We start from the raw sequence: 57671 nt of genomic DNA on the forward strand, positions 1-57671 counted from the left end.
CGAGAGTGCATTGGGAGCCGCAGAGGAGTTGATTGGCGATTTGCTGGATATTTCACGCCTTGAGTCTGGGAAGTTGCAGACTAACGTGCGCGGGTTTCAATTGTCGGAAGTCTTTAACAACCTGAAAGCGGAATTTAGTGCTATCTCTATCGGTCAACAGATTGATTTCTCGGTTGTCTCTTCATCGCTCATTGTAAAGTCTGATCCAAAATTGCTGCGCCGCGTGTTACAAAACTTCCTCACTAATGCGTTTCGTTATAACCCAGAAGGTAAGGTGCTGTTAGGTGCAAGAAGAGTTAACGGGCGAGTAAGAATTGATGTCTGGGATGATGGCATTGGTATTCCTGAAGACAAGCAAAAAGAGATCTTTAATGAGTTTACTCGGGTAGATCAAGCACGCGCGGATCAAGGCCTTGGGCTAGGGCTTGCGATATCACGTGGTATTGCAAGAGTGCTTAATCACCAGATATCGATGCGCTCGTGGCCGGATAGAGGAAGCGTCTTCTCGATAACTCTGGATGTGGCGACTGAAGTGGCTCCTGTTGCCGACAAAGCTAAATTGGCGCCAGACGCGGGGCTAAGTCATCTCAAAGTGCTATGCGTGGATAACGAACCCGACATCTTAGTCGGGATGCAAACCTTACTAGCTCGGTGGGGTTGTGATGTTCGTACCGCGTTGGATCTGGTTGCGAGTCTTAAGCACTTAGAAGAGGGGTGGGAGCCTGATGTCATTCTATCGGATTACCGATTAGACAATGGACGTACTGGGCTGGAAGTGCTTCAACAGTTTAGGTTACGTATCGGTGATTCATTTAATGGCGTTATTATTAGTGCCGACAGAACGGACTCTATGCTTGAAGGCATTAAGTCGAATGGCTTCAAGTTTATTGCTAAACCTGTTAAGCCATTAAAGTTGAGAGCTATATTAAGTCAATAAAATGTCAGAGAAAATGTAATTGTTATGGTTATGTTTTCTCTTTTTCTATGTCTTTACTAAATATGTTGTTGTCTTTACCTTCGTTGACAGACTCTTTACAAATGACTCGGTAATCTAGACACCACTCACAGAGAGTCAGCCAACAATAAAAAGGTGAATACATGAAAAAACTACTAACCATCACATCATTAGTTTTAGTTTCTGGAAGTGTGTTCGCAGGAAGCGACTTAGGTAATACGGAAATTAGGACATCAGCTTTCGACTCGAAGCAACAAGCTTATGAAGCTGGGTACGATCTAGTAAAGGACCTGAAAGCAATGCCACATGGTGAACTTGCTCACGAGTTAAAACTTAATGGCCATGATACGGAATTTAATAGTATTGAACTAAATAACACAGAAATTGTGGTTCAGGAACTTGCTGAAAAACAAGGCGTTATTAAATACCGTGCTGTTGTTGACGTAAATTATCAATATGACGCGAAAGATAGTTAATATCACAACGGTCTTTATATATCGAGATGCGTTAATCTGAATTGGTTATCTAACCGTAGCAATCGGAGCAAACTATTTTGCTAATGATAATACACATCGTTTTTTGTTGTATTGTCACTACTGTTGGGTTGCTTAACTTTTTAGTAAGTATGCACCGTAAGTAAGTTGGAGTCCGTTGAAGTACTTGGCTTAACACCAACATATTTGTATGTACGGTGAGGGGATATCCCCAAAAGGAAACAATGAGGTGAAATCATGAAAAAACTAGCATTTATTACAGCATCATTAGTTATGTCTACTGCCGCTATGGCAACTACTACGAGTTTGGTAGGTGATGCCGATTTCCGTACAGAAGGTTTTAATACTAAAGAGCAAGCGTATGAAGCTGGCTTCAAAATGGTAAATGATTTGAAATCTACCCCTTCTACCGATTTAGTGTATAAGCTTCGCGTCAACGAAAATAACCTTCTCCGTAATTCTATCGAGGTTCAAGATACTCAAGTCACTGTAGAGGAGTTCGCTGAGAATAGCGGCAGCATCATGTATCGTGCGGTAATTGATGTCGATTACTCTTATAAAGAGCGCTCATAAGTTCGGCGTTGAACGAGAAAGCCACCGCAATTGCGGTGGCTTTTTAGTTTTAGCGTTGTAGAGCTATATTAGTGGTCGTGTGCTGCACCCGCACCTTTCGGATAGCGGATTGACTCAACCATATCTTGTACTTCTTTCGGCACTTCAGCGGTGAACTTGTTAACGATGATAGAAACCGTGAAGTTCAAACACATACCTAGCGTACCGATACCTTCTGGGCTGATTCCGAATAACCAGTTATCAGGTGTATTTGCTGCTGGGTTTACAAACTTGAAGTAGATGATGTAAGCAGCAGTGAACAAGATACCTGAAAGCATACCTGCGATCGCACCTTCTTTATTCATCTTCTTATAGAAGATACCTAAGATAATCGCAGGGAAGAAGGAAGCCGCTGCTAAGCCGAAGGCGAACGCTACTACCTGAGCCACGAACCCTGGTGGGTTGATACCTAGGTAACCTGCACCTATTACGGCGAGTGCGGCGCCTATCCGGGCATACATCAATTCTTGCTTATCGGTCATGTCGGGCTTAAACCCTTTCTTGAGCAAGTCGTGCGAGACGGCCGTTGAGATAACAAGCAGTAGACCTGCTGCGGTAGAAAGTGCGGCGGCAAGACCACCAGCAGCCAGTAATGCAACTACCCAGTTTGGTAATTGAGCAAGCTCTGGAGAAGCCAATACGATGATGTCACGGTTAATCTTCATCTCATTGCGTTCATCGCCTGAGTAGAACATTCTGCCGTCACCGTTCTTATCTTCCCAACCTACTAGACCAGTGCTTTCCCAGTTTTTGTACCAGCTTGGTGCTTCAGCTGCTGCGACACCTTTCATGTCTGGACCGTTGATCGTGTCAATCATGTTAACGCGAGCGAAGGCTGCTACTGCAGGCGCAGTGGTATAAAGTAGTGAGATAAAGACAAGTGCCCAACCTGCTGAGATACGTGCATCTTTTACGCGAGGTACTGTGAAAAAGCGAATAATAACGTGAGGTAGACCCGCAGTACCGACCATTAGAGCTGCACAGATAAAGAAGACGTCGACCATACTCTTCGAGCCATCGGTATAGGCGGTAAAGCCAAGCTCTTGAGTCAAGCCATCAAGTTTATCAAGTAAGTAGGTTTCAGAGCCCGAGATAGTTGAGCCAAAACCCACTTGTGGGAAGACTGAGCCTGTCATCATGAGTGAAGTAAATACGGCTGGTACTAAGAATGCAAAGATTAACACACAGTATTGCGCCACCTGAGTATACGTGATGCCTTTCATCCCACCCATTACCGCGTAGAAGAAGACGATCGCCATACCGATAACGATACCAAGGTTAATGTCTACTTCTAAAAAGCGTGAGAATACAACACCAACGCCACGCATCTGTCCTGCCACGTAAGTGAAAGAAACGAAAATTGCGCAGAATACTGCTACCATACGTGCCGTTTTAGAGTAGTAACGATCACCGATAAAGTCAGGCACGGTAAATTTACCGAACTTACGTAGGTATGGTGCTAGACATAGAGCAAGTAGAACATAACCACCTGTCCAACCCATTAGATACACCGCACCATCGTAACCGATGAATGAGATAATACCTGCCATTGAGATAAATGATGCTGCCGACATCCAGTCAGCTGCCGTAGCCATACCGTTAGCTACAGGGTGAACACCACCGCCAGCGACATAAAATTCACTTGTTGAACCTGCGCGTGCCCAAATAGCGATACCGATATAGAGCGCGAAGGTGATACCAACAAGAATAAACGTCCAAGTTTGAATATCCATTAGTGTGCCTCTTAGTCTTCCTGTACGTTATATTTCTTGTCGAGAGCGTTCATACGAGCGACATAAACAAAAATCAGTGCAACAAAGGTGTAGATTGAACCTTGTTGTGCAAACCAGAAGCCCAGTTTAAATCCGCCAAACTGAATAGCGTTAAGTGCGTCAACAAACAGGATTCCTGCGCCGTAAGATACGATGAACCAAACGGCTAATAGGGATCCCATGATTCCTAGATTTTCCTTCCAATAGGCTTGAGCTTGTTCTGATGATTCGAACGCCATGGCCTTCTCCTTTTGTGTGGTGTTAACGTATTGTTACGTTTTATAAGGTAGCAGGCTAAGGGCGATAACTCAGTGCAACTTTAGTCGACAGAAGAAAATGATTAAGAATATATAAAACAAGGATTTGCTGATTTTTGGCGTAAAAAGTGTGATGTTAATTTGATGTTAAATTAGCCAAAGGTCTAACGTTTATCGATAAGATTGGAAATAAAAGTAGTTGAATGAGGTAGGAATTTATTGCAAATACTGCATGAAATCCCCTTCAGAGCGCATAAGAACTGGCTCTAAAGGGAGTAGTGAAGCGAGTAGAGGTGCGGGAAAAAGCTAGCTGTCAGATTCCATTTGCTGCAATAGAATCACCGCTTGAGTACGATTCTTTACACCAAGTTTTCTAAATATCGCCGTCATATGTGCTTTGATTGTAGCTTCAGAGACATTCAAATCATAAGCAATTTGCTTGTTCAGTAAACCATCAGACAACATGCCTAATACTTTGTATTGTTGTGGAGTAAGTGTCGCCAGCTTTTCCGCAAGGTCGTTATTCTCAGCACTATCAATCAATAGTTCAGCAGGGAAATAAGGTTCTCCGTTCAACACCTGATTCAAAGCATTAATCAGTTCACGCATGTCACTGGATTTAGGAATAAAGCCAAAAGCACCATGCGTTTTAGCTTGAGACACGATACTGGGCTCTTCACTAGCAGAGATAACGACGACCGGAATATCCGGATAGTCAGCTCGTAGGTGAATTAGTCCTGACATGCCATTGGCTCCTGGCATTTTAAGATCAAGCAAGATCAAATCTGGTTCATCATTCTTGGCAAGCAATCCAAGTAGCGAATCCAAGGAATCAGCTTCTAGTAGATTGGCACCACTTATCGCCATGTGCACTGATTGGAAAAGTGCATTCCTAAAGAGTGGGTGATCATCAGCGATAATAATGGTGTAGCTGGGTTCCATAACATCTCAACTTTTTACGAAAGTGTTAATTTATATTATTAATTCAGACGGCTCTTTGAACAAATGAATCAATGCAAAACTCTGATGAGAATCGAATTTTTATTGTCTATCATGGGCTCAAAGTATCAATCAGCTGGTTTTTACGAAGATGTTGCAAAAAGTCCTCAGCAGGAACAAAGCCTGTTAGACGAGCGGAGGACACCGGATTGCCTTTTGCATCCCAAAATTCAATCGTAGGGAGTCCAAGCACATCCATCTGTTTAAGCAACTCAATATCTTGGGGTTGGTTTTTAGTGACGTCAGCTTGAAGTAACACAAACTGAGACAACACGGGTTCAACCGAGGCATCATGGAAGGTGTACTTCTCGAACTCTTTACACGCCACACACCAGTCGGCATAGAAGTCCAGCATAACGGGTTTTCCGGCTTGTTTTGCTTTGGCGAGTTCCTCATTGAGCTCTTGCACATTATTAATCTGGATGAAACTGACAGTGACTTCGCTGCTCACATTATTGCTGGTGGAGCCAAACCAATGGTTCAGCAAAGGTTGTGCTGAAGCAAATAAACCTAGGATGGCCAGTATCCCAACACAGCTTTGTTTCCAACCGCCGAAGGGCAGTGCGTTTTTCTGATGATAAAGCCAACCAAAGGCAGAGATGCCCAGTACTGACCAAAGCACGGTACTCCAAAACTCAGGCAGTAGTCTTTCAAGTAGAAAGATTGGCGCTGCGAGTAAGACAAAACCAAACAGTATTTTAACTCGTTCCATCCAATTACCCGCTTTAGGCAGCAGTTTATTTCCAAATACCGCGGCAGCCATAAGAGGGATACCCATACCTAGGGCAAGAGCATAAAGCGCAATACCGCCAGTCAGTAAATCTCCACTTTGTGCTACATACAACAACGCTCCTGATAACGGAGCCGTAGTACAAGGAGAACAGACTAAACCTGAGATAGCTCCCATGGCGAAAACACCAAATAAGTTGCCACCTTGCTGCTTATTGCTGAGATTATTGAGCCAAGTTTGCAGTCCGCTTGGGAGCTGTAGGGTATACAAACCAAACATAGATAATGATAACGCGACAAACAAAGTACTGAGGCCGATCAACACATACGGATGCTGCATCGCGGCTTGAAACTGCATACCAGCAGAGGCGACGACTAGTCCCAGCAGTGTGTAAGTTAACGCCATACCTTGTACATATACGAGGGATAATACCAGTGCTTGTTTATGGCTGCGTTTACCTCCGCCCAACACGATGCTGGTTAGGATAGGGTACATAGGTAGCACACAAGGCGTGAAGGCAAGCCCTATGCCTAATAGTAAGAATAATGCAGGCGTCCACCAGTTTTGAGCCAGTTTATCAGTCAGCTCACTATCTCGAGTTTTCGAGGGGGTGGTGCTAGCAGTATCCGCAGCTGTTGCTTTAATGTCATTCGCGTTATCGAGAGGAGTTGCACTGTCAAAGTCGAATGGACTGATGTCTATGACACGTGTTTCTGGTGGATAACAGAAGCCTGCTTTTGCACAGCCTTGGTACTGCACAATGAGCTTGGCTCCAGTCTGATATTGACTCAATGGCACTTCGACAAAAAGGGGTTCTGTGTAGATATTGACGTCACCAAAAAATTCATCTTTATACGGTGTTCCGTCTTCCATCTTGATGCTGCCAATAGCGACATTTTCACCACTGATTGCAATGCGCTCTTGATAGAGGTAATAGTCCTCTTTGACCTGCCAATCGATGAACACTTTATTACCTTGTTGGTAGAAGTTCATAGGGAAAGCTTCATCAACAGGGACAAAAGTATTGGCGGTATTTGGAGCGAAAGCTGGTGCATTATTGGAGTTGCCAAATAGCGCCCAGCTCGGGGTAGAGAAGGCAATAGCGAAAAGTAAGATGAACGGAGACAATATTCGGTACATACAAGCCAAGTAAACGCGATCGTGAATAAGTTGAGGTTATATTAACTTAGGACAGGAAGATAGGCTGTTTTGTTTCAACTCAGACAAAAAAAGAGCCGCGTATCAACGCAGCTCTCATTTTTTAGAATAGCCTAAGGTTAGCCAATCAAAATGCCGCCAAAGGCAAAGCCTAGTGCAACTGCTGTTGCGATAGTTGCCACACCAGGAATGAAGAATGGGTGGTTAAAGACTAGATTACCAATTCTCGTTGAACCTGTGTCATCCATTTCTACCGCCGCCAATAAGGTTGGGTACGTTGGAAGAACGAATAGTGCACTAACCGCTGCAAATGAGGCAACAGCTGTGAGAGGAGCAACTCCAATCGCCAATGCTGCTGGCATAAGTGCAACTGTCGTTGCGCCTTGAGAATAAAGCAGCATAGAAGCAAAGAACAGTACTAGGGCTAGCATCCATGGGTAGTCAGCAAGTAGCGCGCCTGCAAACTCTTTGATGCCGTCTACGTGTGCGTTAACGAATGTTGAGCCTAACCATGCAACACCTAGTACGCACACACATGCTGTCATGCCTGAGCGGAAGGTGGCTGCTGAAGGAATTTTAGACGCATCGATCTTAGTAGTTAGCGTGATGATGGCTGCCGCTGCTAACATCACCGTCATAATTGCTTCGTTACGTCCAAGTGCAGGGTCTTCAATCAAACCAATAGAGCCGGAGATAGCCGCTGCGTAACAAACAACGAAGGCAATCGCACCTAGGAAGATGTAGGTTGCTTTCTTCGCTGTCGGTAGGATCTCACGTTTTTGAGCAGTGTTTAGTTTGATAAGACCTTGAGCCAAGCGCTCTTGATAAACCGGATCATCTTTAAGCTCACTACCCATAAAGTTGGCAACAAACGCACCGACCATACAAGCGATAAAGGTGGTTGGGATACAAACCGCAAGAAGTGTTAAGTAATCAACGCCCATTGGCGCTAGCATAGCTGCAAAAGCGACAACTGCGGCTGAGATTGGAGACGCTGTAATCGCGATTTGGGAAGCGACAACGGCGATTGAAAGCGGGCGAGATGGACGAACACCCTGACCTTTTGCCACTTCGGCAATTACAGGTAGTGTAGAGAACGCGGTATGACCTGTACCAGCCATGAGTGTCATCAAGAAAGTTACAATTGGAGCGTAAAAGGTAATCCTTTCTGGATGTTTGCGAAGAAAATCTTCAGCAACTTGTACTAACCAGTCCATGCCACCAGCAACTTGCATTGCGGCAATCGCAGTAATGACCGACATGATAATTAGAATAACATCCACCGGGATGTAAGCTTGGCTTGTCGGTACGCCTAAGACTAAAGATAGGGCAATAACACCCGCACCACCCGCTAAACCAATTCCAATACCGCCTATACGTGCACCTAAATAGATAAATAGCAGTACGACGGCCAGTTCTATAGCAACCATAGCAATTCCTCGCATTATATCTTTGGGTCATTTGTGTAAATGACGGAAGATATTTGTTTATGTCGTGTTATTTGAATTTTATAAAGTCTTTAATTTGGCAAAGTAACAACTAAAAAGGCTCCCCAAAAGGAGAGCCTTAACAGCAGTATTACTCGTAGCGTTTCGCTTTATACTGAGGTTTCATCAGATTGTCTACTGAGAATATGTCATCGAGCTCTTCTTCTGAAAGTAGCCCTCTCTCAAGCACTACTTCACGAACACTCTTACCAGTTTCAGCACAAATCTTACCCACAATGTCGCCTTCGTGGTGACCAATATAAGGATTTAGGTAAGTCACAATACCAATAGAGTTAAAGACATAGCCCTCACAGACTTCTTTATTAACGGTGATGCCATCTACACATTTATCACGAAGGTTAATGCAGGCATTCTTTAGAATATCGAGAGACTCAAACATGCTTTGTGCGATGACTGGCTCCATCACGTTAAGCTGAAGCTGTCCACCTTCTGCTGCAAATGAGATAGTGTTGTCATTACCAAGTACTTTGAAGCACACTTGGTTAACCACCTCAGGCACTACAGGGTTTACTTTAGCTGGCATAATGGATGAACCAGCTTGAAGCTCAGGTAGGTTCAGCTCGTTCAAGCCTGTACGTGGGCCTGAAGACAACAAACGAAGATCATTACAGATCTTAGATAGCTTAACCGCCAAGCGTTTTAGAGCGCCGTGTGTCATTACATAAGCGCCACAATCTGACGTTGCTTCAATCAAATCTTCAGCTGGAACACATTCTAGTCCAGTGACTTCAGTTAGGTGTTTAACGGCTAACTCTTGATAACCTTCTGCAGCGTTTAGGCCTGTACCGATGGCTGTTGCGCCTAGGTTTACTTCAAGCAGTAACTTAGAGGTGTAGTCTAGGTTACGAATTTCTTCGTTCAAAGTGACGGCCCAAGCATGGAATTCTTGGCCCACAGTCATAGGAACGGCATCTTGTAGCTGGGTACGGCCCATTTTTAGAATCGTAGAGAACTCTTGGCTCTTGTCTTCAAATGAACCTTTTAGATACTCGATAGCATCAATGAGTTTACGAACACTGTTGTAAACCGCGATGCGGAACCCTGTTGGGTACGCACAGTTGGTAGACTGGCTCTTATTTACATGGTCATTAGGGTTGATGAACTCATATTGACCCTTTTCTTTACCCATCAGCTCTAGCGCAACGTTAGCAATGACTTCGTTGGTGTTCATGTTGACAGAAGTGCCTGCGCCGCCTTGGAACACGTCAGATGGGAATTGGTCCATGCACTTGCCAGTTTCCAAAATAACATCACATGCTTGAATAATGAATTGCGCGATGTCTTTTGGAATGACGCCTAGTTCTCTGTTGGCTAATGCGGCTGCTTTCTTGGTCATTACCATACCGCGAACAAAGTCGGGTACATCAGAAATGGTAACGTTGGAGATATTAAAGTTTTCGATAGCGCGCAGCGTGTGAATGCCATAATAAGCATCCGCCGGGACATGACGTTGGCCTAATAGATCTTCTTCAATACGAGTGGCTTGAGTTGCTACAGGATTAGCGTGTGTGGTTGTAGCCATATTTTGGATCCTTAGATTATTGTTCTGCGTTGATTACAGTATATTTGCCAAATCTGTTTTAAGAATCCATTCGCCAGAATAATTGGCTAGTTATTACGTCCTGACTTATGGGGTACATATTACTCAAAGTAGCACATAAAAATAGTATCCAGATCACCTTTTTCACCGAAAGTTTGCACAACGTTGCGTAACGAGTCGGAGATGCGATAACCATCAAAAAAATTCATGAATTTATTGTTCAAATTTATACTTTGTAAAACTAAATCTGTGCTTTATACAGGTGAAATTGAGCATTTTATTTGTGGTTTGGTTCTAGGTCAGCGTAAACTGACATCAAACCAAGGAGGACGTTGTGTTTCCGATATTATTATTACTGTTTATTTTTGTACCAATTATCGAAATTGGGTTGTTTATTCAAGTCGGTGGTTTCCTAGGATTGTGGCCAACAATCGGGTTAGTTTTACTAACGGCTTTTGTGGGTGCGTCTTTAGTAAGAAGCCAAGGTTTGCAAACGCTAATGTCGGTGCAAACGCGACTTCAGCAAGGTGAAATGCCTGCACAACAAATTGTTGAAGGTGTCATGCTAGCGGTATCGGGTGTCCTATTGCTTACCCCTGGCTTTATGACGGATGCACTTGGCATGTTAGTCCTATTACCGGCACCGCGTGCGGCGATAGCGAAATATTTGATGAGTAAAATGGTAGTGAAAACCATGTCTAACGGAGCGTTTCACCAAGGCGGCTTCCAAGGTCATGATCCTTTCCAACAAAATCCTTTCGACAAGCACCAAGATGGCAATACTTTTGAAGGTGAATACGAGCGTAAGGATGACGATGATCGTAATAAGTTAAACTAACGTGATATTCAAACGTTTCAAGCTCACCAAGCGTCGTTGGAACAACATATTAATTATCGCCATCTCGGCGTTTATGTTGTTGATGGCGGCGCCAAATCTCATTAAGCAGTATCTTATTGAGCAAGATGTCGAGCCTCAGGTTTTAACTGGGTTGGTGCTGGATCCAAATGCCAGTCCAATTGAAATTAACTACGCAGGCATACAGTTTTATCTTGATGACGAGACTTGGCATGCCATTCCTGAAAAATGGACGTCAGACGCAGCTAGTGTCATTCAGCGTTGGCGAGCCATTCAGGGGACTCCTGTGGATGAGAAGACCTACGCCAAACTAAAACCTGTATTGGAAAACCCAATGACGGTGGAGGTGTGGTATCAAGAGAAAGAAGAGCCTCAACGTATTACGGCCTATCAGCTTGAAAAATTCTGGCTGCTGAATACCTACGACGAAAATTGGGTTGCAGTCAGCTTTGAAGCCAGTAGTCTAATACCTACCGAATCCAATCAATAAAGGGCTCTTATGCCAGAGTTACCTGAAGTAGAAGTGTCTCGTCTTGGGATCAGTCCACACTTATTGGATGAGACCATTAAAGAAATTGTGGTGCGCCAAAGACAATTGCGCTGGTTGATCCCACAAGAAATTCATCAGCTACATGGGCAAGCGATTACGTCGATTCGTCGTCGAGCTAAATATTTGCTGATAGATACCGACAAAGGAACGGCAATTGTTCACCTTGGTATGTCGGGAAGTTTACGTGTTCTTGATAACCCACCTGAAGCGGAGAAACACGATCACGTTGATTTGGTTTTGAGTAACGGTAAAGTGATGCGTTACAACGATCCACGTCGCTTTGGGGCTTGGCTTTGGTGTGCGCCTGGAGAGTCCCATGAACTCCTTGCTAATTGTGGTCCTGAGCCATTGACGGAAGAGTTTTGTGCCGATTGGATGTTGGAGAAAGCAAGAAACAAACGTGTGGCGGTAAAAACCTTCATTATGAACAACGCCAATGTTGTGGGGGTAGGCAATATCTACGCTTGTGAGTCCTTGTTTAGCGCTGGAATACACCCAACAACACCCGCTTATAAAGTGACTTTGACTCAGTGGCAGTTACTCGTTTCAGAAATAAAGCGTGTTTTAGCACAAGCGATCACTCAAGGTGGTACGACGTTAAAAGATTTTTCTCAATCGGATGGTAAGCCAGGGTACTTCGCTCAAGAGTTGCAAGTCTATGGACGAGCTAACGAACCTTGCCATCAGTGCGGAGAACCAATAGAACAAATGAAAATCGGGCAGAGAAACACCTTTTTTTGTTCCCATTGTCAGCAGTAATATTGTGTCTTGTATTCAAACAAAAGCGCTTGCCGAGGCAAGCGCTTTTGTTTTTGATTGATGTTTGGCGACTAGATATTGTCGTAGATACGAATACCGTCACGTTGGGTTTCGAGAAGGTATAGGTTCCACATATACTGCTCAGGTTTATCTCGTAGCAAATCTTCAATCGCTTTATTCATCGCCCGTGCATCTTGCTCCTCATCACCCGTAGGGAAGTTGTCGATAGCAGGCAGAATATGCACTTCGTATTTGCTGGTTTTGTCGTTATAGGCAGGCAGGACGGGTACTACTTTCGCTCGCGATAATCGAGACATTTTGCCAAAGCCTTTTAATGTGGCTTTTTCAGTAGCAAAGAAAGGCACAAATACTGAGTTTTGTGGACCATGATCCTCATCAGGCAGCCAATATCCGATATACCCATCTTTAATAGAGCGTACGAATGGTTTCACTCCAGCACTACGAGCAAAGATACGACCACCATATTGCATACGCTGAACATGCATCAGCCAGTCACCAATAGGGTTGTTTTGTGGCTTCATGATCGTTGCGACTTTGTAACCTTGCGCAGCGAGCATCACCGCCGGGTAATCAACAGCCCATGCGTGTGGTGCTAAGATAATCACATTCTCACCAGCATCTAATAAAGGCATCAGATTTTCTTCACCGATCATAACGCCACGCTGCTGGTTGTGTTTAGTTGAGCGAATCAAAAACTCTGAATACCCCAACAAGTATTGACCTGCTTTAGCAAACGTCTCTTCGACAATATGCTGGATCTCTTGCTCGGACTTTTCTGGAAAACACTTTTGTAGATTGAGGCGAGTACGCCTGACTACACGACCATTTTTGCCGACGATAATACCAGAGATGTATCGGGCAAATTTATCGCGTGGTTTAGCGGGTACAAAAGCCAGTAAAACAGCAAAGAGAATACCGAGCCAAGTTCCCCAGTGTTTTGGGTGTAAGAATGCCCATTGGAATGTAGGATTGTAGAGGTTCTTATCTACGTGTTGTTGATTACTCATTCATTACCTTTGAGCTTATTGATACCTTGAGTCTGTAAGAGTTTTATCTGGCAGCGATTTGAACCGTTTGTGCATCCACAACCATTGCTCTGGCGCACGTAGGATAATTTGCTCAACATACTTATTCATGTAAGCGGCTGCGGCAGTCTCATCTTTCTTAGGGTAGTCGCCTTCTATGGATTCAGCCGCGATGATTTCATATTTGCCTTCGCTAGTTCTAAACCCTGACCCAGGAACAATGGCACACTTACTGGTGTAAGCTAGAATACTGGTTCCTGTTGTTGTGCAGGCGTCTTTGACCGCAAATAGTGGAACAAACACTGACTTATTGTGACCATAATCCTGATCAGGTAAATAGAACAAACGATGGCCTTGACGCATAACGCGGATCATCGACTTCAGGTCAGTTCGATAGATCAGTTTATTACCATTACGTGTTCTTCCACGGTATTGAATGAACTCATACGCAGGGTTACTGTGAGGACGATAAGCTCCGTAACCAGGAAGCCCTAATACTGCGAAAGCTCGAGCGGTAATTTCGAGATTTAACGCATGTACACAACACAGCAGTACACCTTTACCTTCAGCTTCATGCTTTTCAAGCGCACTGATATCTTTTGCAACCAAAATACGCTTGAAGCGCCATGTTGGCCAAAACCAAGTAATTCCTGTTTCAATCAGAGCCATACCGGAGTTTTTAAAGTTCTCTTCAACAAAACGATCAAGCTCTTGCTCATTCATCTCAGGAAAAGCGAGCTCAAGGTTTCGCCGAGCGACTTTCGCTCTTTTCTTGCCATAGCGCATCCCAAATTTGCCCAAACCTCGGCCTAACTTGAAGAGGAGTGAATAAGGAAGCAAATTTACAATCAGCGCCAGTAGACCAAACCCGAACCATACTCCCCAATATTTAGGATGAAGTAACGACAAGGTAAAGTCTGGCTTTTTATCTGTTTTCATTCGGTTTACTGCAATTGTAGTTTGAGTAACGCCCAGTATTCATCAAACGTGGACGTTGGCGTGTATTTAAAGTCAGAGCGAACAAAGCGGTTTAAGCTACCTTCAACTTGACCAAGCAGTTGTGCTGCTAGGATTTTATCATCAACGGGGAAGCTTTTACCTTCGCGAATTTTGCGCTCACGAAGGATTTGACGTAAAGATGTCTCAATTCTTTCATAAAGCTGATTAATTCGGTCGCGTAATCGTTCATTCTCAAACATTAGAGCATGACCAGAAAGAATGCGACTTAATCCTGGGTTGCGTTCGGAGAAAACGAGAATCAATTGAAGCACCAGACGAATACGTGTCAGAGTGTCTTTTTCTTCATCGAGAATGCGGTTAATTCGAGACATTAAAGATTCTTCAATAAACTCGATAAGCCCTTCGAACATACGGGCTTTGCTGGGAAAATGACGATAGAGGGCTGCTTCAGACACCCCAACTTGCTTGGCAAGCTTTGCGGTGGTGATGCGAGATGTTCCTTCATTAGACTCAAGCATTTGAGCGAGTGCTTGAAGGATTTCCTCTTTTCTATTCGACTTTTTCGTAGCGGACATAAATCCTTTTCCTTTTGATTACTGCATGCCAATTTCAGCACGATATCGCCCATAAGTAGATCTGTTAGTGTACCTAAGCGGCTTATAACTACACAGTTCAACGTGGTAAATGGTTGAACTGTGTAACAATCTCTGTTTTGGAGAGTACATTAACGGAAAGGCACTCTGTGATAAGCAGTTTGCCTATGAGTAACACAAACAGCCTGTGCCACCTTGTCTCATTAGATTTATGCTAGCTGCTCTGAGATAGCTTCCAAAATGGCGTGACTTAACTCAGTTTTCATTGCGCTGCCTAATGACTTGCTACCGCCTTGCCAATATACGGTAATCGCATTTGAGTCACTGTTAAAGCCTTGACCAGCGATAGATACATCATTTGCACAAATCATATCCAGATTCTTACGTTGTAGCTTATCTAAGGCGTACGCCTCGACATTTTGTGTTTCAGCGGCAAAGCCTACAGTAAAAGGACGTGACGCCGATAACGATGCCACTGAGGCAATGATGTCAGGATTCTTCACCATAGTGATATGCATATCATCGTTATCTGCAGTTTTCTTGATTTTTTGAGCGGCAATATCGACAGGGCGATAGTCGGCTACAGCAGCGCAGCCAATGAAAATATCGTGATGGGTGGCATTGGCTATAGCCGCTTGATGCATCTCTTCGGCACTGACAACGTTAATGCGCTTTACTCCATTTGGCGTTTGGAGAGAAACTGGACCTGAAATCAACGTAACCTCAGCACCGAGCTGCTGTGCTGCTTGAGCCAAAGCGAAGCCCATTTTTCCAGAGCTGTGGTTAGAAATATAACGGACAGGGTCGATAGCCTCACGAGTTGGGCCTGCGGTGATCACAACCGACTTGCCTGACAATGTCTTAGGACCAAAGAACTGCTCACATTTCTCGACCAATTGCATTGGTTCAAGCATGCGTCCTGGGCCAACGTCACCACAGGCTTGTTCACCAGCGGCAGGTCCCCAGATCATCATTTCTCGACGTGCGAGTGTGGCGATGTTTTCTTGGGTTGCTACGTTAAGGTACATTTGTTGATTCATTGCCGGTGATACGGCAACAGGAGCATCGGTAGCCAGAACCAGCGTTGACAGTAAGTCATTTCCCATACCCGCTGACATTCTAGCAATAAGGTCGGCAGTTGCTGGGGCTAGAAGAACAAGGTCAGCCCACTTAGCTAATTCAATATGACCCATGGAAGCTTCGGCAGCAGGGTCGAGTAAACTATCGGAGACTGGTCTGCCGGAGACGGCTTGCATGGTGAGAGGGGTAATGAACTCTTTGGCCGCTTTCGTCATGACGACTTGCACTTCTGCGCCGCGCTCGATGAGTCGACGCGTTAGCTCTGCACATTTGTAGGCTGCGATACCACCGCTAATGCCCAATAGTATTTTCTTTCCAGCTAATGTTTGCATAACCAGCTCCTTAAATTTTTCTGCGGCTAAGATAGCAAATGCGTTGATGTCCCGCCACTTTCAAGGGGCTTACCTGCAAAACTGCTGTTTGATAAACCGCGCAGTTACATACTAACGAGTATTGATTCGCAGCTTACTTGTTGCCACCTGTCTATTTAATGCTAACTAAGTAATAAAGCAGAGACCTAAGTTCTACTTTAACTATCCATCATGGTTCTAAAACATCTCCCTAGTGAATCATTACCTCGAGAGAAGCTGCTAAATAGAGGCAGTCATGCTCTGAGTGATGCTGAGCTGCTTGCCATTTTTCTGCGTACTGGAACAAAAGGCATGAATGTCGTGCAACTGGCAGATGCTTTGTTGTCAGATTTCGGTTCCTTAAGATCTCTGTTTACTGCTAGTCAGGAGGCATTTTGTCAACGTAAGGGGTTGGGGCTGGCAAAATACGTTCAGTTGCAAGCTGTGTTGGAAATGAGCCAGCGCTATTTATGTGAGACCATACAGCGAGGAGATAGTTTAAATAGTCCAGAGCAGACTAAACACTATTTAATGAGTGTGCTGCGAGATAGGCATAGAGAAGCTTTCTATGTTCTGTTCTTAGACAACCAGAATCGTGTCATTGCCGATGAAATAATGTTTGAAGGTACGATAGATGCTGCGTCTGTTTATCCTAGGGAAGTGGTAAAGCGCGCTCTGCATCATAATGCGGCGGCTTTAATCCTTGCTCATAATCTTGTCGGGTAATAATTTTGGTGACAAAGGTGGGTGTGTGCGTAGCACCCCAGCAGTGAAGCCACTTTCAAACAACCCTCCCCAAGTTAGTTTCTGTCAACGGTGACAAACGCGACTCAAAAGCACTTCAGGTTGTGTGGTGTCAAATATGGCTAGTTGGTAACGCGAGTAATGAGACCCGTGAAAGCAAATTTTGTTGACGAAAAACACCGCTTATTGTCCATCGTTATCCACACGTGGACAATGAATTGACCATCCTCAATTTCGAGTTACGTGCCCTGTCAGCACACCTTTGGACAAAAACGTGCTAGTGTTAACAGTCAAAATAACTCTATAAAATAGCTCTCCGACTTTGAACCGATTTCCCTTGAATAATATGGATAGAATCAGCGCAAAAATAAATCGCAAACACACCTATTGGAAGTTGTTGGCTTTGAATGGAGCTACATATTACATTTACTACCCATATTTCACTGATAGACACTACACTCAATTAGAGTTTTCGATAGCATCATTTGATTTATTTAGCATTTCTGCCTACGTTCACCAAACGCTAGGCAGAAATACTTCTAGCTCTAATATTGACGATTCATTATTGTGTTTTTACCTTAAAAAATATTGAGTACAAGAGTGGCACTACACCCAAGGTTAAAATGGTAGACACTAGTAGCCCAAAGATAATTGCAATTGCCATTGGCTCCCACATAACCCCTCCTCCGAACCACAACGGGATCATACCGACGATGGTTGTAACTGTCGTCAGCAATATAGGTATCATTCTTCGTTTTGCTGCTTCAATGATCGCTTCATAAGCACTGAGGCCATTTGCAGATTGCTCGAAGTCGATACGGTCTATCAAGACAATAGCATTGTTAATGACGATTCCAGCAAGAGATATCACGCCTAGTATGGTCATAAAACCAAGGTAAGAGCCTGTTAAATTCAATCCTATACATACCCCTATCAGACCTAATGGTATGGTCAATAAAATAATGGATGCTTTGCGAATAGAATTGAACTGACCAACAAGTAGAAACAATATTATGCCAAAGCCAATAGGCAGTTTCTCAAGAATAGACTTGTTGGCCTCACCAGAGCTTTGCGCTACTCCACCAAGTTCCCAACGATAACCAACAGGCCAGCTTTTTGAGATATTTTCTAAAAATGGCACCAATTGTCGGTTAACTTCTATAGGTGTAACACCAGACTCCAGACCAGCCGCTACCGTAACCGCTTTTAGTCGATCACGCCTTGGGATAAGTGAAGGTACCCAAGCAATTTGGGTATCAACGATTTCTGCCAGAGGCAGCGACCTATTGTCAGCCGAAATAATGTTGGTACTGGTCGGCCTTTCAATACTATTTTGAACTCGGGTGCTAGCTCTCATCACAATAGGAATGATATCTTCACCTTCACGATATTCTGATACCGTTAAACCACTGGTTGCGGCTTGTAAACTAAGCGCGACATCGGTATTTGATACTCCATGCCGAAGTGCTTCGGCTTCATCAATATTGACGATAAACTTAGTGCTTCGAAGCCCCCAATCATCGGTCACACCTTTGACACCATCCGTCCCATTAAGCTCAGATTTAACCTGTTCTGCTATCTCCATCAATGTCTGAGTGTCCTTACCCAGAATACGAACTTCTATCGGGTTACTGATTGCAGCTCCATTTTGAAGTTTTTGGGCCTTGTAGCTTACGTCAGGAAATCGAGTGAACAGATAATGCTCAATATCGTTCATCACGCCATCTACGGCCTCACTATCATCAGTGTTAATAATAAACATCGCGTAGTTTGGGCTGGCTGGTTTAGATGAATGAGATAGAACATATCGAGGACCACCGTTACCAATAAACACCGACCAATTTTTAAGTCCTTTAGGATTATCCCCTTTTTCTGTCAGACTGTTAAGGTGCTCACCAAATGTATCAACCACCCTTTCTGTTTCTGATATTGGCGCGAAGATTGGGAGCTCAATTTCAACCTTAAATGTTGGATCTTCAGCAGGGGGGAAGAAGATGACTGGAACATACCTAAAGCAAAAAATCGCAGCAATAAACAAAGTCGCAATGACGACAAGTGAAATCGCCCTATAGCGCAGAATCTTTGAGAGAAACACCAGATAATAACTCTCAATTGTGCTCATTACTCCTTTCTCATCTTTCTTAATCTCTGCCGGCTTTTTAGTGCCTATGTCTTTAATGAAATAACAGAACATCGGGATCATGGTAATAGAGAGTAGCCATGAAATGAGCAAAGTAATTGTAACTACGGTAAAAAGTGGCGCGGTATATTCCCCCGTAGTGGACTCTGCAAGATAGATAGGTAAAAAGGCCGCTGATGTAGTAAGTGAAGAAGTAAGTAATGAAACTCTTAGTTCCTTTGCCGCATTAACACTCGCATCCCATGGAGACTCGCCATTTTTCCTTCTGGCCAGAATGTTCTCCGCCATGACAATAGAGTTATCGACTAACATTCCAAGTGCAATCATCAAAGCAGCTAGCGACACCTGATCCATTCCTATGCCAGCCCAATACATGACAGCTATACTGGTTGCAATAGTAAAAGGAATAAGACTGGATACAATGACGCCTATCTTCATACCAAGACTAAGCAACATAACAACAATTACGACGACAACAGCCTGCCCCAAGCTACTAATAAAACCATCAATGGTGTTGTTAACTAGCTCTGGTTGAAACGCGACGACTTCAAATTCCACTCCCCAAGGGTAGATCTGGTAGAATTGCTTGATCAATAACTCTACTTCCTCTCCCATTTCAATAATATTGCCGCCTTCAATCATCGACAGAGCAATAGCAATACTGTTTTTGCCATTGGTCTTAGTCATGCTAGTTGGCTCTTTAAAGTCACGATAAACTTTAGCCAAGTTCTCAAGCGGCACGACTTCGTGACTATTCGGGATAGGAATATAGGTTTTTTGTAACGCTCGAACGGAATCTAAGTCGCCAGTTGGTTCAATCATGACATCTTGCTTGCCATTACTCCACTTTCCACCTGAAAGGATAATGTTCTTCTCTGTCAAAAACTGAGAGATGTATGAAGGGGATATGCGTAAAGACTGCAATCGACTATTGTCATACTCGATAACAATTTCTTCTTTCTGCAAACCATATAAATTGGCTTTAGCTACGGAGGGTATTCGAAGCAGTTCATCCTGCGCTTGCTCGGCGATCTCTTGCAGCTCAATTTGGGAGTAGCCTTCTGCGGTAACAGACAAGACGATACCAAAGACATCACCAAACTCATCGTTTACGACGGAAGGTCCGGCGCCATTAGGTAGTTGGGCTTGTACTGCATCAACTTTCCTGCGCAAACTATCCCAAACAGGGCGTAGCTCTTTATAACTGTCTTTAATATCAACGGTTACGATAGACACACCGAACTTAGACAGACTCGATACCGTATCAAGTTCAGGCATTTCCTGAACAGCAGTTTCAATCTTGTCTGTCACTAATTGCTCAACTCGTTCTGAAGAGGCCCCAGGAAAAGAAGTGATAATTTGTGCAGTTCGAATTGGAAACCCCGGGTCCTGCGCTCGTGGGATATTGATAAATCCATATAACCCAGCAAACAAGCAAAACACCAAAATGACAGAGACAAAACGCTGCTTACGGATGGCTAGACCTGTGATGTCCATTACTTCGCCTCACTTAGCTTTGTGACTTTGAGTCCATCATAAATTTGACTCACTCCAGCCGTCACCACCACTTCTTGACCACCTAATCCATTGAGAACTTCTATATATCCATGGCTAAAACGTCCAATATTGACATCTAACTGTTTAACAACACCATTGTTATTATCGGCTTCTTCATAAACATAGAGATAATTGCCACCTTGTCGTTCGTTAACTGCACTCATCGGCACCCAGTAATGGCCTTCAGGCGCGTTCAATGATCTCAATGCAATCACTTCCGCAGCCACCCCTTCTTGGAATTCGGGGTTCTCCTCTACCAAAGTAACCTTAACGAAGTAGAGACCATTTTCATCTGAGGTAATCCCTATTTCAGTCACTCTCCCCTGAACCGTTTTATTGATGCTTCCTTTAAGCGCGACTTTGACGTTTTCGCCAATATTAAAATCCTTTACCGCCGTATCAGGTATGGTTGCGGTGACTTCAATAGCACTACCACAGCTTAAATCAGCAATAGGTTGACCGGAGCTTACATTTTCGTTTTCCCGGACATAGGATTGCGTCACCTTACAACCTGCTATTGGTGATGATAGCTTGGTGTAACTAATCTGTTGTTCCGCCAACTCCACGCTTTTTCTAGCTTGTTTTACCCGCGCAATATCCGCTTTGCTTTCGGCCTGACCGAGTTCAAAATCTTTTTTCGAGACGACGTGTTTTTTATACAATTCAGTAAGTCTAGTCAGGTTACTTTTGCTTGTTACTGCCTTAGTCTCCGCACGGACAAGTTGCGCTTTTGCCTGCTCAAGATTCAATTGCATATCTTTGTCATCAAGAGCAGCTATTGGGTCTTTTTCACTCAAAACTTCACCGATAACAGCATCTATTTGTCTTACCTGACCAGAAATGCGAAAGCTTAATGTAAAGTTTTCCGACGATTCTGTTGTACCCGCGTAGCGGCTCTCGGCTAACGGTAGTTCAGCAACCGGATGTGTCACTCTGACTGGGCGAAGTGGCTCTTCATGATTTACTGGTACGTCATCCGTACAGCCAGTAAGGACAGAAGCAAATAGGGCAACTAAAGCAGCACAGTTTTTATTCATAATAATATCAATTACTAACTAGGAAACTATACCGAAGTGTATGGCAAACAACCTAAACATGATACATGCACGTTGTGTGTTTTTCCCAAAATTGACAATAGTTCACAACGCCAGCAAAAGCGTGTTTTGAATCAATTAGTTAAGATGTAAGCAACTAATAATTAATCAACTCATTGGAGTTTTTGCTCTCACTACTGACAGAAACTGACACTCCTCTCCGTTACCATTATTTCGACCTCAACGACATGACTAAAAGAAGTTGCTCTCCTTGGTTGGACACTGTGAACGAATCATTAAAAGGACAGACAATCTGTACTGACAATAATTGGAAGAGGCTCCGACTGCTGCTGAACAATTGAAGCAAATGAACACTACCAGCGAGCGATGTCACTTATCAATTTTAAATCGGTAGCTATTGATCACCAAGAGATTAAAATGAATGGGGATTTCTTAAGTTAATGTGGATAGAACTTGGTATGAGCAAATCGGAACGACTTTTTGGCCTACTGACGTTACTGCGTTCTAAACGCTACGCCGTTACTGCGGCTGAGCTCGCAAAAATAATGGAGGTAAGTGAGCGGACTATCTACCGCGATATACAGTCCCTGCAAAATTCCGGTGTTCCCATTCAGGGAGAGACCGGAGTAGGTTATATGCTACAAGCTGGTTCACACCTGCCTCCTTTGATGCTGACAGAGCAAGAGATGGTAGCGTTTGAACTGGGTATGCGCATGGTTCGAGCTTGGTCAGACGAAGAACTTGCAAAAGCTGCTCAAAGTGCGTCAACCAAAATACAGTCAGTGTTGCCGGACAGAGTAAAGAAGCAAATCGAGTCTTTCCCGATGGTCGTTGCTGATAATCATATCCCGTCTGATATCGCCAAGCGGGGGCAGTTACTAAGGCATGCAATTGATAAGCAAAATAAAGTTTCCGTGCAGTACATAACTGAAGATGGCCTTGTGACTGAACGCGTACTGCAGCCATTAGGGCAGATATTCTGGGGAAACAACTGGACATTAGTGGCATGGTGCGAACAGAGTGATGATTATCGCCACTTTCATCTCGATCGAATCGAACAATTGGCGGTTCTTGAAGATGCATTCAGTCTGACAGAGTCTAAATCTTTGCCGCATTGTCTTTCATTGTGCGTCAATAGCCATTTGGTTTAAGCATATTTATCCCACTGTACTTGCAGCGTACGCCATTGTGATGGGACATTGTTTTTCAACAATAATTTAGCTTGTTTAAATTGAAGTGCCGGAGTGAAGACACACTCCGTAAGACACCGGAGGACATTATGACGGAGAACGTACTTTCTGAAGTGCCAGCTCAACCCAAGCTCGGTTTTATTATGTTTGCTGTGTTAGGGCTGCTGGGCGCTCTGACTCCAATGGCAATCAACATGTATCTTTCTGCAATGCCTGATATAGCAAGTGATCTGGGAAGTACAGCCAGTGACGTGCAGCTAACGCTGACTGTATATTTGGCTGGTTTTGCTATAGGTCAGATGTTGTACGGGCCATTGGCCGACAGTTTTGGCCGCAGGCCTGTATTATTGACAGGTGTGCTTTTCTTTGCGATAGCAGCGGCTCTAAGTGCTGTTGCAACTGAAATTGAATCACTGATGTATATTCGTTTTATTCAGGGAGTCGCCGGAGCCGCAGCTCAGGTCATCATACTGGCTATTATCCGGGATATGTTTGAACGGGAAGATTTTGCACGTGTTATGTCTTTTGTCACTTTGGTGATCACCGTAGCACCATTAACTTCTCCATCAATAGGGGGCTACCTGGCAATATGGTTTGGCTGGCGTTCAATATTTTGGACTTTGGCTATTTTGGCAACTGTGGGAATCGTTCTTACCCTGTGGCGAATTCCTGAAACACTAAGTACTGATAATCGCCAACCTTTACACGTAGGAAGAACAGTTCGTAACTATATTGACTTATTTAAAAATCCGTCTGCTATGGGGCTAATATGGTCAGGTGCATTCTCATTTGCAGGTATGTTCGCCTTCTTGACCGCTGGGGCCTTTGTATATATCGATATATTTGGAGTGAAACCAGAACAGTTTGGCTATTTGGTTGGCCTTAACATTATCGCCATGTTCATTATTACAACCATTAATGGTCGGCTGGTAAAAAAACTGGGCACTCACACTATGCTCAAATTGGGACTATGGACTCAGCTTACAGCAGGTATTGGATTGGTGTTAGTTTGGGCACTTAATTTAGGTCTTTGGAGTACGGTGATTTTTGTCGCACTGTTTATTGGTACACTCTCTGCCATCAACAGTAACACAATGGCTATTTTGCTAAGTGGGTACCCCTCTATGGCGGGAACCGCCACTTCGCTTGCGGGAACGATGCGTTTTGGTACAGGGGCTCTGGTCGGGGCCGTGGTTGCTTTGTTACCAAACAATGAAATATGGCCCATGATTTTTAGCATGGCTGCATGTGGAACGCTATCGATAGGGTTCTATTGGGTTCTAGGACGAAAAGCATGATTTTATCATCCGAAGATAGAACTGTTTTATTTAAATAGAAAATCTCAATCTGAATATTGAGTGTCTTCATACAATGTTATTAATTTCATAGTGCTATAACAGACAAACTTTACGTTTAATAAAGCACGTTACAAGCAACAAATATAGGAACTTATTATGATCCGATTAGTATTTATGACCGATGACAGCAACATGATTGGCTGCAAAGACCCACAGGATATGCAAAACAGGGTAGCAAAATGGCCACAAGGTAAAGACTTTGAAGCAGAACTGGGCCGACTTTTCTACGGTGAACATATCGCAAGCGGAGGCATTACCTATCCAGCCTTTTACGCTAGTGAAGTTGAAGGCATGAACATCTATGTTCTATCTCTGGATGAAGATTTTGACCTAATGGGTAACAACAATGCGAAGGTTGTGACTGATTTTAAACAACTGGTTGAGAAATTCAGTAACAGTGATGAAACTCTGCTTGTTACAGGTGGTAAAACGACTTGGGAACTGTTCCTGCCATATGCTGACGAAATGGTTGTTGTCTACACGGACAACGTGTTGACTCCTGGCGATATTCTGTTTGACTCGTGGAGAGATGTCGCTAAAACAGAAGTCGATCGTGTATTCTGGGAAGGTGGCTCTACCATCACTTATAAAGTTGACAAATGATTCATCTGCTTTTATTTATCAACAAGCTCATGGAGGTTAATGATTAAGTTATGTCTGATTCATTAGTCTGTTGATGGATTTTATGGAGCCAGCAATTCCAACTGCTGGCTTTAAAAACAGAAAATCATTAAGGCTCTGCATTGTTTTTTACTTGTTATCTGCTCAGCTATAGAAGTAATCCAAAACACCGGTAACTTCTTCGGTCCTAACCCGCTTTAAGAAACAACTTGTTTCGCATTTTTGCAAGACCCTCTTGCAAAATTAGGTATTAAAGTTTGTCCAACAGGTTGTTGCACAAATTAATCTCATGATGGTTTCTTGCGTTCTAAACACTTCTTGGGGTACAGGTAAGTTATCACGCAAGTTGCGTGACGCAGCCTGCGTGATGGGTTTGTAACGCGAAATCGGGCACAGGCTTTTCAGAAGAAAAGCCTGTTGCAGCACCTGTCAGCAGTCTGTTTTCTCAGACAACCTCAGAGCGTCTTCTAGTTCAACGCCAAGGTATCGAATTGTGTTATCTAGCTTCGAATGTCCAAGTAAAATCTGTACGGCCCTGATGTTTTTCGTTCTGGCATATATTAACGTGGCTTTGGTGCGGCGCATGGAATGAGTGCCGTAATAGTCAGCATTCAGTCCCAGTTTTACAACCCAGTTCCTGATAATTGAACGATAGAATGAGTAGCTGATAGGTTGCCCAAAGCGTCGGCTACTCGGGAATAGAAAACTGCTTGCCTCTAGGGATGCTGCAAAAATCCATCGGCTAATACTTTGCTGTGTTCTCGGAGTAATCTCATAGTGGACATCGGTGCCAGTTTTTTGCTGGATGCACTGAACCCTTTCATAGATAACTCCTTGCGAAGAAACATCGTAAACGTGTAGCTTTAGTAAATCACTCGCTCTTAACTTGCTATCTATAGCTAGGTTCAGTAGTGCGAGCTGCATCAGATCATTTTCAATCTCCAGCCTAGTTCTGATCCGCCAGATCTCTTCAAGCTTAAATGGCCTTTTGATGCCACTGCATTTTCCAGAAGATAACTTTCTCATGATGACCTCCTCTCAGTGTTTTGGTCAACATGAAGTTTGGCAGTCAAGTTTAGTAGGGTTTAGGAAGCTCTGAAACGTCGGTGGACATAAACGAGTTTGAGTCAGCTACCACATTGTGTCTTCGGATAAGCTAAATTAAGGCGAGCCTAACTAACAAGGCCTTTCAAATTAGCTTTGAGTATATCTCTTACTTCATCAGGAGAAATACCCCACAACTCTGCCAAATACGGAATAACACTGGCCGCATCGGATGGATATAGAATTTTTCCTTTCACCTTGGCAAATGGACCATCTGTTTCCAATAAAATTCGATCTCTTGGTAGCCAAGAAATGACATTCTTCGCTCTTATCGAGAACAACATGGCTGGTCCTATAGAAAAGTAACAACCAAGATCGATTGCTTTCAATACTTGTCTTTTTGTTGCAAGAAACCAATGAAGAATAGGAGTGCCCGCTTTGGGGTGCTCTCTTAAGCATTCTAAAACTGCGTCAACTGCATTTAGGCTATGAATAGTTAATATCTTATCTTTTTGAGATTCACATTTTTTAAGAATATGATTAAAAACAATCAACTGATCGTCAAAATGTTCTTTATAGCCCTTTGAACCATCAAGTCCAATCTCTCCAATATACCGTGTTTCTTCTATCAATGTATCAAACAGGGTAAGCTCGTTTTTTCTCTGATGAGCTAACTGGGGATGCAATCCAAGTGCCGTCCGACAGTTTTTAATATCACGCGTTAAATTAACAGTACCTTTGAAAGCCGAAGGTACTGTCGTAACGGATAATAGATAGCAACCAGTATCACTGATGTCTTTTAAAACCATGTCATAATCGGGGTAAAGATCGACATGGCAATGCATATCCATCATTATATTTTATTCGCCTCAAGAAACGTTTCTACTTCTTTGAGTCCACGTCTAATTGTAGACTCTAATTTTTCTCTTGTAGTTTGTTCATTCGGTAACGAGCCACTTTGTCTAATCCATCCCTTGTAGTCTTGAGATTTATTAAGCCTAATAATTGCAGTCTGCACCGCATGCAAATCATCTCTAGTATCTTTATCGTTATGAACAAATTTTAAGTTCTTACTGACGTATGGTGCATCTTGTGTGAACCCTGCATGATGGACAGATGAACGTCTAATGAGGCAAGGAACACAATGGCCACACTGCATATGTTTTCGATGCCAATGACTACAGGACACGCTCAACGGAATGGCCTTAGCAATTGCAACTTGATCAACACATTCCTCTAACATTTCACCCTTTGTTTGAAATTGGTATGGGTTAACAAATGTCACGTTAAATCCAGCATCTTTTAAGAGTTCTTCAAGACGATTCAAGAAATATGGGTGAGTAGTCCGTGTACTGTGGCTACCAATTCGTCGCCTTGTGAGTGGAGGGTTGATTGAAATATACCCATTCTCAGGAACAATAATTGTAGAAATACTACTATCTTCGTTAGCATTTCTCAGAGCAGAAATCCCCAACACAGCCATAGCTAAAAAGTTAAAGCTTCTTCCACGCATCGTGACATCAGTTTTACCTTTCAATCCAGCCATTAAACTAGGTGAAATGCTATAAGAAAGCTCACCATACTTAGACTTTAAAAGCTTCTTGATGTTCTCTTGTTTAACACCATCTCCACGGTAAGCATGACTAAGCAAAAGCGGTTTATAATTGGATTTACCATTTAGTATATCTATTGCGCCAACAGCACTATCTAACCCACCAGAGAAAAGACAAACTGAGTTTAGTCCTTTGAAGCTATTCAACCTTGCTTTTGATTTGTTACTAACAATAGGTTTAGGCACCTCAAGCAAAGTTTTCGTAAACGTAAACTTCCACTGGTCACCAGTTAAGAAGCTCAAGATAGAACTAAGACGCTCCGATAAACTTCCCCATAATTTTTCGTTAATAACCGGAATATGCAAGTGCATAACCCTTGACCACGCATCTGCCGCATTACCTCGAAGTTCAAATGTCTCAGCAGCAGTAACGGCACTAGCTATGGTTATCAAATCTAAAGCATCCGCATCAATACTAACCCCAAGATCACGTACTTTCTTTAGTAAGCTGCCCGAAGCTCTACTGTGCTTAGAGCTATCGTGTGGGTGCGTACCGAAGAGTTGCACTGGGTGGCACGTCTCGGAATACTCGGGAAGCAAAGAAGGATTATGGTTAAAATAGAAATTAATCATTAAAAGACTCCCATTCATCTACAGTCTGCGATATCGCGTCAATTTGAATTTTAGTGATATTAGCCTGCGATAAATGCCCTCCATTATCACTCGTGATCTTTTCTACTTTAGATTGAGTTATCACTTTTATTAGATCCCTTAATTCTTCTTCCATTTTGTGATGTTTACTAGGGTGTTCAGCATGAAACCAAGCCTTGCCCATTCCATCAACAACATCCTGAAAAATCAGATCAGTTAAATAGCAAGATATAGCTTCTGTTACCACATCATCTGTAAACATGGACTCATCAAACTTTTCTTCATCAGGCAATACTTCCGCTAATGCAAAATCTATTGCTAAACGCACAGATTCAGCATCACCGTTATCAGGTGTTAGATGATCGCTAATACGATCTATCGCTTGGTCAGTAGTTAATCCATTTAACTCAGATAGAGACAGGGTTCTATCGTTATACCTAACGCTGTCACCTTGCATCATCCCCAATAGACCGGAGCCAGCAGTGATACCGCTCGCTAGCCTGCGGCTCACTCCAGAACCTCCACCGGAGCTTCTAGAGTATTTCTTAAGAGAGCCTCTCAAATTAGAGTTGTCACTTCCTGACTTTGCGTAATCCCCAAATGCCCTTCTTGCCCCTGTCAGTCGATTTGGTGACGGAATATTAGGAACTGAGCCCGGAATCTGCTCTTGTACTTTTCCATTATCAACTTCCTGTGGTGGTACGCTAACGTCAGCTCCATTATCAGAACCAACTTCCACTGAACCGCCTTGCTCTGCCCATGGTGGTAACAACGGGCTCTTATTATTAGGTCCGGTACTTGATGCTGAAGTTCCCATTATTTAGTTGCCTCTAGTTCTTTAATCAATGATTCTAGCCATCGTTTCTTGGGAGCTTTCTTCACGAAAGCTAAAAAATTAGCCTTACACCTATCATCATGTGCTGCCAATTGCCTTGCTCCATATATTCCGGAGGTTTTTAGGCTCCAATCTTCAACTTTACGCAACTCTTCGATGAGGCTATCCATCACAGATATGTACTCTTCACTAGCTGTAAGTTCAATCAGTTCAGAGCTCGCTTTACTGGATCTAGTTTTCTGTTTCAACAATCCTTCAAGCATTTTTTGTGCTGCGCCTGACATGACGCTATTAACAGAGCCCATCGGGATATTTTGTCTGCTCAAGTATGCTGCCGCAGTTAGATCTACACCTGTAAACAAAGGTTTTAATCGAGCCCATTTTTCTAGGAAATGAACTTCTTTCTTCCATTCATCAGGTAGCCTTTCGATATCAAACTCTTTATCTGTTCGTTCGAGTTCTTCAATGAGTTCTGGTTTACCACTCTCTGAATCAATGAGCTCATACAGCCTATTTGTTGCTTGAATACCCATGCAGCGTTCAAAAATCACTAGCTTAGTTATTGTTCGCTCATCTAGCTGCATACCTCTACGATGTGCAGTTTTTTTCCTCATCTTAACTTGATTAAGTAAGCGCTTTACGATTCTTGGATTGCCGTTTATGTTCGCAGACTCTGCCAATATTGGAGCCATCTGTTCTGCTATCTTAAACTCTTCTCTAAGCTCAGCGTCATCAAGCTCACACCTTTCTAGTAAATCATCTACCGAAATCTGTCCCTGTTTCCAAGAAAACCTGAGTGATTCTTCCAACCCTAGCCTCAAGCGGTCGAACTCTTTTATTGGGATACCTCTGTCTTGGGCAATTAGCATTATCAGATAGGCTCTAACCTCAGCAAAACCGGGCTTTGGAACATGTACAGGGATTTGAATCAGTTTATCTAGATAGTCAGTTTGGTGACGTACAGAAGCTCCCTTATGGAAATGAGGAATTGCCAAGCGAATCATGTCCGGGTCAGCCGCAACAACAAATGCAGTATTTGGCATGAACAAAAACAATCTAATTGCTTCTAGTGTGGATATCGTATTCTCAGGTAAACATCTATCTAAGTTATCAACATAAACAATTACAGGTTTATCAAAAGCCTTTAGCAACGATATATAGGATTTTCTAAACTCTCTAATCTCTTTTGGAGGAGAGAATTTCTTCTTAGCTTTTACAAGTCCTTTAGCCTTTTTACCAACCTGACCTATTGCTTTAGCATCTTTCTGAACTGCTTCGAAATCCAAATCATCATTTTCATCAAAGGCATCCCCAGCCCAACCAAAAAAGTTCTGAATTGCACCGAATGTCGGCATTCCAGAAATAGCAGCAGCACCTTCAGCCATAAGCCCCATAAACCTTACTTTGTCGATGCGCTTAGCAAAATCAAGTGCCTTTTCAAGTAGTTTTTCATCCTCAGCGGCAGCTTCAACCAATTGTGCTGCGATAGTCTCCAACAGTGCAGCTTTTGCATCGTCGTATCCCTGAAATGTCCATGCATCAAAATGAATCTGGATGTACTCTTGTTCTTCCTTCTCAAGCGCTTTAGCGGTTAACTCTAAAATTGTTGACTTACCAGCACCCCAATCACCAAATACGCCAATAGATATTGGCATTAACTCTTTCTCTGTAATGAGATCTTTGATTGATTCAGCAATCTCATTGAAATTTAAAAAATCGATCTTAGATTCTTTATCTGACCACATGTTTATGTCCTGACAGTACTAATAACAACCGCGTCAGTATTGACTCGGCTGACTGATCCTCAAGTTAAATAAGATTCTATTGAAGGCGTTACTTCTCTGATATCACAAATAAAAACAAATATGTGCTTTGTTTCTTAATAATTTTATCATTCTAATCTGTGAATTTAGCAATTCAAAGATAATAAAACTCAGTTTGTGAGGTAAGAGTATGAGTCAGAGACTTGCCAGATCATTTTGACAAGAGGCTATGAGAATTTGTGCACCAAGCGGCTGAACAAATAGGAAAACAGCTTGCTTTGTTATGACTTAGCTGCCTGTTGGATAATTTGGGAAGCAACTTGCTGACTAAACTATTTTAATGAAGGTTTACTGCTATCTAAACACGTTTTGGGGCAAAAGTTTGCTAGCCAAATCGTACTGATACTGTTTTTGCTTTAATTAGCGAAAAACGAATAACCTCAAGTATGGAAAGTTCACTTAACTCAGTATCCAATCTGCCAAGAGCAGATCAGCCACAGAGGTGCTTTCAACTTTAATTTGCTGAATTTGATTTTTTCGGGGGATGATTTTTAGCCTGTTCTTTGCTTAATCGGTGAGCCGTGTAGCCGACCCAGACAGAAAAAAGCAAGATGCTAACCAATGTAATAGCCAAGAGGGTAAATACGCCATCAAAGCTAAATATCCAAGAGCTTAGGGCTTGCATTATCACCTCCATCTTTGTTTACTTCTGTACATGTTAGCACAAGAAATATTGACACAACTCCGGATGCAACTCTTCATGTTCGCGATGGGTGGGCTCTGATTTTCTAGTACTATTACATAGACGTGCATTGGTTTGCCTTCAAAAAGTTATCCTTGGTCAACGCCTCCTGAAGTTTGTCATCAACACCGGACATTTCGCGTCGCACCGAGTTGATGTTGTCCTGCATCGCTTCGCGCACAGTTTCGGCATCGGATACGGCCTCGGGCGTGTCCCGCTCTTCGAGCCCGCAGTCGGCGATGGCCGCTTCAAGCATCTCACGGGCGTAGTCGCGCTTGAACACCTGCTTGCCCTGTCGGATTTTACCAAGACGTGCCAGCAAGCTTTGGTTGAGTTGGACATCACCGTCCTCATTAACCCCGTAGCTGGGCAGCGGTTTGCCGCTGGTGCGATAGTGCGCAAACAGCTTGGTCAGTTTGGTTGGGTTATCGTCGTGCATGTCGATTTCGGGCAGGCCAACCTGCTGAAGCTCTTCTGGTGATAGTCGTTTTTCAGACATCCTGTGGCCCTCCTGCTTTCGGCACCAGCGATATGTCTTGCAGCTGTGCACGTTGCTCCGGGGTCAGTATTCCCATCAACCGCGCTATCAATCGGTCGTTTTCCCGCCCGGTCTGTTGCAGGCGGGCAACCTGGTCATTCAGTTGCTCGTTCTCCAGCTTCAACCGACTGTTTTCTCGATTCAGTTTGGAGCGGTCATCCAGTATATTCCTACTGAAAAAAGCCTCGACAATCGCCCGGCGCTCGGCGTCGGTCTGCACCTTGGTGCCATTGCGCAGGCGCGTGATTTCGCGCTGCAACTCACGCTTTGACTGGGATTTGGCAGGCTGGCGCGCGGGTTTATGCAGGTCGAACAGGACTGCCAGGTCGCCGTTTTTATCCTCAATCCACTGACACAACTCGAACTGGCGACGTGGGTTGATATTACTGCGGTCCAACTTGGCCCGCGCCGCGATTTTTGCGGGTACCAGTCGACGGTCTTTGGGACTCTCAGCTTTGCCCGATACGATCAGCCCACAGATATGCTTGTATTCCTGCTGCGCGGCATGATACAGCGTCTGGGTGGTGTCTGAGCCCTCTGTCACCCAGGTTGGCAACTTGGTTGGCTCAGGCGCTGACTCGGTGGATTTCGGTTTGAGGAGTTTGTCGCGAACGCTCATGCTATACCCTCGGCGAAGTGGGCCAACTCAGGGAACAGTTTCACTGAGTTGCGAATGGCCTGGCGGCTGCTCTCCTTCAAGATCGGCAATGTCATCGTTTTCTGCTCAATAAAGTCGGCGTGGCTGATGACCGTGACTTGGTGTTTGGTCAGGTGGCTTTTTCGTGACGCGCAGAAGTTGGGGCAGGTCTTACACTTTTCCATCGAGGTACCCGCCGGGTTGGGATTGCCATTTTCGTCAGCACAATTGGCCATGCTGCGGAATCGTTTCATCAGCAGGCAGAAGCCATATTCGTGGGCCGTCACCTGGATGACCTCATCACACAGGGACTCGATATGCGCTTCTGTCTGCTCCGGGCTTAAGATGCGGACCTTGTCGGTAAACTCCTGTTTCATAAACGTGGCCACGCCACCGACGAAATCCGGATCGTCGGCATGGTCATAGACGATGCGAGGCACCAACTCACGGACATATCTGCGATTAATGCGCTCCCGGTCCTGCGCATCCAACTTGTCGCCGGTGTAGCGCCTGGTCCACCAGTGGTTATAGGCGTGGCAGAAGTGCTGGCGGATAAGCTCTTCCACGTTGCCGTCATACTTGCGCAGGCCGAACTCCGCGAAGCTGTGGCGAAACTGGTGACTACTGAGGCTGTCATGCATCGCCTGCACGTCAAAGTCGACTTTTTCGGCTACCCGCTCGCAAAAGGCGGCGTAGTAGGTGTGGAGTCGGAATTGTGCCCTATCTGTCGATAGTAGGGTGGGGGGGGGGGCTGGCGTGAAGTGGGGACGGCAGGGCGCTGAACAGCGGCAGCTCGGTGCCGGTTTTATCGTGGTAGCCGAGCTTTAGCAGCACCTCGAAACTGTCGTCGATGAAGTTGGTTACGCCTTGGGCCTCGCGCAACCCCTGGTTGGTTTTCTCGATACTCGGGCGCATCACCGCCTCCTGACCCGTCTCTGTATCCGGGCGGGTGATGTCGATGCCGCGCAGGGTACGCACCTCGCTCGGCCCGCGCTTGCCCATCACCGACAGGAAAATGACATACAGCGCGCCCTGCAGCGCGTTGTAGTCTGCCTTCAGGGCTCTATGGCCCTGCCAGGGAAAGGTGAACGGTGTGTCGGGGGCATATTTTGCCTGCAGTGCTCGTAGTTTGGCGTGCAGCGGCTTGGCAATCTCGGTTTTGGCCCGGTTGATATCACTGCCTTCTCCACCCGACTCACGGGTTACGGTCAACGTGCTGATGTCGCCGCTGGTGCGGTAAGCCGCCAACTGTGAAGTCTTATTGGATGATCCGCCGTGACTCCAAAACGCGGACACTAGGTCGTGGGCGTTGTGCTCGCGCACCGTGGTAAAGTAGGCCAGTAGTTGCTTGGTGCGCAGCGCATGCAGGGTGTCCAGGGCATCGGCCAGCAGCAGGTGGGCGACCACGAAAGGCACCGCGCCGTAACTGCCGCCCTGTTTCCAGGTGTCCAGGTCGGTACCGAATGCCTTCAGCTCCGCTTTCAGCGCATTTTCAACCGTCTTGCGGGGGAGTTTACAGTCCGGGCCGTCGTTGACATTGCCAGCCTGATAACTGTCCAACCATCGATTGAGCACCGTAATCGTGCGTTCAAAGTTTTGAACGGCCAAGGGCTGGTCGCTGGCGATCAGCGACCGCTCGCCTGCCTCGTTGCTATCCCAGACTCTGAGCACCATCAGCACCGTTAGCTTAACCCAGTCGGCCAGGTGCAGCTCGCATAGCGCCCTGCCTGGGTAATGCTCCGCAGCCAACGCCAGCAGGCGCAGCAGGATATCAGCCTGACGATAAGCGTGGTCCTTTATCGTGGTGTTGCCGTTAACCACCGCCGGCGACCACCAGTCGAGCAGCAGGCGCTGGACCAGCAGGCTATGCGCCTGGGACACCGGATAGGTGACCCAATCTAGCGTGCCGTTCTCAATGCGGTTGGCGCCTCTATCGACAGGCAGTATCCACGTCGCATTCGGGTCTAACGTCACCTGCAAGAGGTCCAGTCGCTGCTGCTGAAGGTCGGAAAGTAACATGGGCATAGGTGTTTGCTCCTTGGTCAGTTCAGGGGTGGGAACGGGAACTGCATCTCTTTGGCCAAGCGTTTCCCTTCTTGCTGCAGGCCGTTATCCAGCCGAGTGAAGGTGTCGGTCAGGTGCAGGTACTGGGCAAGGTGACGCAGCGTGGTTTCGTCCCGGTCAGTGCCCATCAATTCAGGCAAGGAGGCTTCAAGGTGCTGGATATACCCCCACATCATCGCGGCGGTCAGGTCGGTCTGCACTATTAGCAACTGGTCGCCGAGGCCGATTTCACCGGTGATGCTTATCTTGTCCTGCGCGCTGAGCGTGGCCAGCAGGTCCCGCTGGGTTGTGCGGGCAGTGTCGATGTCGCACAGTTTTTCCAGTTCGGCCAGGGATACCGGACGGGATTGTTCGTTCAGGTGCCTGGCTATCTGTTGCGCCAGTTCGATTTTATCGTCACCTACCTTGCGGGCAAAAGCTTGTACCGGGGCCAGGATTTCGCTGACGCCGGCGCGTCTGAAACCATCCTTGTACACATTGCGCCCGGTACTTTTGTCGTGTCCCATGACCTCGTTTTCTATCTCGCTGTGGGTGTCATCCCAGTTACTTTCCAACTCCTGCTCGACCACCAGGCTCTGCCCTATCGGTCCAACGGGCAACGTAACTTTAGCGCTCGGGTTGGCGCGTTTCTTGGCCACGCACTTGGCCAGGATGGCGATAAACGCCTGCGCCTCGCGGGAGTTGCCGGTCTCCGCAATGAAGGTGTCGTGCCACACAGTCCCCTGTACGCTGAGCAGCTCCAGTGGCAGAACGGCAGCGGTCAGAGCATGTGCTGTATTAGTGGCAATAGTGCCGCTTAACTGGGCTGCCGAGCCATACATATACCGGTTATCCGGGTTCAACCCATCCAGTGCCGCTTGGGCCTTCCGCGTCTGCTGCAGCCAGGTATGATACACACCGAAGGGCGGTTCATGTTGACGGTATATCTCGGTGTGGACGTCGGTGCTGTGAGGCTTGGCGCTGGGGCTGCTGGCGCGGCGAAGTTTGATTGTGGAAATCTGCAATTCACGGCGCGCAACCCACACCCCGTCAAACGTCAGCAACTTGATGCCGCTGGTTTGAGCACGCTCGGAGGCCAGCAGCCATACCATCAGCAACTGCTCCAGTTCGCTGTGCACCAGCCAGTCCCGTCCCCAGCGACAGCGTTGTGGAGTCGTAACGTTTCCCGCCCCTCCCAACCAGGGCTTGAGCGGCGCCCAGCCGGTATCGTTTTGGCCATGGCCCTTGGGCCGCGCGCGCAAACTGCCGTCCGGGTTGACGCATCGTGCCAGCAGGGTTTGCTGCGTCTCTGGCGTTATTGGGTGCGCCTCACCATTTGCCCCCGGCACCAGGGCCGGGCGCAGCTTGGCAAAGCAGTAGCACTGCCATTCGGTCAGAAGCGGGTCGGCCTGGATCACCTGCCAGGCGACGGGAGCGACGCGGGAAAGACGCTCGGGGTTGTGTGGTCGTTCTTGGCTAGGCTCCCTTCCGACCAAAAAATTATCTAGCCAACTAAATGCCTGAGCAAATTGAGCAGGCGTGCTGCCCTGAAGCTCATCCAGCGCGTGCTGAATGGCAGGTTTGGCGACAAATGCCTCCCGCTGTGCTTGCAGGCGCTTCAGCAGCCAAATCACCCCGTAGCGCAGACCATTTTTTAATTCATTATTGCTGAATTGGTCTGGCGGGATACCCAGGTAGGGACCAAGTGGCGGTGACTTTGTGTATTTAGGCGTGACTGGCGTGCTGGCGTCGAGCATCTGCCAGGCGGCCTTGAGTGTCGTTGGCCACGTTGACCGCTGATTGCCGAAGCGCTTCTCCAGCGCACGGAGCAGCACTTTTCGAAGCTCTGACATGCGGCTCCATACGTTATAGGGGGTCTCGTTGGCTTTCAGATGGTCCAGCCAGTCGCTGAAGCAGTGCGCAGGCAGCGGTACGGCTACGCTGTTGCCATCTTCGTCCTCGGTGGTGATGGGGTAATCTTTTGTATTAAGAAAGGCGAAAAACGCCCGCACCGCCGCGTTGCGGTGGCTCTTCTGACTGATACCCAGCCGAACCGCATACTCGGATTGGGTGAAAGAATCCAGCAGGATGTCGACCAGAGCGTCATCGGCATAGCGCGCGGGGGCGCTCAACACGTCCACTCTGGCTTTGTTATTCACTTCAATCACCACCTGGCGTGGGTTCAAACGCCGGCTGGGCAGGTCACTCATCACCAGACGGCCGTCAGCGACCCTCTGAATCACGTCAGTGGTTGTGAAGACCTTCATGCCGCCTCCTTGCGCTGTATGGCCTTGTATTTGGCCTCATTCATGTGTAAATTTTCGAATACCCGACTGCGGCTGTTGCGCAGCGCATCGAACTGGATATACAACTTGGTGGTCTCGACATCCTTGTGGCCCAGGCGTACAGGTACCAGTACCCAGGCTTCACCGCCCCGGCCTTCGTCGTACAACTCCTGAACCAGATTGGTGCCAAAACTCTTGCGAAGCCGATGATACCCTTGCTTGTGTACGCGTTTCAGCTTGGCCTTGCGGCACGCATTTTTGAACACGGTGCTGGCGTGTTTCGAATCACGCAGCGGCTGGCCCTGACGGGTACTGATCAGCGGTCCGTGCCCTTGGTTGATGCCGTCGCGGTACTTGGTTAGGTAATCCCAGATGAATTCGCACAGTTTCGGGGGAATGAGCAGATCGCGGTTGCTGGCACCCTTACCACTGATCCTTACTGTCGCCACCGACCACAGTCCGTCGTTTTCTTCCCGTGCTTTAGCAATCGCTTTGCTCACCTCAAGCGCGTTGAGATCGTGTACCTCATGCGCTCGGGTGCCGCACTCGTAACCCAAGCGCAGACAAAGTCGGTCGCGCAAGCGGATGAATTCATCGGCGTTGTCCACCGCAGGTAACAGCGTGTCGTTAAACACCGTTTTATCGATATACAGCGGGTGGAAGCTGTGCTGATTGGCATGGTGGGCGATTTTGTCCACCGGCTCTTTGGTGTACAGGTGCTCGTAGTTCCACTCAAAGCAGGGCATCGAGTCGAGGTAACCCCGCTCCACCTGCCACTCGTAAAACTGCTTCAGCGTGGTAATGTGGCGTTGCATGGTGGCTTTTTTGTATCCCCTGTGTTGAAACAACTCACCGTGTAGGTAACCGGTCATTTCTTGCTGACCAATGGCCGCCCACCCGCCTAGTGGCTTGGCCATGCGGACAAAGGACAGTAGGTCGGCGGCATACCCCCTGGCCGTATTCGGCGGACTGGTTTTGGCAATAGCCGCTAGCCACAGGTTCTCGGAAAACAACATCTGTTCGTCGTCGTCGAGAAGTACATACACATCGCAATACAGCGGTTGGCCGTCGTTCGGGCTAACGGCATACTGACAATCTACAACTTTCACCTTGCGCATACATACCCCAATTATTGTCGGGTGGGTGCTTTTGTTGTAAATGTAGTCTAAAAAACTTTGCCATACTGAAATTGTGCACCTGCTCATCTTTGTCAACAAAAATGGGGTTTTTGGTCAGCTCCCGATAAATAATCATCCTTCGGGAGTGGCAGAGCCCAGCCAAGCCGATAGGCGTATCACTAGACGGTTATCTGATGCACTCGGTTTAGTCGATATTCGAGTTTTGGACCATTTTGTCGTTGGAGATGGGGAAGTCGTCTCTTTTGCAGAAAGAGGCTGGATTTAACGGCCTAAATAGAAGAAAGTACATTTTATTGTAATAACTGTGATACAGAGCTTTTGTTTTGGTGATTTTCTGCTATGATTCGCGCACTAAATTATCAACCAACATCAGCTCAAAGTGAAAAAGATCAGCAAATCCTTAAAAAAGGATCTGTTCGGGTCTTGAGCAATGCATGTCAAGTTAGTATAATGCGCGACCTTTGATAGCCTTGTATGGGTACTCCATAATGGTTATGGCCTCTTATAATTGAGGTTCGGCCACCAAGGTTGATATCGAGCTGAAACGATTTGGAGAAGACATTCATGTCCCGAGTATGCCAAGTAACTGGTAAGCGTCCTGTAACGGGTAACAACCGTTCACACGCACGAAATGCTACCAAGCGTCGTTTTCTGCCGAACCTACAAACTCATCGTTTCTGGGTAGAAAGCGAAAAACGCTTTGTTAAACTACGTCTGACCGCTAAGGGTATGCGTATTATTGATAAGAAAGGCATCGATGCTGTTCTTGTTGATATCCGTGCTCGTGGCGAGAACGTATAAGAGGAATTAAGCAATGGCTAAAGGCATTCGTGAGAAAATTCGTCTAGTATCATCTGCTGGTACTGGTCACTTCTACACAACTGACAAGAACAAGCGTAACATGCCAGGCAAATTTGAGATCAAAAAGTTTGATCCAGTTGTTCGCCAACACGTTATGTACAAAGAAGCTAAAATCAAGTAATTGATAAGTTTCTTCTTGTTATGTATTGAAAACCCAGCCTAGTGCTGGGTTTTTTATTGCCTGAATTTCAGGCTCGGTTAACGCTCTCGCTAAAAAGGGCTTAAACCGCCCCTTCAAAACCAAACTGTCGCCACGCTTCATAGGAAATAATCGCCACCGCATTGGATAGGTTTAAACTGCGTGCATCTGGCATCATCGGAATGCGAATGCGTTGCTCCATCGGTAGACTTTCAATCACTTCTGCGGGCAGGCCGCGGGTCTCTGGTCCAAATAGCAATACATCACCTTGCTGGTACTTCGCATCCGTGTGATGGCCGGTGGTTTTTGTGGTGCAAGCAAACAAGCGGTAGCTCGGATTGTTCTCTTCAAGGTAAGCGATAAAGGCGGCGTAGTCTTTATGACGTTTGACGCGAGCTAGATCATGATAGTCGAGACCGGCGCGACGCACTTTCTTCTCTTCTAAATCAAAACCAAGTGGCTCAATTAGGTGTAGGTTTGCGCCACAGTTGGCACAAAGTCGGATGATGTTTCCGGTATTAGGAGCAATTTCTGGCTCGTAAAGGGCGATATCAAACATATTGGCTGTCGACTCATACTAAACAATGAGATGAGTATACCTGAAGAGTAAAAAGAACGGCATCCTTCAAGCTTATCGTTATCCTGAAAACTATCGTCATCCCCCTGTAGGCGGGGAGCTACCCAAAGTGCACACCAAGCCTCATGTAGATTCCTGTCTACACAGGAATGACGACGTTGTAGAGTACGTCGTAGCTAAAATTGTCGTCATCCCCGCGAAGGCGGGGAGCTACCCATAGCGCGCATCAAGCCTCAAGTAGATTCCTGTCTACACAGGAATGACGACGTTGTAGAGTACGTCGTAGTTAAAATTGTCGTCATCCCCGCGAAGGCGGGGAGCTACCCATAGCGCGCATCAAGCCTCAAGTAGATTCCTGTCTATACAGGAATGACTATGCTATAGAGTATGTCGTAACCCCAATTATCGTCGCCTCTGCGCAGGCAGAAGTGACGAGATACTCTAACTGCGAGATTAAAGCTTATCCGTCACAGCTAGCGTTGCCGCTACCATGTCATGACCAAACTTAATACTGCGCTCTGGTGACCAACCGTAGAAAGGATCGGGATAGTTGTTGTTATCCTTAAATGGCATTTCAATAGTGTAAGACAAGCACTTAAATTGCTCTGCAACCCAATTAGAGCCAACCGTTAGGTTAGCCTTGCCCGGTTCATCCTTATCATAGCCATAGTCGTCTTGGAACTCAGGTGTGATAGTCAGTAGTGCCTGTTTGAACGCCGATTCAAGTGATGCTAAGCGCTCATCATAAGATGGGATCCCTTCAGAGCCAGCAGCAAAGTTGTATGGAATTGCTTCGTCACCGTGAATATCAAGGAACATATCCACACCGGCTTGCAGCATACGTTCACGTACTAGATAGACTTCAGGGCTCTGTTCCATAGAAGGCGTTTGCCATTCACGGTTAAGGTTCACGCCCACTGCATTGGTTCTAAGGTGGCCGCGAATGCTGCCATCAGGGTTCATATTTGGTACCACATACACAACGGCTTGCTCAAGTAAGGCTTGAGCGGCGGTGTCGCTGTCATCAACAAGACGCTGAATTAGGCCTTCAATAAACCATTCCGCCATAGACTCACCTGGATGCTGGCGTGCAATGATCCAAATGTTCTTCTTACCTTCTTCTGGCTCACCAAACGTTAGCAACGACATATCGTTACCATCAAGAGTATGGCCTAGAGTTTCAAGGGTGCAGTGGTGCTCGTTTTGAGCCATGTGCAATAAGTCGAGATGACGATCGTAGCTGTAGGGAGCAAAGTAAGCGAAGTACATTGAGCTTCTCTCTGGAAGGAAGCTACAGCTCAAGGTGTCGCCGTCAAAGTCACAAGGAATACGAAACCACTCCTCACGATCGTAGGACGCGACAATATCGTATCCCTTCCAGCCCTCTGGATAGGCTGACTTAGCTAAGTCTATGATCTTAATAGTGTGTGCTAGCTCAGGTGTTGACTCCAAGCGAAAGTGAAACCACTGATAAAATTCTGACTGATTGTCGTTGACGATTTTAACTTGGATATCATCTTTGTCATCGGCTTTGACTACTTGGATATTGCCACTTTCAAAGTTGCTGAAGATTTTCATCGGCTGAGTTCTCTTTATTCTGTGTTTGAGCAAGACGTCGAGGCTACCACATACCGCGCCTATTTGAGTATAAATACAATGTCAGTTTCGTGCCGACTTTATAGCGGGAGCTCAACATGCATCTTTAAACCTCCTAAATGGCTTCGCGATGCTGTTATCTGACCACTATGCTGCAAGATTGCGCTCTGTGTTATAGCAAGTCCCAAACCCGTGCCTCCGGAATCTCTATCGCGAGCTGTTGATACGCGGTAGAAAGGACGGAAAATATCTTGTAGCTCGTCATCTGGTACGCCTGGACCGTCATCCTCCACAGTAATCAGCAATGTCTCTTTATGAGTAGACAGGGTAATATCAATAGTGGTTGTGCCGTAGCGAATGGCATTTCTTACGATGTTCTCAATAGCACTCATGAGCAGTTTTGGGTTACCAGTGACTGTGACGTCTGGGATAGTGGTAAAGCGTAAGGTCTTGCCTACTTGCTCTGCTTCAAACTCTGCATCGCTGAAGATCTCTTCCCATAAGCTACTAGCTGGTTGTGACTCGCGTGTTACATGGCTGTCAGTGTTCATGCGTGACAGCTCTAAAAGCTCGCCAATCATCTGTTCTAACCGTTGTGCTTCAGTATCAATACGCAACAGTTCTTGGCTTTCACCTTGCTTACGAGTTGCGAGTGCCGTTGCCATTCTCAAGCGAGTAAGTGGCGAGCGTAGTTCATGAGAAATATCGGACAATAAACGCTGCTGTCCAGAGATCATTTGATTCACGGCCATTACCATTTGGTTAAAGCTGCTGCCTGCTTGCTTGAACTCGGATGTGCCTTTTTCCAACTCAGGATCCTGCTTGAACTCACCATTTGCCACTCGCTTCGCTGCACGCTCTAATCTTCTCGCGGGTTGGCTTAATGCCCATGCGAGCCATAAGAGTAGTGGGGTACTGACCGCCATCACGGCAAATAGCAGTTGGAATGGCTTATCAAACATTCGCAGCAAGAACGGTGGCGGCTCTGTCCAACGTAAGCCGATATACAGATAAAAATTTTGTTTGGCTAGTTTAATCGGAACGGGACCTGCGAGCATGTAGCGGCCATACAGTTTCTGCATTGGTGTATCGAATGAGTCAACAGAGGTGATAAAATTCTTGAGGATTTTGGTCTTAAAATCCGGGTGTTTCTGTGTGCTGAGAATGTTACCTTCTTTATCAACGATAAACATACTTGGGCTACGTGGCTTACGGTTACCCATATGTTTAGGTTCAGGTTTATCAAGCTGATAGATAATACGCCCAAGGTTGGTTTGTCCTTCAAAACGTTTTTCTACTTTATCTCTTAAGGACAATAACTGTTGTAGTGGCTCTCCGGAAATCTCTTTAGTGACGCGCGGATCAAGGTGCGGTAAAGCAAGCACCGCAATGAGGACCAATAACATGGTAAACCAGAATATGGCAAAGATACGGCCATAAAGGCTGGTTATCTTGGGCAGTTTCATCATTATTCCTTAACCAACAAATATCCGCGTCCACGCAGTGTCTTGATACGTGGTTTGCCATCGGCTTTTTCTGGGAGTTTTTTACGTAAATTCGAGACATGCATATCGACGGCGCGATCGAAAGCAGACAACCTTTTCCCTAGCACATCAAGACTGAGAGACTCTTTAGTTAAAGTCTCCCCTGGTTTTTGTACGAAATAGTGTAACAGTGCAAATTCTGTAGTAGTTAAGTCTAGTAACTGCCCTTGGCAGTGAGCTTCTTGTTTGCCTGGGAAAACTTGAATGTCGTCGAACGACAGGCAATCAGTAGCGGTTGATTCTGGCTTAGATTGAGTGCGACGAAGAATCGCTTTAATGCGAGCGAGCAATTCTCGATCACTAAACGGTTTCGGTAAGTAGTCATCGGCGCCAAGCTCTAGACCGATAACACGATCTATTTCCTCACCTTTAGCCGTCAGCATCAAAACAGGGGTTTCCCACTTTTCGCGTAGTTTCTTTAGGGTATCCATACCATTGAGCCGTGGCATCATGACATCCATCAATACCAGATCGATATCCTGATGCATTGCTTCTAATCCGGCGATTCCGTCATTAGCCTCAGAGATCTCAAATCCTTCAAAGCTCAAGATGTCTTTAAGTAAGCTGGTTAGCTCGGTATCGTCATCAATGATAAGTATGTGTGCCATAAACTACCTCTATCTTGTCCTGTGCCTTGTAATAATAAAGCGTTAAATATCAGAAAAAGCGATCTTTACGATTCTTTACGCTCACTGTACGTTACTTTACTCACCAGACCCTATTCTATACTCAAGCGCTGCAGAGGCAGCCATGGTATGAATCACATAAGGGTAAAGATTATGAAACTTTCAAAAAAACTGGTTATCGCTGCAACGGTTCTTCCACTAGCATTAGGTTCAGCAAGCGCATTGGCATACGGTGGTGGCAAAGGTGGTCATCATGGTAAAGGCGGCGAAGGGATGTGCGGTGGCTTCGATGGTAAGCGTATGTTCCGTGAACTTGACTTGACGGATGCTCAGAAAGAGCAAATGAAAGAACTTCGTCAGGCAAACAAAGAAGCCATGAAAGCGAAATTCTCGGGTGACTTTGCTGCTAAGAAAGCAGAAATGCAAGCTCGCCAACAAAAGATGCAAGATCTCGTACTTGCTGACAACTTTGATGCGGATGCAGCGAACGCTCTGGCTTCAGAAATGGTACAGCAACAAACAGAGCGTCGTGTTCAAATGCTTGAGAAGCAACACGAAATGCTTAATATTCTAACGCCAGAACAAAAAGTGAAGTTCAAAGAGCTTCAGCAAGAGCGAATGGAAAAGTGTTTCTCTAAAATGGAGTCTCGTGCGGAGAAGCGTGCTGCTCAGTAACCATAACGAGTTCTTGGTTCGATAATAATATAGCCCCTATGAGCTTTTTAGTCAGAGGGGCTTTCGTTTATACGACGCACCAAAGAATTTTGTCCTCAGAGCCTCGTCCGAGTATTTGTCACTATTTTGTGTGACATCCAGCACGCTTTTTCTATTTTTGTCATCATTTATCAGTATACTTATACCGTGTTAGCAACAAGACAGGGAACGAGTGCAAGCATGACAAAGGGCAACTACGCTAAGTTGGTGACTACCGCAGCATGGGCTGCTACCACGATCGCGACTATCCTTCTTATTACCAAAGTGGTTACATGGTGGATAACAGGTTCTGTTAGTCTGCTAGCGTCAGTGATCGACTCACTGCTAGATATTGCAGCATCAGTGGTTAATTTACTGGTGGTGCGCTACTCACTGCAACCTGCTGACAAAGAACATACATTTGGACACGGTAAGGCGGAGTCGTTAGCTGCTCTAGCACAAGCCATGTTCATTTCTGGTTCCGCTTGCTTTCTTATCTTAAACGGCGTTGATCGTTTCTTTAGACCTCATGAATTGAACTCGCCTGAGCTAGGTATTTATGTCAGCTTTTTTGCGCTAGTGGTCACCTCTGGTCTAGTTGCATTTCAGAAATACGTGGTGCGCGAAACAGGCAGTCAGGCGATAGCGGCGGACTCGTTACACTATCAAACTGACTTGTATATGAACGCCGCTATTATGATCGCGCTCGCCTTGAGTTGGTATGGCATAGGTCAAGCAGACTCAGTATTTGCCATCGGCATTGGTATCTTCATACTGGTAAGCGCCGTTAAGATGGCTTATGAAGCAATACAGTCATTGCTTGATAGGCAGCTTCCCGAAGAGGAACTCGTCAGAATTCGAGAAGTGTGTAACGAGGTTGAAGGTGTCATCGGCGTCCACCAACTACGAACACGAATGTCTGGACCAGTGCGTTTTATTCAACTGCATTTAGAGTTAGATGATAACTTGCGCCTGATTGATGCTCATAAAATTGCCGATTGTGCAGAAGAGCGATTAATGCTGGAGTTTCCTGAAGCGGATGTCATTATCCATCAAGATCCATACTCTGTTGTGTTATCGGAAGAAAAACAGCAAAAAGAGCAGGACTGGTAACCAATACGTAAACAAAAGTGACTGTGAAAGCATTGAGAATGGCAACTTCAAAATCGATTGTCTATTATCAAGGCTCATGATAAAAAAGTGCGATTCTGATGTGAATCAACACAATAGTTCTTATAAACTGTAATACTCTTACATAAGTAATAAAGTTACGTCGGTGATGTTTTGGGGAACACATCGAAAAATCGTAGCAATAACAACAAATTCCGTGTGTCGCTACTAGGCGGTACACTCAAAATTGAAATTAGATTGCCAAATCGAGGGTGAGCATGATTAAGAAAATCGGTGTTTTGACAAGTGGTGGTGATGCACCAGGTATGAATGCTGCGGTACGTGGCGTAGTTCGTACGGCTTTGTCAGCGGATTTAGAAGTATACGGCGTATACGACGGTTACCTAGGTCTGTATGAAGACCGCATCCAGAAACTGGATCGTTCAAGCGTTTCTGACGTTATCAACCGTGGTGGTACTTTCTTAGGTTCTGCACGCTTCCCAGAGTTTAAAGAAGTGGAAGTCCGCGAAAAAGCGATTGAAAACCTTAAGAAGCACGGTATCGATGCTCTAGTAGTTATCGGTGGTGACGGTTCGTACATGGGTGCGAAGAAGTTGACTGAAATGGGTTACCCATGTATTGGTCTACCAGGCACTATCGATAACGATATCGCAGGTACTGACTACACAATTGGTTACCTAACAGCACTGAACACTGTTATCGATGCGATTGACCGTCTACGTGACACGTCTTCATCTCACCAACGCATCTCAATCGTTGAAATCATGGGTCGCCACTGCGGTGACTTAACGCTTATGTCTGCGATTGCTGGTGGTTGTGAGTACATCATCACACCAGAAACTGGCTTGAACAAAGATCAGCTTATCAACAATATCCAAGACGGTATTGCGAAAGGTAAGAAGCACGCTATCATCGCGCTGACTGAGCTTATGATGGATGCTAACGAGCTGGCTAAAGAGATTGAGACTGCAACTGGTCGTGAAACTCGTGCAACGGTTCTAGGTCACATCCAACGTGGTGGTCGTCCAACTGCGTTTGACCGCGTACTAGCGTCTCGCATGGGTAACTATGCAGTACACCTTCTAATGGAAGGTCATGGTGGTCGTTGTGTGGGTATCCAGAAAGAGCAATTGGTACACCATGACATCATTGATGCGATCGAGAACATGAAGCGTCCAGTTCGCGACGACCTATTCAAGGTTGCAGAAGAGTTGTTCTAACTGACAGCGATTCTAAAGATAACAAACCGCGGCTTAAGTCGCGGTTTTTATTTGCCTCAATAAAATGAAGGCATAAAAAAACAGGCTCGAATGAGCCTGCTTTTCAGTAATGCAATAAGCGATTACTTAGCTTTTGCTGCTGCCGCTGCTTTAGCGATTGCTGCGAAGCTCTTAGCATCTAGAGATGCACCACCAACTAGAGCACCGTCGATGTCTGGTTGTGAGAAGTATGCTTCAGCGTTCTCTGGCTTAACAGAACCACCGTATTGAATGATTACTTGCTCAGCAACTGCAGCGTCTTTGTCTGCGATTAGAGCGCGGATAGAAGCGTGGATGCGCTGCGCATCTTCAGCTGTTGCTGCTTTACCAGTGCCGATAGCCCAGATTGGCTCGTATGCGATGATAGCGTCGTTTAGCGCTTCAACACCGTATGCGTCGATTACTGCGTTGATTTGACGTGCGCAAACTGCTTCAGTTTCGCCCGCTTCGTTTTGAGCTTCAGATTCACCGATACAGAAAACTGGCTTCAGGCCGTTTTCTTTTAGGAAAGCAAATTTCTTAGCGATGAACTCGTCAGATTCGTTGTGGTATTCACGACGCTCTGAGTGACCAATGATGATGTGAGAAGCACCAAAGTCTTTAAGCATTTCTGGAGACATGTCGCCAGTGAATGCACCGCTGTTGTTTAGGTCTGTGTTTTGTGCACCAAGAATGATCTTGTTGCCGCCTTCAGCGATTACGCGCTCTGCTAGGTCGATGTATAGTGCAGGTGGAGCTACCGCCACGTCTACACCAGTTACGCCTTCAAGTTCAGCGTTTAGGCCAGTTAGCAGCTCAGTTACCATTGCTTTGCTACCGTTGAGTTTCCAGTTACCCATAACTACAGGTTGACGCATGAGATTTTCTCCAAAATCAGTGTTTGTAAAAAACGAATGTAAAAAATAAACGTGATTACGAAAGAATATAACAGATTAATTCATGTAGATCATGATTGGGGTCATTTCTTTATCGCTTTGACGTTTTATCCTAGTAAACAAGTCCAGAAGCTCACCTCAGTGATCCAGTAAACAGAATAATAGAATACTTCTCGGAATTTTCCTTATAGCTTGTTATACCTTGTCGCTTGATGGTTAAAAATAGGGATGTACCATGCCAAACCTTGTACTGGAGTACTCAAATACAGCGGACGAAAGACTGAATGTTCAGGGGTTGCTGGAAGACTTACACAGAGTCACGCTAAACTGTGGATTATTCGAGAAAGATTCTGTGAAATCACGCTCTTTACGTAGCCACAATTGGTTGATTGGTGAGTATGGAGACAGTGAAGATTTTGTTCATATTAGCTTTGAACTTTTGTCAGGTCGCACTGAGGAGCAGAAAAGAGAGCTTTCGAGAAAGTTAATGGAAGTACTTCGAGAGCAGGCGGGACATATCAAAAGCTTGACGGTCAATGTCCGTGATATGGATAAAAGCTGCTTTCAAAAAATTACCAATTAAAAAGAGATTATGTGATGTCGTTTAAATCGTTACTGTTTTCGTTTCAAGGTCGTGTGGGACGCAAAACATTCTGGATGTGGAATGTCTGTTATTACCTTGCCATTATGATTTTTGCTCAAGGTATGAACGTACTGTTCCCAGCATTGGTACATATTTTGTTGCCAATCTTCTTGCTCATTATCTTGATTCCAGATTTAGCGATTACGGCAAAGCGTTGGCATGATCGTAATAAATCGAGTTGGTGGCTATTGCTGAATATCCCATTGGTCTTTGGTCGAATGAGCCTGCCGACATTGGATCCAGCAACCGCAGCTCAGCCGTCCATGGTACAAAGTGTTATCTCCTTTGCTGCGCTGGCTTGTGGTTTGTGGATATTAGTTGAATGTGGCTTTATGAAAGGCACAGAAGGCGAAAACCAGTATGGACGTGAGCCTCAATAAAATTGACGAACAATCAAAAAGGGAAGCATGGCTTCCCTTTTTTGTTGGTTTAGCGCCATTCTTCAGGTTTAGAGAAAGGCAAAATATCGGCGCTTTTGTTGCTCTCTGACGCTTCTCCATTTAAGGCTTGCGAGAATTTAACGATTTGACGATGCAATTCTTGACGTAATAACACATTGGCGTGAATGGGATTTTTGGCGCGCTGTAAAACCCGTTCAATGTGAGATTGTTGAGCATGCAGTCGCGGCTGCATCTCATCAGAACAGGTAGAGATAAACTGCTGGGACAAGTCGTGGCGCAGTCGACTCAACTTCTCGGGGTTGTCCTTGGCCATTGCGGCTAGTTCATCGAATGACGGCAGAGTAATAGGCGTTACCATGTGCGTTCCTCACCAAAAGAATCTCCATGCATATAATCAGCGTAGGAGTTAATGAGAAAAGACAAAATAAAACTGTAAATAGTCTCAGGAGTGAGACGAGCCAGCAGCGTTACTATGAGCTGTTTATTGAAGTTAGCTTCTGTCGCTAAAGGTATATACGCAGCGACGAGCACCTTGAACAATATGTTCGTCTCGTTGAACCAAAATATCGTTACCAACGAGGGCTTGAAAGACATTCAGCTCAGACTGACACAGAGTTTCACAGCGTTGTGCGGCTTTACAGATTGGGCAGTGATTTTCAATTAAGACAAAGCCATCTTCAATCTGTTGAAATTCAGCCATATACCCATCCTTATCACGCAGTTCAGTGAGTTTCTCTACTTTACTTTGTAGGTCGGGAAGGCTGTCAAAATGAGGACGATAAGTCGCGAGGGTGTTCGTTTCGCGCTCTTTGGATACTTTATTGAGTCCTTCAGCACCAAACACTTGTTCAATTGCATCAATAAACTGAACCGTTAAATCACTGTGGCGATCGGAAAACTGGGCATGCCCTTTGGCAGTGAGTGACCAATGTCGATTCGGTCGACCTACTTTAACTTTAACATCTTCAAAACGTAGAAATCCCTCCTCTTCAAGGCCCTGCAAATGTTGCCTAGCACCCATCGTGGTGATGTTTAAACGTGAAGCAATTTGTTTAGCGGTGACTGCGCCTTCTCGTTTTATGATGTCAATAATTTGGTCAGTGGCTTTCATTAGTGCGTCCGTTTCTCTTAAATCAGCCTATGGATAACGATAGTTGGGGTATTATGGCGAATAAGGTTAATAAAGCAAATTATTTACTATCTTCATAATAGATGAAAAAAACGCTGGCTACAGCCAGCGCTTTATCTCAATAATGGCGATTATAAGATGATATCGCGAATCTCTGGGTCTTTACGCTCTAAATAGTGCGTTGATTTAATACGGCGAATCGTGCGGCAGCGGCCACGAATAAGCAGTGTTTCACTAGTCGCGATATTGCCCTGACGTGTGATGCCTTCAAGCAGGTCACCTTTAGTAATGCCCGTCGCCGAGAACACCACATTGTCACTACGCGCCATGTCTTCCATGCGAAGCACAATGTTCGCTTTGACACCCATTTGTGCGCAGCGCTCCAGTTCAAGTTCACCCGCTTTACGGTTTTCTTCGTTATCGCCTTTCACTTCATGACGTGGAAGTAAGCGACCATGCATGTCACCATCTAGCGCACGAATAACAGCGGCAGAAACCACGCCTTCTGGTGCGCCACCAATGCAATACATGACATCCACTTCACTATCTGGCATGCAAGTTAGGATAGACGCGGCTACATCACCATCTGGCACAGCAAAAACACGCACGCCCATGGCTTGCATTTCAGCGATAATCTCATCATGACGTGGTTTTGCCAGTGTCGTAACCACAAGCGTATCAAGAGATTTGCCTAAGGCCGCTGCAATGTTGGTTAAGTTTTCAGAAAGTGGTTTGTCTAGGTCGATAACCCCTTTAGCGCCCGGGCCCACTACCAACTTTTCCATGTACATATCAGGTGCTTTCAAGAAGCTGCCTTTTTCACCAGCGGCTAGAACAGCAAGTGCGTTCGACTGGCCCATCGCTGTCATGCGAGTACCTTCAATAGGGTCAACCGCGATATCAACAGCGTCACCACCAATACCAACTTGCTCACCGATATACAGCATAGGTGCATCATCAATCTCACCTTCACCAATAACGATTTCACCTTCGATATCGGTTTTGTTCAGTAGGCTGCGCATGACTTCTACTGCGGCACCATCCGCAGCATTCTTATCGCCACGTCCAAGCCATTTATAACCTGCTAGGGCGGCACCTTCGGTAACTCGTGAAAAAGCCATTGCTAAATCGCGCTTCATACTGACTCCAATTAAATGAAAAATGACAAAAGGATTTATGGCGCGAATTCTAGCATATCCAAAAGGAAACGTTTGCTTTTTTGTGGTTTTGGTCGCTATCTTGTCGCTAAGTTATGATTACTCATTGAGAAAGTGCAGGGAGAAAGGTCAGAGTAAAGTGATAGCAGGGAAGGTTTGACAAGTTTTAGGTAAAGCTTATGTCATTTTGCGATGCTTTTTTGACCGAATGGTGAAAAATCTGCAATATAGGGCGTGTCTATCTTCTCTATGCTGAGTAGAATGGGACAATATAGAGTATGAAGTCTTTTCATGTCACAGAATTAAATTAAGGGTAGGCCGAGATGTCTTTTGAAGTACTGGAACAACTAGAAGCAAAAATTCAAACTGCAGTTGACACAATCGCGCTTCTTCAAATGGAAGTTGAAGAACTGAAAGAAGAAAAAGTGCAACTAGCAAATCAAGCAGAAGAGCTACGTAATAGCCGTGAAGAATTGGTTCAAAAGACTGAGCAAATGCAACGTGAGCACGGCCAATGGCAAGAGCGTATTCGTAACCTGCTTGGTAAAATGGACGAAGTAGAGTAATTCATTCGTCAAACGTATTCGAAAGCACTCATTTGAGTGCTTTTTTTATATCATTTGGTCTAACCAGTGCGACTCACCGTCTCATGACTTTTCGTACACAACTTGAGCACGTATACTAACCCCAACTAGGGAAAGGAAAAGTTAGAATGAAAACACGTGACAAAATAGTGTATGCCGCCCTCGACTTATTTAATTTAGATGGCGAGCGCAACGTGACGACCAACCATATTGCTGCTCATATCGAGATTAGCCCAGGTAACCTCTATTACCACTTTCGCAATAAACAAGAGATAGTGAGAGAGATCTTTGCGCTGTATTCGCAAGAGCTCATTGAACGTTTTACTCCTATCCAAGGTCAGCAAGAAAGTTTGGCGCTCCTCAAGCACTATCTTGATTCTATCTTTAATCTAATGTGGAAATATCGTTTCTTCTACGCCAACCTGCCAGAGATTCTGCAACGTGATCCTAAGCTGCACGAAGAGTATATTGAGGTTCAGGAGCGATTGCAGGGTAACTTAGTTAATATCCTAAGAGCCTTTGTTGAACTCGATTTATTGACGATTAACGAGAAAGAACTTAAGTCATTGGTGACCACTCTGCATATGATGGCGGTTGGTTGGTTGAGCTACCAATCGGCGATGTCACCGAAGACTCAAATTACTGAAGAGGTAATTCAGCAGGGTATGCTACACATGATTAATGTCGTGAAGCCACTATCAACGGCAAAAGGTCGTGAACAGCTGTCTCTACTAGAAGATGGTGTAAAAATGATGGGGTCGACAGACAGTCGCTCGCTCTAACGGCATGATATATAGCCAATTCATCTTGTTACAAACCCTGCTATCTTAGTAGGGTTTGTTGTTTTAGGCACCAGATTAATGGAGAGCGACGACGGGATGGCTGATAACGAAATGAAAGCAAAAGCACACTATGATGTATTTAATGGCGATGCCGATGGTATTTTGTCATTGCTGCAATTGCGATTAGCTCAGCCGAAAGAAACACAGCTGATCTCAGGGATTAAGCGTGATATTGCGCTGTTACAACGAGTCCCCGTCGCAGAAGCAGGCTCTGTTACAGTGCTCGACATCTCCATGGATAAAAACCAAAACGCCTTAGATGAGCTTTTGGATCATGATGTTCCTATTACTTATATCGATCACCACAAAGCATCAACTATTCCCCACAGCGACATTTTGGATGCGCACATCGACCTTGATGCCAATACGTGCACCGCACTGATTGTAGATAAGCTATTACAAGGCCAGTATCGAACTTGGGCGATTGCTGCGGCCTACGGAGATAATATGTTGAGTAGTGCTGAGCATTTAGCGAATGAGCTTAAACTCACGCACGAGCAACGACACTTTCTCAAGCAATTAGGAACCTTGGTGAATTACAACGGTTATGGAGAGAGCTTAGCTGATCTACATTTTGACCCAGTCATCCTTTATCAGGCGTTATTGGCGTACCCTGACCCGTTTGATTGCCAGAAAGACGCCTCTTCTCCGTATTACACTCTTAAATCGGCGTTTGAGAGTGATGAAATAGCGTTAGAGGCAACGGAAACTGTCTTTGAGTCGGACATCTTGAAAGTGGTAAAGCTGCCAGCAACGCCAGCGGCGAGGAGAATGTCGGGGACTTGGATAAATCGCTTGGCGAATGAAGCGCCTGACCAAGCTCATATTTCGTTAGTGCCGAGAAGCGGCTCGAGCAAAAGCGCTAGTTATACCGTTTCAGTTAGGGCTCCGCTGAACAATAAGCAAGGCGCTGCTGAGATTTGTAGTCAGTTTGCCACAGGTGGTGGGCGAGAGGCGGCAGGGGGCATCAATGAGTTGCCAGAGCATGAGGTAGAGCGACTGATTCAAGTCGCTCAAGAGTGTTATCGCTAAGTACCCACACTTGGCTTTACGTTATCGTTTTAGCCAGCTTTTTGGGTTTTGTACTTTACTGTTGCGGCGGATTTCGAAATACAGCGATGAGCTTGATTGACCGCCCGTGTCACCAGCAAGTGCGATGGTCTCTCCTGCGGAGACTTTATCCCCTTCTTTTTTCAGCAATGTCTGGTTATAACCATAAAGCGTCATGTCACCTTTACCATGGTCCAATAGTACCACCAGTCCGTAGCCGCGTAGGTAGTCGGCGAAGACGACAGTACCAGAATAAACAGACTTTATAGATTCTCCGTAATTAGCTTGAATAACCATGCCTTTCCAGTTCACTTGTCCAGTTTGCTTGGTCCCAAAGCTATGTAGAACTTTTCCTTTCACCGGCCAAGGCAGCTTACCTTTCTGTCGAGCCAGACCATCCATAGGTACTTGATTGCGCTTAGCAGCTTTGGCGATTTCCGCCTTCAAGCGTGTTTCATTACGTTGCAGTTCAGCTAGGTAGGTCTTATCGCTTGAGATGCTCTTTCTGATTTTAGATACCGTACTTTTGCGACTGGCTTGGTTTTTCGCAAGAGAGTTTCGCTTGTCTTTTTGTTGCTCGAGTAATTGTGCAATTTGATTACGTTCAAGCTCAAGGGCACGTTCACTCTCTGCCAGATCCAGTTCAGTTTGTGCTAATTTCTCCAAAGTCTCAGCACGTGCTTTGGCAAGATATTGGTAGTACTGGCTAATACGGTCTTCATCTGGATTGGTACTAAACACACTCGAGGCTGAGTTGTTCTGCTTTGTCACGTAATAGGTTTGCACCAACTCGGCGAGGATCTTTTGCTGCTGTTTTTTCTGCTCGGTGAGCTCTTCGACTTGTTGATGAAAACTATCGAGGTTGCGATTAGCTTGAGCAAGTTGAGCGGTGGTCGATTTTATCTCTTTCTCAATGTTAGAAATGCCGACTTCTTGTTGACGCAAAGACTTTTGTAATTTATCGAGCTCTTTTTGCTGCGCAGACAGTTCTTTCTGTTGGCGTGTAATTTCGCTCTTTACGCCAGTCAGTTCATTTTGATTGGCTAAAGTGAGAGTCGGGTATGTAACAAGCCCGATGCTAAGAATCCATGCCGATATAGAGGGGATGAAAGGCGTTTTATTATTGGGTTTCATTCTACTTCCGTTAAAAATACCGACCAAGTCTGTTCGTGCCCAGATGCGCAACCACCATTATATCCACACTTAGGGCTAGAGGTGCAAGCATACAAAAACGCCGATGCGTATGCACCGGCGTTTTATCAAGCTTATGTCATTACTTTGCGAAGCTGATTACTTAACCAGTACGTCGCCAGACATTTCTGCTGGAATTTCCATGCCAGTCATAGAAAGCATAGTTGGAGCTAGATCAGACAGCTTACCACCTTCTTTGAACTCAACCGCTTTATCACCAACGTAGATCAGCGGTACTGGTAGGTTAGTGTGAGCAGTGTGAGTACCACCTGTCTCAGGGTCCACCATCATTTCAGCGTTACCGTGGTCAGCAGTGATCAGCATTTGACCGCCAACTTCTTTAATCGCTTCAACCACTTTACCTACACTTGCGTCTAGAGCTTCAATCGCTTGCTCAGCAGCTTCGTATACGCCTGTATGGCCAACCATATCTGCGTTTGGATAGTTACAGATAATAGTGTCGTATTTACCTGACTTGATAGCCGCAACCATTTTTTCAGTCAGCTCTTCAGAGCTCATCTCTGGTTGTAGGTCATAAGTAGCCACTTTTGGAGAAGCAACAAGTTGACGCTCTTCGCCGTCAAATTCGTTCTCAACACCACCGTTGAAGAAGAAGGTTACGTGTGCGTACTTTTCTGTCTCAGAAATACGTAGCTGAGTTTTGCCTGCTTTAGATAGCCACTCACCGTAAGTGTTTTCAAGAGAGGCTGGTGGGAATGCACATGCAAGTGGGATATCAGCTGCGTATTGAGTCAGCATAACGAAGTCAACCGCTGGGAAGACTTTACGCTCGAAACCATCAAATGCAGGTACGAATGCACGAGTAATTTCACGAGCACGGTCAGCACGGTAGTTCATGAAGATAACGGCATCGCCATCAACGATAGCAGCTGACTCTTGGCCTTCTGCACGAATTTCTGTTGGTGCAACGAATTCATCGTTTTCATCACGAGAGTAAGCCGCTTCTAGACCTGCAACTGCAGAATCAAATGTGAAGGCGCCTTCTGCTTGAGTCAGTAGGTCGTACGCTTTTTCTACGCGATCCCAGTTGTTATCACGATCCATTGCATAGTAACGACCAACAAGAGACGCTACACGGCCTTTGCCTAGCTCTGCAAATAGAGCGTCAAAGCGTTGCAGTGAACCTTCCGCGCTACGTGGTGGAGTGTCACGACCGTCTAGGAAGCAGTGTAGGTAGATTTTCTCTGCGCCACGCTCTGCTGCCATTTTCACTGCAGCGTAGATGTGATCTTCGTGAGAGTGAACGCCACCTGGAGACATAAGACCCATTAGGTGAACCGCTTTACCTGCTGCGATAGCTTTATCCATTGCCGCAACAAGGATTTCGTTTTGACCGAATTCACCGTCAGTAATAGATTTTGTGATGCGAGTAAGGTCTTGGTATACCACGCGACCAGCACCAATATTGGTGTGACCCACTTCTGAGTTACCCATTTGACCATCCGGTAGACCTACGTCCATGCCAGAAGCCGAAATTAGTGTACGTGGATTGTTTGCCCACAAGCCGTCCATAACTGGAGTTTTTGCGTTGTTGATTGCGTTGCTTGCGTTGTCTTCACGGTAACCCCAACCGTCAAGAATCACTAGAGCCATTGGCTTCTTAGCTGACATAGTTATAACCTCGTCAAATCGATAGTAACTTTACAGAAAACAAATTAGCGTAATTTTACTACACTTTTTAACCAAAACTGTAGTGGCAGATCAAATAATGTTTGTGATTGCAGTTACTTGTTTTCAGTTTTGGACAGTTGAAACCACTAATAGTTTTCCGCGTGAGGTAATCATAGACGCTATTTTTGGATGATTCCTCGCCTTTGTTTCTATTAATACGCCTTTACTAGCAGGTTTGGCTAATTGGTTTTCTCTATCTCTGCAATAGTAATGTCGCCTGGGTTGAGGAGAGGGATCTCAATTCTTTGTTCGAAACATTTTCCCCTCTCGCCAGAGCACGACTAAGCCGCTATACTCCTCGACTGATTTAATGTTCAACTATTAAGAGCGCAAGCTATGCAAGAGTATTTAGAATTTTTTCAACAAAACATGATCATGGCACTAGTGTGGGTTGCACTATTCGTCGCTCTGATTGCCAACATCTTCAAATCAGCAAATGCTGCATATAAAGAAGTATCGGCTGCGCAAGTGACTCATATGATGAACCGTGAGAATGGTTTAGTGGTTGATATTCGTTCAAAAGACGACTTCAAGCGTGGCCATATTACTGACTCGGTAAATGTGCTGCCGTCTGATATTAAGTCAGGTTCAATCCCAAGCCTTGAAAACCATAAATCAGACCCAATCATTGTTGTATGTAAGACTGGTCAAACAGCGCAAGAGAGCGCGAATCTGCTAGCTAAAGCAGGGTTTGAGAAAGTTTACTTGCTGAAAAATGGTCTGACGGCATGGAGCGAAGCGAACCTGCCGCTGATCAAAGGCAAAAAGTAATCGAGAATTTTGAGTAATTTCGCGGCAGTTATGACTAAGGGATGTGATAAGTGCCACGGAATTAACGGCTCGCCTAGTCATAGAAGATTGGCTCGGATAGTCTGCAAGACAACTCATAAACGTTTTTGACAATTTTAGACGTATTTAAGGAAAAACATCATGGCTGAAGCAGCTCCACAAGAAGCACAACAAAACTTCGCAATCCAACGCATCTTTCTAAAAGACGTATCTTTTGAAGCGCCAAACTCGCCAGATATGTTCCAGAAAGATTGGAACCCAGATGTTAAGCTAGATCTTGACACTCAAAGCCGTGAACTAGGCCAAGGCATCTATGAAGTTGTTCTTCGCCTAACTGTGACTGTGAAAAACGCAGAAGACACAGCATTCCTATGTGAAGTTCAACAAGGCGGTATTTTCACTGCTGAGCAGATGGAAGCAGGTCAACTTGCACATTGCTTAGGCGCGTTCTGCCCGAACATCCTATTCCCATATGCTCGTGAAACTATTTCTAGCCTAACGATGAAAGGTACGTTCCCTCAACTGAACCTAGCGCCAGTTAACTTTGACGCTCTGTTCATGAACTACCTACAACAGCAAGCTCAACAAGAAGGCCAAGCAGAAGCTTAAGCCTTTTTCGCAGAACATATTTTCTGCACGAGTAAGCGAAGTGAATAGACTTAGCTAATAAAAATGCACAGCGCATCGCGATGTGCATTTTTTATTTGCTCCGTACGGAGTAGACTAACTACATTGAGCCATAACGAAAATTTGGTGGTGTTATGAATAACGCATATGGA

55 protein-coding genes and 2 pseudogenes (2 of these 57 cut by a window edge) are annotated in these 57671 nt (G+C 45.4%); 24 read left to right on the plus strand and 33 right to left on the minus strand.

The window, feature by feature from the left end; translation table 11 throughout:
• From VME0621_RS22830 to VME0621_RS22840, 3 genes are all read left to right on the plus strand, one after another.
• Positions 1 to 937, plus strand: partial view of a hybrid sensor histidine kinase/response regulator gene (locus tag VME0621_RS22830; protein WP_062461672.1) — the 3' portion only. It extends 2489 nt beyond the left edge of the window; the window shows 937 of its 3426 coding nt (coding positions 2490-3426); its start codon lies beyond the left edge, outside the window; its stop codon occupies positions 935 to 937.
• Between the two features lie 161 nt (positions 938 to 1098).
• On the plus strand, positions 1099 to 1431 hold the full coding sequence (locus VME0621_RS22835; RefSeq protein WP_062461675.1) for a DUF3316 domain-containing protein: 333 nt from the start codon (positions 1099 to 1101) through the stop codon (positions 1429 to 1431).
• Positions 1432 to 1686: 255 nt separating this feature from the next.
• Positions 1687 to 2022 carry a DUF3316 domain-containing protein gene (locus VME0621_RS22840; protein ID WP_062461678.1) on the plus strand — a complete coding sequence of 112 codons (336 nt, stop codon included), beginning with the start codon at positions 1687 to 1689 and terminating at the stop codon, positions 2020 to 2022.
• A 68-nt stretch (positions 2023 to 2090) separates the two neighbouring features.
• Here VME0621_RS22840 and VME0621_RS22845 read toward each other — a convergent pair whose 3' ends face one another.
• From VME0621_RS22845 to aspA, 6 genes are all read right to left on the minus strand, one after another.
• Positions 2091 to 3794: a sodium:solute symporter family protein gene (locus VME0621_RS22845; protein WP_006075414.1), complete on the minus strand. Its 1704-nt coding sequence runs from the start codon at positions 3792 to 3794 to the stop codon at positions 2091 to 2093.
• A gap of 11 nt (positions 3795 to 3805) precedes the next feature.
• Entirely contained in the window at positions 3806 to 4072 is a 267-nt protein-coding gene (locus tag VME0621_RS22850; RefSeq protein WP_006075415.1) for a DUF4212 domain-containing protein, read from the minus strand.
• A gap of 324 nt (positions 4073 to 4396) precedes the next feature.
• Positions 4397 to 5032 (minus strand): response regulator transcription factor, encoded by a 636-nt coding sequence (locus VME0621_RS22855; RefSeq protein ID WP_038223850.1) that lies wholly within the window; start codon positions 5030 to 5032, stop codon positions 4397 to 4399.
• A gap of 109 nt (positions 5033 to 5141) precedes the next feature.
• Positions 5142 to 6959 carry a protein-disulfide reductase DsbD gene (locus VME0621_RS22860; protein ID WP_062461681.1) on the minus strand — a complete coding sequence of 606 codons (1818 nt, stop codon included), beginning with the start codon at positions 6957 to 6959 and terminating at the stop codon, positions 5142 to 5144.
• 137 nt (positions 6960 to 7096) lie between these two features.
• On the minus strand, positions 7097 to 8407 hold the full coding sequence (locus VME0621_RS22865; RefSeq protein WP_038223846.1) for an anaerobic C4-dicarboxylate transporter: 1311 nt from the start codon (positions 8405 to 8407) through the stop codon (positions 7097 to 7099).
• A gap of 148 nt (positions 8408 to 8555) precedes the next feature.
• Complete coding sequence (aspA, locus tag VME0621_RS22870; protein WP_038223844.1) at positions 8556 to 10007, minus strand: aspartate ammonia-lyase; 1452 nt, start codon at positions 10005 to 10007, stop codon at positions 8556 to 8558.
• A 352-nt stretch (positions 10008 to 10359) separates the two neighbouring features.
• Here aspA and VME0621_RS22875 point away from each other — a divergent pair, with 352 nt between their 5' ends.
• From VME0621_RS22875 to mutM, 3 genes are read left to right on the plus strand one after another with little or no spacing between them, the layout of a single operon-like run.
• A complete protein-coding gene (locus VME0621_RS22875; RefSeq protein WP_038223841.1) occupies positions 10360 to 10863 on the plus strand; it encodes an FxsA family protein in 504 nt (167 codons plus the stop codon).
• Position 10864: 1 nt separating this feature from the next.
• Positions 10865 to 11371 carry a hypothetical protein gene (locus VME0621_RS22880; protein ID WP_051647213.1) on the plus strand — a complete coding sequence of 169 codons (507 nt, stop codon included), beginning with the start codon at positions 10865 to 10867 and terminating at the stop codon, positions 11369 to 11371.
• A 9-nt stretch (positions 11372 to 11380) separates the two neighbouring features.
• Positions 11381 to 12190, plus strand: coding sequence for a bifunctional DNA-formamidopyrimidine glycosylase/DNA-(apurinic or apyrimidinic site) lyase (gene mutM, locus VME0621_RS22885; RefSeq protein WP_062461684.1), 810 nt, complete (start codon positions 11381 to 11383; stop codon positions 12188 to 12190).
• A 71-nt stretch (positions 12191 to 12261) separates the two neighbouring features.
• Here mutM and lpxM read toward each other — a convergent pair whose 3' ends face one another.
• The 4 genes from lpxM to coaBC form a co-directional block, all read right to left on the minus strand.
• On the minus strand, positions 12262 to 13218 hold the full coding sequence (gene lpxM, locus VME0621_RS22890; RefSeq protein ID WP_062461687.1) for a lauroyl-Kdo(2)-lipid IV(A) myristoyltransferase: 957 nt from the start codon (positions 13216 to 13218) through the stop codon (positions 12262 to 12264).
• 15 nt (positions 13219 to 13233) lie between these two features.
• Positions 13234 to 14175: a Kdo(2)-lipid IV(A) acyltransferase gene (locus tag VME0621_RS22895; RefSeq protein WP_031496960.1), complete on the minus strand. Its 942-nt coding sequence runs from the start codon at positions 14173 to 14175 to the stop codon at positions 13234 to 13236.
• A gap of 5 nt (positions 14176 to 14180) precedes the next feature.
• Complete coding sequence (gene slmA / locus VME0621_RS22900; protein WP_006075426.1) at positions 14181 to 14771, minus strand: nucleoid occlusion factor SlmA; 591 nt, start codon at positions 14769 to 14771, stop codon at positions 14181 to 14183.
• A gap of 227 nt (positions 14772 to 14998) precedes the next feature.
• On the minus strand, positions 14999 to 16201 hold the full coding sequence (gene coaBC, locus VME0621_RS22905; protein WP_062461690.1) for a bifunctional phosphopantothenoylcysteine decarboxylase/phosphopantothenate--cysteine ligase CoaBC: 1203 nt from the start codon (positions 16199 to 16201) through the stop codon (positions 14999 to 15001).
• 210 nt (positions 16202 to 16411) lie between these two features.
• Here coaBC and radC point away from each other — a divergent pair.
• Positions 16412 to 16933, plus strand: a pseudogene (radC, locus tag VME0621_RS22910) (RadC family protein); the annotation flags it as partial.
• Between the two features lie 592 nt (positions 16934 to 17525).
• On the opposite strand, the gene VME0621_RS22915 reads toward radC, so the two are convergent.
• A complete protein-coding gene (locus tag VME0621_RS22915; RefSeq protein WP_062461694.1) occupies positions 17526 to 20600 on the minus strand; it encodes an efflux RND transporter permease subunit in 3075 nt (1024 codons plus the stop codon).
• Positions 20600 to 21697 (minus strand): efflux RND transporter periplasmic adaptor subunit, encoded by a 1098-nt coding sequence (locus tag VME0621_RS22920; RefSeq protein WP_062461696.1) that lies wholly within the window; start codon positions 21695 to 21697, stop codon positions 20600 to 20602. Before VME0621_RS22920 ends, VME0621_RS22915 begins: the two co-directional genes overlap by 1 nt.
• 476 nt (positions 21698 to 22173) lie before the next feature.
• Here VME0621_RS22920 and VME0621_RS22925 point away from each other — a divergent pair, with 476 nt between their 5' ends.
• From VME0621_RS22925 to VME0621_RS22935, 3 genes are all read left to right on the plus strand, one after another.
• Positions 22174 to 22866: a helix-turn-helix transcriptional regulator gene (locus VME0621_RS22925; RefSeq protein ID WP_062461794.1), complete on the plus strand. Its 693-nt coding sequence runs from the start codon at positions 22174 to 22176 to the stop codon at positions 22864 to 22866.
• Between the two features lie 128 nt (positions 22867 to 22994).
• Complete coding sequence (locus VME0621_RS22930) at positions 22995 to 24203, plus strand: Bcr/CflA family multidrug efflux MFS transporter (RefSeq protein ID WP_062461699.1); 1209 nt, start codon at positions 22995 to 22997, stop codon at positions 24201 to 24203.
• Positions 24204 to 24359: 156 nt separating this feature from the next.
• Positions 24360 to 24866 (plus strand): dihydrofolate reductase, encoded by a 507-nt coding sequence (locus VME0621_RS22935; RefSeq protein WP_062461702.1) that lies wholly within the window; start codon positions 24360 to 24362, stop codon positions 24864 to 24866.
• 447 nt (positions 24867 to 25313) lie between these two features.
• Here the strand turns inward: VME0621_RS22935 and VME0621_RS22940 are convergent, their stop codons facing one another.
• From VME0621_RS22940 to VME0621_RS22995, 11 genes are all read right to left on the minus strand, one after another.
• A complete protein-coding gene (locus tag VME0621_RS22940) occupies positions 25314 to 25910 on the minus strand; it encodes a tyrosine-type recombinase/integrase (RefSeq protein WP_062461704.1) in 597 nt (198 codons plus the stop codon).
• Positions 25911 to 26056: 146 nt separating this feature from the next.
• Complete coding sequence (gene qatD, locus VME0621_RS22945; RefSeq protein WP_062461707.1) at positions 26057 to 26782, minus strand: Qat anti-phage system TatD family nuclease QatD; 726 nt, start codon at positions 26780 to 26782, stop codon at positions 26057 to 26059.
• Positions 26782 to 28113: a Qat anti-phage system QueC-like protein QatC gene (gene qatC / locus VME0621_RS22950; RefSeq protein ID WP_062461710.1), complete on the minus strand. Its 1332-nt coding sequence runs from the start codon at positions 28111 to 28113 to the stop codon at positions 26782 to 26784. Before qatC ends, qatD begins: the two co-directional genes overlap by 1 nt.
• Positions 28106 to 28948, minus strand: a complete 843-nt coding sequence (locus tag VME0621_RS22955; protein ID WP_062461714.1) for a Qat anti-phage system associated protein QatB — start codon at positions 28946 to 28948, stop codon at positions 28106 to 28108. The genes qatC and VME0621_RS22955 overlap by 8 nt, the downstream gene beginning before the upstream one ends.
• Complete coding sequence (locus tag VME0621_RS22960; protein ID WP_062461715.1) at positions 28948 to 30711, minus strand: KAP family P-loop NTPase fold protein; 1764 nt, start codon at positions 30709 to 30711, stop codon at positions 28948 to 28950. The genes VME0621_RS22955 and VME0621_RS22960 overlap by 1 nt, the downstream gene beginning before the upstream one ends.
• An 815-nt stretch (positions 30712 to 31526) precedes the next feature.
• Positions 31527 to 31970: a hypothetical protein gene (locus tag VME0621_RS22965; protein ID WP_062461718.1), complete on the minus strand. Its 444-nt coding sequence runs from the start codon at positions 31968 to 31970 to the stop codon at positions 31527 to 31529.
• Positions 31963 to 32628, minus strand: coding sequence for a hypothetical protein (locus tag VME0621_RS22970; RefSeq protein ID WP_062461721.1), 666 nt, complete (start codon positions 32626 to 32628; stop codon positions 31963 to 31965). The genes VME0621_RS22965 and VME0621_RS22970 overlap by 8 nt, the downstream gene beginning before the upstream one ends.
• On the minus strand, positions 32625 to 33287 hold the full coding sequence (locus VME0621_RS26720; protein ID WP_156750286.1) for a hypothetical protein: 663 nt from the start codon (positions 33285 to 33287) through the stop codon (positions 32625 to 32627). The genes VME0621_RS22970 and VME0621_RS26720 overlap by 4 nt, the downstream gene beginning before the upstream one ends.
• Positions 33288 to 33366: 79 nt before the next feature.
• Positions 33367 to 34671 carry a hypothetical protein gene (locus VME0621_RS22985; protein WP_065311745.1) on the minus strand — a complete coding sequence of 435 codons (1305 nt, stop codon included), beginning with the start codon at positions 34669 to 34671 and terminating at the stop codon, positions 33367 to 33369.
• A 17-nt stretch (positions 34672 to 34688) separates the two neighbouring features.
• Complete coding sequence (locus VME0621_RS22990; RefSeq protein WP_062461727.1) at positions 34689 to 36956, minus strand: hypothetical protein; 2268 nt, start codon at positions 36954 to 36956, stop codon at positions 34689 to 34691.
• Positions 36953 to 38092: a tyrosine-type recombinase/integrase gene (locus tag VME0621_RS22995; RefSeq protein ID WP_062461729.1), complete on the minus strand. Its 1140-nt coding sequence runs from the start codon at positions 38090 to 38092 to the stop codon at positions 36953 to 36955. The genes VME0621_RS22990 and VME0621_RS22995 overlap by 4 nt, the downstream gene beginning before the upstream one ends.
• A gap of 127 nt (positions 38093 to 38219) precedes the next feature.
• Here VME0621_RS22995 and VME0621_RS26370 point away from each other — a divergent pair.
• The 3 genes and pseudogenes from VME0621_RS26370 to rpmG form a co-directional block, all read left to right on the plus strand.
• A pseudogene (locus tag VME0621_RS26370) lies at positions 38220 to 38378 on the plus strand (JAB domain-containing protein); the annotation flags it as partial.
• A 299-nt stretch (positions 38379 to 38677) separates the two neighbouring features.
• Positions 38678 to 38914 (plus strand): 50S ribosomal protein L28, encoded by a 237-nt coding sequence (rpmB, locus tag VME0621_RS23000; protein WP_004728407.1) that lies wholly within the window; start codon positions 38678 to 38680, stop codon positions 38912 to 38914.
• Between the two features lie 13 nt (positions 38915 to 38927).
• The gene (gene rpmG, locus VME0621_RS23005) at positions 38928 to 39095 is read left to right on the plus strand and encodes a 50S ribosomal protein L33 (protein WP_002535344.1); all 168 of its coding nucleotides are present in this window, start codon (positions 38928 to 38930) and stop codon (positions 39093 to 39095) included.
• A 100-nt stretch (positions 39096 to 39195) separates the two neighbouring features.
• On the opposite strand, the gene trmL is transcribed toward rpmG, so the two are convergent.
• The 4 genes from trmL to VME0621_RS23025 form a co-directional block, all read right to left on the minus strand.
• On the minus strand, positions 39196 to 39672 hold the full coding sequence (gene trmL / locus VME0621_RS23010) for a tRNA (uridine(34)/cytosine(34)/5-carboxymethylaminomethyluridine(34)-2'-O)-methyltransferase TrmL (RefSeq protein ID WP_062461733.1): 477 nt from the start codon (positions 39670 to 39672) through the stop codon (positions 39196 to 39198).
• A gap of 471 nt (positions 39673 to 40143) precedes the next feature.
• The gene (locus VME0621_RS23015) at positions 40144 to 41268 is read right to left on the minus strand and encodes a M14 family metallopeptidase (RefSeq protein ID WP_062461736.1); all 1125 of its coding nucleotides are present in this window, start codon (positions 41266 to 41268) and stop codon (positions 40144 to 40146) included.
• Between the two features lie 98 nt (positions 41269 to 41366).
• Positions 41367 to 42752 carry an envelope stress sensor histidine kinase CpxA gene (gene cpxA, locus VME0621_RS23020; protein WP_062461739.1) on the minus strand — a complete coding sequence of 462 codons (1386 nt, stop codon included), beginning with the start codon at positions 42750 to 42752 and terminating at the stop codon, positions 41367 to 41369.
• Positions 42753 to 42754: 2 nt separating this feature from the next.
• On the minus strand, positions 42755 to 43438 hold the full coding sequence (locus tag VME0621_RS23025; protein ID WP_062461742.1) for a response regulator: 684 nt from the start codon (positions 43436 to 43438) through the stop codon (positions 42755 to 42757).
• A gap of 171 nt (positions 43439 to 43609) precedes the next feature.
• On the opposite strand from VME0621_RS23025, the gene VME0621_RS23030 reads away from it, so the two are divergent.
• The 3 genes from VME0621_RS23030 (at position 43610) to pfkA (ending at position 46500) form a co-directional block, all read left to right on the plus strand.
• Positions 43610 to 44131 (plus strand): CpxP family protein, encoded by a 522-nt coding sequence (locus VME0621_RS23030; protein WP_062461746.1) that lies wholly within the window; start codon positions 43610 to 43612, stop codon positions 44129 to 44131.
• A gap of 219 nt (positions 44132 to 44350) precedes the next feature.
• Complete coding sequence (gene fieF, locus VME0621_RS23035) at positions 44351 to 45262, plus strand: CDF family cation-efflux transporter FieF (protein WP_062461749.1); 912 nt, start codon at positions 44351 to 44353, stop codon at positions 45260 to 45262.
• A gap of 275 nt (positions 45263 to 45537) precedes the next feature.
• Positions 45538 to 46500, plus strand: coding sequence for a 6-phosphofructokinase (gene pfkA, locus VME0621_RS23040; RefSeq protein ID WP_062461752.1), 963 nt, complete (start codon positions 45538 to 45540; stop codon positions 46498 to 46500).
• Positions 46501 to 46622: 122 nt separating this feature from the next.
• Here the strand turns inward: pfkA and tpiA are convergent, their stop codons facing one another.
• Positions 46623 to 47396 (minus strand): triose-phosphate isomerase, encoded by a 774-nt coding sequence (tpiA, locus tag VME0621_RS23045; RefSeq protein WP_062461754.1) that lies wholly within the window; start codon positions 47394 to 47396, stop codon positions 46623 to 46625.
• Between the two features lie 253 nt (positions 47397 to 47649).
• On the opposite strand from tpiA, the gene VME0621_RS23050 reads away from it, so the two are divergent.
• A complete protein-coding gene (locus VME0621_RS23050) occupies positions 47650 to 47997 on the plus strand; it encodes a 5-carboxymethyl-2-hydroxymuconate Delta-isomerase (protein ID WP_038223817.1) in 348 nt (115 codons plus the stop codon).
• Positions 47998 to 48011: 14 nt separating this feature from the next.
• On the plus strand, positions 48012 to 48437 hold the full coding sequence (locus tag VME0621_RS23055; RefSeq protein WP_062461756.1) for a DUF805 domain-containing protein: 426 nt from the start codon (positions 48012 to 48014) through the stop codon (positions 48435 to 48437).
• Positions 48438 to 48486: 49 nt separating this feature from the next.
• Here the strand turns inward: VME0621_RS23055 and VME0621_RS23060 are convergent, their stop codons facing one another.
• From VME0621_RS23060 to glpX, 3 genes are all read right to left on the minus strand, one after another.
• On the minus strand, positions 48487 to 48816 hold the full coding sequence (locus VME0621_RS23060) for a DUF3135 domain-containing protein (protein WP_062461758.1): 330 nt from the start codon (positions 48814 to 48816) through the stop codon (positions 48487 to 48489).
• Between the two features lie 132 nt (positions 48817 to 48948).
• Positions 48949 to 49569 (minus strand): helix-turn-helix transcriptional regulator, encoded by a 621-nt coding sequence (locus tag VME0621_RS23065; RefSeq protein ID WP_062461761.1) that lies wholly within the window; start codon positions 49567 to 49569, stop codon positions 48949 to 48951.
• 149 nt (positions 49570 to 49718) lie between these two features.
• Entirely contained in the window at positions 49719 to 50726 is a 1008-nt protein-coding gene (gene glpX / locus VME0621_RS23070; protein ID WP_062461764.1) for a class II fructose-bisphosphatase, read from the minus strand.
• Positions 50727 to 51067: 341 nt separating this feature from the next.
• Here glpX and zapB point away from each other — a divergent pair, with 341 nt between their 5' ends.
• The 3 genes from zapB to VME0621_RS23085 all read left to right on the plus strand — a co-directional run bounded on the left by zapB (position 51068) and on the right by VME0621_RS23085 (position 53202).
• Positions 51068 to 51310, plus strand: a complete 243-nt coding sequence (zapB, locus tag VME0621_RS23075) for a cell division protein ZapB (protein ID WP_006075487.1) — start codon at positions 51068 to 51070, stop codon at positions 51308 to 51310.
• Positions 51311 to 51456: 146 nt separating this feature from the next.
• A complete protein-coding gene (locus VME0621_RS23080; RefSeq protein WP_006075488.1) occupies positions 51457 to 52110 on the plus strand; it encodes a TetR/AcrR family transcriptional regulator in 654 nt (217 codons plus the stop codon).
• A gap of 96 nt (positions 52111 to 52206) precedes the next feature.
• The gene (locus VME0621_RS23085; protein WP_082795552.1) at positions 52207 to 53202 is read left to right on the plus strand and encodes an acetyltransferase; all 996 of its coding nucleotides are present in this window, start codon (positions 52207 to 52209) and stop codon (positions 53200 to 53202) included.
• Positions 53203 to 53223: 21 nt separating this feature from the next.
• On the opposite strand, the gene VME0621_RS23090 is transcribed toward VME0621_RS23085, so the two are convergent.
• Both VME0621_RS23090 and gpmM read right to left on the minus strand, forming a co-directional pair.
• Positions 53224 to 54354 carry a murein hydrolase activator EnvC family protein gene (locus VME0621_RS23090; RefSeq protein WP_062461767.1) on the minus strand — a complete coding sequence of 377 codons (1131 nt, stop codon included), beginning with the start codon at positions 54352 to 54354 and terminating at the stop codon, positions 53224 to 53226.
• A gap of 156 nt (positions 54355 to 54510) precedes the next feature.
• On the minus strand, positions 54511 to 56043 hold the full coding sequence (gene gpmM, locus VME0621_RS23095) for a 2,3-bisphosphoglycerate-independent phosphoglycerate mutase (protein WP_038223807.1): 1533 nt from the start codon (positions 56041 to 56043) through the stop codon (positions 54511 to 54513).
• A 396-nt stretch (positions 56044 to 56439) separates the two neighbouring features.
• On the opposite strand from gpmM, the gene VME0621_RS23100 reads away from it, so the two are divergent.
• The 3 genes from VME0621_RS23100 to gpsA all read left to right on the plus strand — a co-directional run.
• Positions 56440 to 56874: a rhodanese-like domain-containing protein gene (locus VME0621_RS23100; RefSeq protein ID WP_031493039.1), complete on the plus strand. Its 435-nt coding sequence runs from the start codon at positions 56440 to 56442 to the stop codon at positions 56872 to 56874.
• A gap of 159 nt (positions 56875 to 57033) precedes the next feature.
• Positions 57034 to 57501: a protein-export chaperone SecB gene (secB, locus tag VME0621_RS23105; protein ID WP_031493038.1), complete on the plus strand. Its 468-nt coding sequence runs from the start codon at positions 57034 to 57036 to the stop codon at positions 57499 to 57501.
• Positions 57502 to 57653: 152 nt separating this feature from the next.
• Positions 57654 to 57671, plus strand: partial view of an NAD(P)H-dependent glycerol-3-phosphate dehydrogenase gene (gene gpsA / locus VME0621_RS23110; protein ID WP_062461770.1) — the start only. It continues 1005 nt past the right edge of the window; 18 of the gene's 1023 nt are visible here — the first part of the coding sequence; the start codon lies at positions 57654 to 57656; its stop codon lies off the right edge, out of view.

Origin of the sequence: Vibrio mediterranei (genome assembly GCF_900088415.1) — a bacterium.
In the GTDB taxonomy this organism is placed as follows: domain Bacteria; phylum Pseudomonadota; class Gammaproteobacteria; order Enterobacterales; family Vibrionaceae; genus Vibrio; species Vibrio mediterranei.

Bases quoted from the DNA above. Each gene is read 5' to 3' on its own strand.
- VME0621_RS22835 (WP_062461675.1), top strand. From the start codon at position 1,099: ATGAAAAAACTACTAACCATCACATCATTAGTTTTAGTTTCTGGAAGT.
- VME0621_RS22840 (WP_062461678.1), top strand. From the start codon at position 1,687: ATGAAAAAACTAGCATTTATTACAGCATCATTAGTTATGTCTACTGCC.
- VME0621_RS22845 (WP_006075414.1), bottom strand. From the start codon at position 3,794: ATGGATATTCAAACTTGGACGTTTATTCTTGTTGGTATCACCTTCGCG.
- VME0621_RS22850 (WP_006075415.1), bottom strand. From the start codon at position 4,072: ATGGCGTTCGAATCATCAGAACAAGCTCAAGCCTATTGGAAGGAAAAT.
- VME0621_RS22855 (WP_038223850.1), bottom strand. From the start codon at position 5,032: ATGGAACCCAGCTACACCATTATTATCGCTGATGATCACCCACTCTTT.
- VME0621_RS22860 (WP_062461681.1), bottom strand. From the start codon at position 6,959: ATGTACCGAATATTGTCTCCGTTCATCTTACTTTTCGCTATTGCCTTC.
- VME0621_RS22865 (WP_038223846.1), bottom strand. From the start codon at position 8,407: ATGGTTGCTATAGAACTGGCCGTCGTACTGCTATTTATCTATTTAGGT.
- aspA (WP_038223844.1), bottom strand. From the start codon at position 10,007: ATGGCTACAACCACACACGCTAATCCTGTAGCAACTCAAGCCACTCGT.
- mutM (WP_062461684.1), top strand. From the start codon at position 11,381: ATGCCAGAGTTACCTGAAGTAGAAGTGTCTCGTCTTGGGATCAGTCCA.
- lpxM (WP_062461687.1), bottom strand. From the start codon at position 13,218: ATGAGTAATCAACAACACGTAGATAAGAACCTCTACAATCCTACATTC.
- VME0621_RS22895 (WP_031496960.1), bottom strand. From the start codon at position 14,175: ATGAAAACAGATAAAAAGCCAGACTTTACCTTGTCGTTACTTCATCCT.
- slmA (WP_006075426.1), bottom strand. From the start codon at position 14,771: ATGTCCGCTACGAAAAAGTCGAATAGAAAAGAGGAAATCCTTCAAGCA.
- coaBC (WP_062461690.1), bottom strand. From the start codon at position 16,201: ATGCAAACATTAGCTGGAAAGAAAATACTATTGGGCATTAGCGGTGGT.
- VME0621_RS22915 (WP_062461694.1), bottom strand. From the start codon at position 20,600: ATGGACATCACAGGTCTAGCCATCCGTAAGCAGCGTTTTGTCTCTGTC.
- VME0621_RS22920 (WP_062461696.1), bottom strand. From the start codon at position 21,697: ATGAATAAAAACTGTGCTGCTTTAGTTGCCCTATTTGCTTCTGTCCTT.
- VME0621_RS22925 (WP_062461794.1), top strand. From the start codon at position 22,174: ATGAGCAAATCGGAACGACTTTTTGGCCTACTGACGTTACTGCGTTCT.
- VME0621_RS22930 (WP_062461699.1), top strand. From the start codon at position 22,995: ATGACGGAGAACGTACTTTCTGAAGTGCCAGCTCAACCCAAGCTCGGT.
- VME0621_RS22935 (WP_062461702.1), top strand. From the start codon at position 24,360: ATGATCCGATTAGTATTTATGACCGATGACAGCAACATGATTGGCTGC.
- VME0621_RS22940 (WP_062461704.1), bottom strand. From the start codon at position 25,910: ATGAGAAAGTTATCTTCTGGAAAATGCAGTGGCATCAAAAGGCCATTT.
- qatD (WP_062461707.1), bottom strand. From the start codon at position 26,782: ATGATGGATATGCATTGCCATGTCGATCTTTACCCCGATTATGACATG.
- qatC (WP_062461710.1), bottom strand. From the start codon at position 28,113: ATGATTAATTTCTATTTTAACCATAATCCTTCTTTGCTTCCCGAGTAT.
- VME0621_RS22955 (WP_062461714.1), bottom strand. From the start codon at position 28,948: ATGGGAACTTCAGCATCAAGTACCGGACCTAATAATAAGAGCCCGTTG.
- VME0621_RS22960 (WP_062461715.1), bottom strand. From the start codon at position 30,711: ATGTGGTCAGATAAAGAATCTAAGATCGATTTTTTAAATTTCAATGAG.
- VME0621_RS22965 (WP_062461718.1), bottom strand. From the start codon at position 31,970: ATGTCTGAAAAACGACTATCACCAGAAGAGCTTCAGCAGGTTGGCCTG.
- VME0621_RS22970 (WP_062461721.1), bottom strand. From the start codon at position 32,628: ATGAGCGTTCGCGACAAACTCCTCAAACCGAAATCCACCGAGTCAGCG.
- VME0621_RS26720 (WP_156750286.1), bottom strand. From the start codon at position 33,287: ATGCATGACAGCCTCAGTAGTCACCAGTTTCGCCACAGCTTCGCGGAG.
- VME0621_RS22985 (WP_065311745.1), bottom strand. From the start codon at position 34,671: ATGCCCATGTTACTTTCCGACCTTCAGCAGCAGCGACTGGACCTCTTG.
- VME0621_RS22990 (WP_062461727.1), bottom strand. From the start codon at position 36,956: ATGAAGGTCTTCACAACCACTGACGTGATTCAGAGGGTCGCTGACGGC.
- VME0621_RS22995 (WP_062461729.1), bottom strand. From the start codon at position 38,092: ATGCGCAAGGTGAAAGTTGTAGATTGTCAGTATGCCGTTAGCCCGAAC.
- rpmB (WP_004728407.1), top strand. From the start codon at position 38,678: ATGTCCCGAGTATGCCAAGTAACTGGTAAGCGTCCTGTAACGGGTAAC.
- rpmG (WP_002535344.1), top strand. From the start codon at position 38,928: ATGGCTAAAGGCATTCGTGAGAAAATTCGTCTAGTATCATCTGCTGGT.
- trmL (WP_062461733.1), bottom strand. From the start codon at position 39,672: ATGTTTGATATCGCCCTTTACGAGCCAGAAATTGCTCCTAATACCGGA.
- VME0621_RS23015 (WP_062461736.1), bottom strand. From the start codon at position 41,268: ATGAAAATCTTCAGCAACTTTGAAAGTGGCAATATCCAAGTAGTCAAA.
- cpxA (WP_062461739.1), bottom strand. From the start codon at position 42,752: ATGAAACTGCCCAAGATAACCAGCCTTTATGGCCGTATCTTTGCCATA.
- VME0621_RS23025 (WP_062461742.1), bottom strand. From the start codon at position 43,438: ATGGCACACATACTTATCATTGATGACGATACCGAGCTAACCAGCTTA.
- VME0621_RS23030 (WP_062461746.1), top strand. From the start codon at position 43,610: ATGAAACTTTCAAAAAAACTGGTTATCGCTGCAACGGTTCTTCCACTA.
- fieF (WP_062461749.1), top strand. From the start codon at position 44,351: ATGACAAAGGGCAACTACGCTAAGTTGGTGACTACCGCAGCATGGGCT.
- pfkA (WP_062461752.1), top strand. From the start codon at position 45,538: ATGATTAAGAAAATCGGTGTTTTGACAAGTGGTGGTGATGCACCAGGT.
- tpiA (WP_062461754.1), bottom strand. From the start codon at position 47,396: ATGCGTCAACCTGTAGTTATGGGTAACTGGAAACTCAACGGTAGCAAA.
- VME0621_RS23050 (WP_038223817.1), top strand. From the start codon at position 47,650: ATGCCAAACCTTGTACTGGAGTACTCAAATACAGCGGACGAAAGACTG.
- VME0621_RS23055 (WP_062461756.1), top strand. From the start codon at position 48,012: ATGTCGTTTAAATCGTTACTGTTTTCGTTTCAAGGTCGTGTGGGACGC.
- VME0621_RS23060 (WP_062461758.1), bottom strand. From the start codon at position 48,816: ATGGTAACGCCTATTACTCTGCCGTCATTCGATGAACTAGCCGCAATG.
- VME0621_RS23065 (WP_062461761.1), bottom strand. From the start codon at position 49,569: ATGAAAGCCACTGACCAAATTATTGACATCATAAAACGAGAAGGCGCA.
- glpX (WP_062461764.1), bottom strand. From the start codon at position 50,726: ATGAAGCGCGATTTAGCAATGGCTTTTTCACGAGTTACCGAAGGTGCC.
- zapB (WP_006075487.1), top strand. From the start codon at position 51,068: ATGTCTTTTGAAGTACTGGAACAACTAGAAGCAAAAATTCAAACTGCA.
- VME0621_RS23080 (WP_006075488.1), top strand. From the start codon at position 51,457: ATGAAAACACGTGACAAAATAGTGTATGCCGCCCTCGACTTATTTAAT.
- VME0621_RS23085 (WP_082795552.1), top strand. From the start codon at position 52,207: ATGGCTGATAACGAAATGAAAGCAAAAGCACACTATGATGTATTTAAT.
- VME0621_RS23090 (WP_062461767.1), bottom strand. From the start codon at position 54,354: ATGAAACCCAATAATAAAACGCCTTTCATCCCCTCTATATCGGCATGG.
- gpmM (WP_038223807.1), bottom strand. From the start codon at position 56,043: ATGTCAGCTAAGAAGCCAATGGCTCTAGTGATTCTTGACGGTTGGGGT.
- VME0621_RS23100 (WP_031493039.1), top strand. From the start codon at position 56,440: ATGCAAGAGTATTTAGAATTTTTTCAACAAAACATGATCATGGCACTA.
- secB (WP_031493038.1), top strand. From the start codon at position 57,034: ATGGCTGAAGCAGCTCCACAAGAAGCACAACAAAACTTCGCAATCCAA.